This is a genomic window from Sphingobacterium sp. UBA865 (genome assembly GCF_002295765.1).
GTDB classification, from domain to species: domain Bacteria; phylum Bacteroidota; class Bacteroidia; order Sphingobacteriales; family Sphingobacteriaceae; genus Sphingobacterium; species Sphingobacterium multivorum.
This window is the reverse complement of record NZ_DBGB01000031.1, coordinates 217,943-275,613: the sequence shown is the minus strand read 5'-3', so window position 1 is coordinate 275,613 and position 57,671 is coordinate 217,943. Positions and strand designations below refer to the sequence as shown.

General features: G+C 38.2%; 48 protein-coding genes (1 of these 48 cut by a window edge). 30 read left to right on the top strand and 18 right to left on the bottom strand.

Annotated features, from left to right (window positions below; all coding sequences use genetic code 11):
• The 4 genes from B2O97_RS17140 to B2O97_RS17125 all read right to left on the bottom strand — a co-directional run.
• Nucleotides 1-1,762, bottom strand: partial view of a tetratricopeptide repeat protein gene (locus tag B2O97_RS17140; RefSeq protein ID WP_286767748.1) — the 5' portion only. Its footprint begins 971 nt before the window's first position; 1,762 of the gene's 2,733 nt are visible here — the first part of the coding sequence; its start codon is at nt 1,760-1,762; its stop codon lies off the left edge, out of view.
• A 168-nt stretch (nt 1,763-1,930) separates the two neighbouring features.
• A complete protein-coding gene (locus B2O97_RS17135; protein WP_286767747.1) occupies nt 1,931-2,566 on the bottom strand; it encodes a conjugal transfer protein TraD in 636 nt (211 codons plus the stop codon).
• Between the two features lie 11 nt (nt 2,567-2,577).
• Nucleotides 2,578-3,027, bottom strand: coding sequence for a DUF3408 domain-containing protein (locus B2O97_RS17130; RefSeq protein WP_286767746.1), 450 nt, complete (start codon nt 3,025-3,027; stop codon nt 2,578-2,580).
• Between the two features lie 4 nt (nt 3,028-3,031).
• The gene (locus B2O97_RS17125; protein WP_286767745.1) at nt 3,032-3,799 is read right to left on the bottom strand and encodes a ParA family protein; all 768 of its coding nucleotides are present in this window, start codon (nt 3,797-3,799) and stop codon (nt 3,032-3,034) included.
• 758 nt (nt 3,800-4,557) lie between these two features.
• Between B2O97_RS17125 and mobA the strand changes: the two genes are divergently transcribed.
• From mobA to B2O97_RS16985, 28 genes are all read left to right on the top strand, one after another.
• The gene (mobA, locus tag B2O97_RS17120; RefSeq protein ID WP_045752158.1) at nt 4,558-4,995 is read left to right on the top strand and encodes a conjugal transfer protein MobA; all 438 of its coding nucleotides are present in this window, start codon (nt 4,558-4,560) and stop codon (nt 4,993-4,995) included.
• A gap of 2 nt (nt 4,996-4,997) precedes the next feature.
• On the top strand, nt 4,998-6,284 hold the full coding sequence (mobB, locus tag B2O97_RS17115) for a conjugal transfer protein MobB (RefSeq protein ID WP_045752157.1): 1,287 nt from the start codon (nt 4,998-5,000) through the stop codon (nt 6,282-6,284).
• 102 nt (nt 6,285-6,386) lie between these two features.
• Nucleotides 6,387-8,390, top strand: a complete 2,004-nt coding sequence (gene mobC / locus B2O97_RS17110) for a conjugal transfer protein MobC (RefSeq protein WP_286767803.1) — start codon at nt 6,387-6,389, stop codon at nt 8,388-8,390.
• A 132-nt stretch (nt 8,391-8,522) separates the two neighbouring features.
• A complete protein-coding gene (locus B2O97_RS17105; RefSeq protein ID WP_041516034.1) occupies nt 8,523-9,152 on the top strand; it encodes a Crp/Fnr family transcriptional regulator in 630 nt (209 codons plus the stop codon).
• A gap of 60 nt (nt 9,153-9,212) precedes the next feature.
• Nucleotides 9,213-10,010: a sulfite exporter TauE/SafE family protein gene (locus B2O97_RS17100; RefSeq protein WP_045753429.1), complete on the top strand. Its 798-nt coding sequence runs from the start codon at nt 9,213-9,215 to the stop codon at nt 10,008-10,010.
• 12 nt (nt 10,011-10,022) lie between these two features.
• Complete coding sequence (locus B2O97_RS17095; protein ID WP_045753430.1) at nt 10,023-11,297, top strand: NAD(P)/FAD-dependent oxidoreductase; 1,275 nt, start codon at nt 10,023-10,025, stop codon at nt 11,295-11,297.
• A gap of 119 nt (nt 11,298-11,416) precedes the next feature.
• Nucleotides 11,417-12,835 (top strand): MBL fold metallo-hydrolase, encoded by a 1,419-nt coding sequence (locus B2O97_RS17090; RefSeq protein WP_045753431.1) that lies wholly within the window; start codon nt 11,417-11,419, stop codon nt 12,833-12,835.
• 11 nt (nt 12,836-12,846) lie between these two features.
• The gene (locus B2O97_RS17085; RefSeq protein ID WP_052627542.1) at nt 12,847-13,161 is read left to right on the top strand and encodes a rhodanese-like domain-containing protein; all 315 of its coding nucleotides are present in this window, start codon (nt 12,847-12,849) and stop codon (nt 13,159-13,161) included.
• The gene (locus tag B2O97_RS17080) at nt 13,154-13,783 is read left to right on the top strand and encodes a methyltransferase (protein WP_045753433.1); all 630 of its coding nucleotides are present in this window, start codon (nt 13,154-13,156) and stop codon (nt 13,781-13,783) included. Before B2O97_RS17085 ends, B2O97_RS17080 begins: the two co-directional genes overlap by 8 nt.
• A 4-nt stretch (nt 13,784-13,787) precedes the next feature.
• Nucleotides 13,788-13,997, top strand: coding sequence for a YgaP family membrane protein (locus B2O97_RS17075; protein ID WP_045753434.1), 210 nt, complete (start codon nt 13,788-13,790; stop codon nt 13,995-13,997).
• On the top strand, nt 13,994-14,251 hold the full coding sequence (locus tag B2O97_RS17070; RefSeq protein WP_286767744.1) for a heavy-metal-associated domain-containing protein: 258 nt from the start codon (nt 13,994-13,996) through the stop codon (nt 14,249-14,251). Before B2O97_RS17075 ends, B2O97_RS17070 begins: the two co-directional genes overlap by 4 nt.
• 2 nt (nt 14,252-14,253) lie before the next feature.
• The gene (locus B2O97_RS17065; RefSeq protein WP_045753435.1) at nt 14,254-14,487 is read left to right on the top strand and encodes a hypothetical protein; all 234 of its coding nucleotides are present in this window, start codon (nt 14,254-14,256) and stop codon (nt 14,485-14,487) included.
• Nucleotides 14,488-14,628: 141 nt separating this feature from the next.
• On the top strand, nt 14,629-15,192 hold the full coding sequence (locus B2O97_RS17060; protein WP_045753436.1) for a YeeE/YedE family protein: 564 nt from the start codon (nt 14,629-14,631) through the stop codon (nt 15,190-15,192).
• A 12-nt stretch (nt 15,193-15,204) separates the two neighbouring features.
• A complete protein-coding gene (locus B2O97_RS17055) occupies nt 15,205-15,702 on the top strand; it encodes a DUF6691 family protein (protein ID WP_045753437.1) in 498 nt (165 codons plus the stop codon).
• A gap of 9 nt (nt 15,703-15,711) precedes the next feature.
• Nucleotides 15,712-16,401, top strand: coding sequence for a DUF2490 domain-containing protein (locus tag B2O97_RS17050; RefSeq protein WP_286767743.1), 690 nt, complete (start codon nt 15,712-15,714; stop codon nt 16,399-16,401).
• Nucleotides 16,402-16,537: 136 nt separating this feature from the next.
• Entirely contained in the window at nt 16,538-18,013 is a 1,476-nt protein-coding gene (locus B2O97_RS17045; RefSeq protein ID WP_084405407.1) for an MBL fold metallo-hydrolase, read from the top strand.
• Between the two features lie 107 nt (nt 18,014-18,120).
• Nucleotides 18,121-18,540, top strand: a complete 420-nt coding sequence (locus tag B2O97_RS17040) for a hypothetical protein (protein ID WP_286767742.1) — start codon at nt 18,121-18,123, stop codon at nt 18,538-18,540.
• Between the two features lie 112 nt (nt 18,541-18,652).
• Complete coding sequence (locus B2O97_RS17035) at nt 18,653-20,035, top strand: TolC family protein (RefSeq protein WP_286767741.1); 1,383 nt, start codon at nt 18,653-18,655, stop codon at nt 20,033-20,035.
• A gap of 10 nt (nt 20,036-20,045) precedes the next feature.
• Entirely contained in the window at nt 20,046-23,222 is a 3,177-nt protein-coding gene (locus B2O97_RS17030) for an efflux RND transporter permease subunit (RefSeq protein ID WP_045753440.1), read from the top strand.
• Nucleotides 23,223-23,244: 22 nt separating this feature from the next.
• The gene (locus B2O97_RS17025) at nt 23,245-24,354 is read left to right on the top strand and encodes an efflux RND transporter periplasmic adaptor subunit (protein WP_045753441.1); all 1,110 of its coding nucleotides are present in this window, start codon (nt 23,245-23,247) and stop codon (nt 24,352-24,354) included.
• 73 nt (nt 24,355-24,427) lie between these two features.
• Nucleotides 24,428-24,922 carry a TlpA family protein disulfide reductase gene (locus tag B2O97_RS17020; protein ID WP_286767740.1) on the top strand — a complete coding sequence of 165 codons (495 nt, stop codon included), beginning with the start codon at nt 24,428-24,430 and terminating at the stop codon, nt 24,920-24,922.
• 24 nt (nt 24,923-24,946) lie between these two features.
• On the top strand, nt 24,947-25,393 hold the full coding sequence (locus tag B2O97_RS17015) for a protein-disulfide reductase DsbD N-terminal domain-containing protein (protein ID WP_045753443.1): 447 nt from the start codon (nt 24,947-24,949) through the stop codon (nt 25,391-25,393).
• A gap of 3 nt (nt 25,394-25,396) precedes the next feature.
• On the top strand, nt 25,397-27,070 hold the full coding sequence (locus tag B2O97_RS17010) for a protein-disulfide reductase DsbD family protein (RefSeq protein ID WP_045753444.1): 1,674 nt from the start codon (nt 25,397-25,399) through the stop codon (nt 27,068-27,070).
• 24 nt (nt 27,071-27,094) lie between these two features.
• The gene (locus B2O97_RS17005; RefSeq protein ID WP_045753445.1) at nt 27,095-27,667 is read left to right on the top strand and encodes a TlpA family protein disulfide reductase; all 573 of its coding nucleotides are present in this window, start codon (nt 27,095-27,097) and stop codon (nt 27,665-27,667) included.
• An 18-nt stretch (nt 27,668-27,685) separates the two neighbouring features.
• Complete coding sequence (locus tag B2O97_RS17000) at nt 27,686-28,312, top strand: TlpA family protein disulfide reductase (RefSeq protein WP_045753446.1); 627 nt, start codon at nt 27,686-27,688, stop codon at nt 28,310-28,312.
• A gap of 10 nt (nt 28,313-28,322) precedes the next feature.
• Nucleotides 28,323-28,778 carry a DsrE family protein gene (locus B2O97_RS16995; RefSeq protein ID WP_045755384.1) on the top strand — a complete coding sequence of 152 codons (456 nt, stop codon included), beginning with the start codon at nt 28,323-28,325 and terminating at the stop codon, nt 28,776-28,778.
• 33 nt (nt 28,779-28,811) lie between these two features.
• Nucleotides 28,812-30,200 carry a bifunctional metallophosphatase/5'-nucleotidase gene (locus B2O97_RS16990; RefSeq protein WP_112652838.1) on the top strand — a complete coding sequence of 463 codons (1,389 nt, stop codon included), beginning with the start codon at nt 28,812-28,814 and terminating at the stop codon, nt 30,198-30,200.
• 89 nt (nt 30,201-30,289) lie between these two features.
• Entirely contained in the window at nt 30,290-31,126 is an 837-nt protein-coding gene (locus B2O97_RS16985; protein WP_112652837.1) for an RteC domain-containing protein, read from the top strand.
• Here B2O97_RS16985 and B2O97_RS16980 read toward each other — a convergent pair.
• On the bottom strand, nt 31,123-36,537 hold the full coding sequence (locus B2O97_RS16980) for an N-6 DNA methylase (RefSeq protein WP_286767739.1): 5,415 nt from the start codon (nt 36,535-36,537) through the stop codon (nt 31,123-31,125). The genes B2O97_RS16985 and B2O97_RS16980 overlap by 4 nt on opposite strands.
• Nucleotides 36,524-36,961: a DUF1896 domain-containing protein gene (locus tag B2O97_RS16975; protein ID WP_286767738.1), complete on the bottom strand. Its 438-nt coding sequence runs from the start codon at nt 36,959-36,961 to the stop codon at nt 36,524-36,526. The genes B2O97_RS16980 and B2O97_RS16975 overlap by 14 nt, the downstream gene beginning before the upstream one ends.
• Before the next feature lie 336 nt (nt 36,962-37,297).
• Between B2O97_RS16975 and B2O97_RS16970 the strand changes: the two genes are divergently transcribed.
• On the top strand, nt 37,298-38,755 hold the full coding sequence (locus tag B2O97_RS16970; protein WP_286767737.1) for a hypothetical protein: 1,458 nt from the start codon (nt 37,298-37,300) through the stop codon (nt 38,753-38,755).
• A gap of 33 nt (nt 38,756-38,788) precedes the next feature.
• Here the strand turns inward: B2O97_RS16970 and B2O97_RS16965 are convergent, their stop codons facing one another.
• The 7 genes from B2O97_RS16965 to B2O97_RS16935 all read right to left on the bottom strand — a co-directional run bounded on the left by B2O97_RS16965 (nt 38,789) and on the right by B2O97_RS16935 (nt 46,575).
• Nucleotides 38,789-39,670, bottom strand: a complete 882-nt coding sequence (locus tag B2O97_RS16965; protein ID WP_286767736.1) for an ORF6N domain-containing protein — start codon at nt 39,668-39,670, stop codon at nt 38,789-38,791.
• Complete coding sequence (locus B2O97_RS16960; protein ID WP_286767735.1) at nt 39,660-41,753, bottom strand: type IA DNA topoisomerase; 2,094 nt, start codon at nt 41,751-41,753, stop codon at nt 39,660-39,662. The genes B2O97_RS16965 and B2O97_RS16960 overlap by 11 nt, the downstream gene beginning before the upstream one ends.
• 3 nt (nt 41,754-41,756) lie before the next feature.
• Nucleotides 41,757-43,229: a DUF4099 domain-containing protein gene (locus tag B2O97_RS16955; RefSeq protein WP_286767734.1), complete on the bottom strand. Its 1,473-nt coding sequence runs from the start codon at nt 43,227-43,229 to the stop codon at nt 41,757-41,759.
• Nucleotides 43,230-43,326: 97 nt separating this feature from the next.
• Entirely contained in the window at nt 43,327-43,620 is a 294-nt protein-coding gene (locus tag B2O97_RS16950; protein WP_286767733.1) for a helix-turn-helix domain-containing protein, read from the bottom strand.
• A 21-nt stretch (nt 43,621-43,641) separates the two neighbouring features.
• Nucleotides 43,642-43,995, bottom strand: coding sequence for a helix-turn-helix domain-containing protein (locus B2O97_RS16945; RefSeq protein ID WP_286767732.1), 354 nt, complete (start codon nt 43,993-43,995; stop codon nt 43,642-43,644).
• A 251-nt stretch (nt 43,996-44,246) separates the two neighbouring features.
• Nucleotides 44,247-45,092: an RteC domain-containing protein gene (locus tag B2O97_RS16940; protein ID WP_286767731.1), complete on the bottom strand. Its 846-nt coding sequence runs from the start codon at nt 45,090-45,092 to the stop codon at nt 44,247-44,249.
• Nucleotides 45,093-45,483: 391 nt separating this feature from the next.
• A complete protein-coding gene (locus B2O97_RS16935; protein WP_075994296.1) occupies nt 45,484-46,575 on the bottom strand; it encodes a lactonase family protein in 1,092 nt (363 codons plus the stop codon).
• 482 nt (nt 46,576-47,057) lie between these two features.
• Here B2O97_RS16935 and B2O97_RS16930 point away from each other — a divergent pair, with 482 nt between their 5' ends.
• Nucleotides 47,058-48,407, top strand: a complete 1,350-nt coding sequence (locus B2O97_RS16930; protein ID WP_075994297.1) for a peptidylprolyl isomerase — start codon at nt 47,058-47,060, stop codon at nt 48,405-48,407.
• Between the two features lie 77 nt (nt 48,408-48,484).
• On the opposite strand, the gene B2O97_RS16925 is transcribed toward B2O97_RS16930, so the two are convergent.
• The 5 genes from B2O97_RS16925 to B2O97_RS16905 all read right to left on the bottom strand — a co-directional run bounded on the left by B2O97_RS16925 (nt 48,485) and on the right by B2O97_RS16905 (nt 57,307).
• On the bottom strand, nt 48,485-49,369 hold the full coding sequence (locus B2O97_RS16925; protein ID WP_286767730.1) for a DUF4440 domain-containing protein: 885 nt from the start codon (nt 49,367-49,369) through the stop codon (nt 48,485-48,487).
• 120 nt (nt 49,370-49,489) lie between these two features.
• Nucleotides 49,490-50,956 (bottom strand): cysteine--tRNA ligase, encoded by a 1,467-nt coding sequence (cysS, locus tag B2O97_RS16920; RefSeq protein WP_075994298.1) that lies wholly within the window; start codon nt 50,954-50,956, stop codon nt 49,490-49,492.
• A 21-nt stretch (nt 50,957-50,977) separates the two neighbouring features.
• Nucleotides 50,978-52,279, bottom strand: coding sequence for a ribosome biogenesis GTPase Der (gene der / locus B2O97_RS16915; RefSeq protein WP_070569188.1), 1,302 nt, complete (start codon nt 52,277-52,279; stop codon nt 50,978-50,980).
• Between the two features lie 169 nt (nt 52,280-52,448).
• A complete protein-coding gene (locus B2O97_RS16910; RefSeq protein ID WP_115046555.1) occupies nt 52,449-54,194 on the bottom strand; it encodes a RagB/SusD family nutrient uptake outer membrane protein in 1,746 nt (581 codons plus the stop codon).
• A gap of 23 nt (nt 54,195-54,217) precedes the next feature.
• Entirely contained in the window at nt 54,218-57,307 is a 3,090-nt protein-coding gene (locus B2O97_RS16905) for a SusC/RagA family TonB-linked outer membrane protein (RefSeq protein ID WP_286767729.1), read from the bottom strand.
• Between the last annotated feature and the right edge of the window lie 364 nt (nt 57,308-57,671).

The following is a 57,671-nucleotide window of genomic DNA, read 5'->3' as shown; positions in this document are numbered from 1 at the left end:
TCTTTGCAACAGCTTGTTTATGATATTTTATTGCTGAGTCATAAACCTTTTTCTTTTTATAAATACTACCTAACCTATTAGCAGCATAAGGGTGAGGATGCGGCAACGATAGTGACTTCTCATAGAATTCGATAGCTGTATCAGGATCATTTAAGTGCATATCATAAATGATTCCTAAAGAGATAGATGTATATGTGTTTTGATCATCTAAATTCCATGCTGATTTTGCTGCTTCTAAGGCTTTTTCATGGTTTCCTTGCATTAAATAAACAGATGTTGCTAACATAAAATAATCAACATCTTTATTGTCCACATCCTCGAGTCTACCAACAGCTTCATCAAAACGTTCCTCTTTTAATAACTTCTTAATATCATCCAATACGGCAGTTTCAGCAGTTTTAGCTCTTTTCAATATTTTGTCAGGTAAGACCGAATTAGTAGTACTGATCAATTCTTCTTTTAAATTGTCTGGAATGTTTTCGCAAGACAAAAATGTGTTGCCCATATCGATCGCAGCAACAGCATCATATTTACCATCTTTAAGATTGCTAATATGATTTTTAAGTCTCTTGGTTAGCTCACTTTCATCACACCAAGCATCAAAAAATCGAACTAACCATACCACATTTTCCTTATCATGTTTTCTACCAAACCTCATTAAGTACCAAATATTCATAAAGCGTTCCTTTATTCTATACAAATGATTCTTTGTAGAAGTAGGCACTTTCTCAATCAACTGATTTTTCTCTAAATATGATAGTATTGATGATATATTCTTACTTTCCAGTCTAGTGCGCTTTGCGATTTCTTTAACAGAAATTGCATCCCATTTCCTAGCTATAGCATCAATTACTTTCTGTTGTTGAGTTGAAAGTTGATCTAATTCTGATTTGTATAATAATGTTAATGTGTCTATCAAAAGATAAAGATCTTTGATTGCTTTACCATTTTCATTATCCAAAAAAATCTGAAAAAGATAAGAGATTGTTCTTGGTACACCTCCGGTTAATCTTCGCAATGCTTCAACCCTTCCAGGATAGTTCTCTATAATTACCCTAATCTGATCTTCTTCTCCGTACTGCTGACCAATTCTAATCAAAAGCTTTTCACACTCCTCTTGTGTTAAACCATCCAACTGTATAGGATGGAAAAACTTGTAAAATGGATCTCCAAAATCAATTGTTCCATCATTATATGAAGTAGAAGAGCCTATTATCCTAAAATTGGATTTCGATGTTAAAATTGCTTTAAGCTTTTTTTTCTCATCTTCTTGGAGCTTCTTGAGAAAAAAATTCAGATTCTCGATAAAAAGAATCGCTGTTTTGTTTTTTGACTTTAAAAAACTCTGCAAGAACTTAAATGATGCATGTTCATAGTCTTCTTCATTATCAATAATTTTATCAATTGAATCAGATAGTTTTTCTTTATAATAATTATCCTCAATAACAATTGCTACAGCTTCCCAGAGATTTGTTAGATCGGATAAGTTGTATTGTTCCTCTGAGAACATTATAGGTAAATATATTTCTGATAATTGCTTTTCGTCCAGAATAGAGTAATTCAACCTATGCATTAAGGTCGTTTTTCCAGCTCCACGTTGTCCTATAATTATATTATTTAAGGATTTACCATCACTATCTGCTTTCAACAATGCATTTCTTATATGATCAAACTCATTTGTTCGAACTACAAACCCATCAATGATAGCAGACTTTGATTTACTCCCTGTGTTATTTCTTAAATATATATCCTGATCATCCATAGTTAACGATAAAAATTTTGTCAAAGATAAGAACGATTTTTTTATCGTCAAAATTTTTAGCGATTTATTTTTCGTTAAACATATTTTAACACTATTTAATGAAACCAAAAAAAGCAAGAACACCTCAGTATTCTTGCTTGTATTATCTGATTAACATGAATAATGATTTTACACAAACTCCCCAATATCAAAATCACTCAAATCACTTTTCCGCAAGGTGGAAGAACTGTTGTCCGTTTCAGCCGAAAGTGTGCTATCCAAAAGCTCGGCAATTTTTCTGGATGCACCGTCTATGGAATTTTCCAGTAGGCTGAATAATTCAGTTCCTTGTAATCTTTGAACTATGGCTACCGCTGTTTCCTTTTGAGATTGTTCCAAATTTTCTTTTTGGAGCAATGCCCCTACAGAGCTTAGTTCGTCGTAGGTAACCCCTTGGGCAAGACTGTCATCGCCACCGGATATTCCGTACCTGTTCCATTCTTCTTCCTCATCTTCCAAATCAGGCATATTGCTGAAAACTTCGTCCAGTTCTTCCTGCGGAATTTGAATGCCAACGCTTTCATTTTCGTCGTATTCTATGTCTAAATTATCAGGGTTTATCTCCTGTTCAGCTATTTGGCTTTCATTGGCAGTGTTTGGCACTGAAAGGCTTCTTGCTGGCTTCGGCTGACCCATAATATCGGGCAGGTTCGGATTGATTTTCTCCTGCATCGGCTTTTTTTGCGACCTTTTATGAATGACAATCTTATCCTGTAACAGCAGTACAATGACTATCAGCAGACATATCACAATTACTATTTCCATAATCAAATGCTTTAAAAAATGGGTTTAAACTTTTCATTGAAATCATCTGTGATTGCTTTTTCAAACATTTCAAAATGATGTTCCAGTATATTGTCAAGGTAGGCGTAGAGCGGTATCTCGTCCTTGCCAATGACCTGAACAATGCGAGATAACCTTTCGTGGTATTCCTGCCTGATATAGATGCTTTTATCCCCTCGTTTTGTCATTGAATGGTTTCTCAAAAAATGTTCACCGTAACTGCCGTCAAGGTTTTTCTTGGTGCGGTTCCGTTCCCTTTGTACTGGCTTGCTTCGAAGTAATTCTTCCTGTTTTGCTTCTTCTTTTACAGTTTCCTTTTTCGGTTCTTCAGATGGTTCGGGAGGAAGCTGTATGCCGTCTTTTTTAATGCCGTCTACCATCAGGTTCATCATCAACTCTTCGTTGATGTCCGGCGTGGCTTTCCTTTTATTATCTTTTTCCATAAGGCTATAATTGAACGATTTTTAAAAATTCATTGATGAACAAATCCAATTGGCAGGCTTTCATCAAGCGTTCATCGGGAGGCATTACAGTAGAACGGAAAACCGCTTTGCTATCCGCTTCACTTTCTTTTCGAAAACGGGTACTGTTCTTCACTTGGCTTTGCATCAGGCTTAACCCCAGTTGAGCTATAAGCTGGTTGTACACGTCATATAATGGCGTGCTTTCCCTGCCATCCACCTGGTTCCAAAACAGGTTAATGGTCTGTATGGAAGTTTCGCCCTTTTTCATAATCACATCCTGTAAAAGCTGGGTAAAGATGAGCGTACTTTCCATTACCACACGGTCTGCGGTAATAGGCGTAAAAATATGGTGCATTCCTGCGAGTGCTTTCAGAATGCCGGGCGTGTTCACAGTTCCAGGCAGGTCAAAAAACACCACGTCGATCGGAACGGCGGAAGCCGTTACAAATTCGTGTGCAGCATCCAGTACGCTATCTGCTTTATGCTGTGTAATGGGATAGGCTTTCTTGTTGATGGTGGTAAATTGCTTATATGCCAGTTTTTTCAAAGCCTCATTTTCCATTACCATTGCCAAATCACGGGTTTTCATTTTCATCAGGCTATGTTGTGGAAAATCCGCATCAAATACGGCTACGTTGTAGCCCAACCGATAGTGCATCGTACTTGCCACAAGCGTGGTAAATGTGCTTTTTCCAACACCGCCTTTTTGTGAAGAAAAAGCGATAAACAGAGGTTTCTTTTTTGTGTCCATATTTTTAAAATTTAAAGTTTTCAAATTCCTGTTTTCAGGCTTGCAGGCGTTCCGGCAAGCCGTTCTGATTTCCTGCGTTCTTTCAGGATAGCTATCAGGGTTGCCTGCGTTCTTACCTGATTGCCTGCTTCCTTGCAGTACAGCAGTCTTGCAATCATTCCGGTAGCTTATCAGGCAGGCTTGCCGTCATTCTTTCATTCCGTCAATCAACCAATCATTCAGGCGAGCCGGATAGTTGGATAGCAAGCGTTCACGCTTTCCGTCAGTCGTGCAATCTTGCTTTCTTGCATTCCTGCAATCAGGCAGGCAGGATTGCCTGCGTTCCTGAATGTGTGCCGTCTGCTCTTCCTGAAGCACGGGCTGCCTGTCTTCCTGCCATCATTCAAAGGCAAAGAACCAATCAATTTCATTCGATTGTATGCCTGTGGCATTGTTTAGCGGTCAGAGGCACTGTTTGGCACTGTGGCACAGTGCAACGCTATCGGGAACAGGGCTTTACTTTGTATTGTGATTTTTATTAACGGATTTATGCAAAAGTCTTTTGACATCTTGCGAGGTAACGGTAACGGCAACAAGCCGTTTTTCCCTGTTACATTCAATCCGTCCCACAGGGCGGATTTTTGTGTTCACCGGAACACGGCAAGTTGTGTTTTGAGGCACTCGAAACCGAGTTAGTGCCTCAAAACAACTTGCCCTGCTGGGAGCTAAAAAACACTCTCCGAAGTCGAGGTTTTGTGTGAATTAAAATTGGATTAGTGATGAACGAGAACAGTAACAAAACACAGAAAAAGGGCGGACGTACACCGAAAACCGACCCAAGCATCCACCGCCACGTTTTCCGTCTTACAGACGAGGAAAACGCCAAACTTTTATCGCTTTTTGAAGCATCGGCAATGCCCAATAAAGCAAAGTTTATCATTTCTCTTCTGTTTAATAAGGAAATGAAATCGGTTAAAATTGATAAAGGAACGGTTGATTTTTATATGCGATTAACCTCGTTTCATAGCCAGTTTCGTTCCGTTGGTGTCAATTATAACCAGATTGTAAAGCAACTCTACAAACATTTTTCCGAGAAAAAAGCGGCTGCATTCCTTTTCAAATTGGAAAAACAGACAGCTGAAATGGCGGTATTGTGTCAAAAAATCATTCAGTTAACCGAAGAATTTGAAGCAAAACATTTGAAAAAACAGCTGTAAAAATGATAGCAAAAATTGGAAGAAGCGGAAATTTATACGGAGCGTTGGCGTACAATCAGCTCAAAGTGGAGAATGAAAATGGGCAAATTTTGTTTGCCAATAGGATGATTGAAACTACTAGTGGGCATTATTCCGTTGCACAATTAGCCCAATCTTTTGCCCCTTACCTGATAGCCAATCGCAATACCGAGAAACATACATTGCATATTTCGCTCAATCCCGACCCGAAAGATAAGGTAAGCGACGATCGGTACAGGGAAATGGCAGAAGAATATATGCGGGAAATGGGTTACGGCGAACAGCCTTTTGTGGTATTTAAACATACCGATATTGACCGCAGTCACATTCATATCGTATCGGTTTGCGTGGACGAAGAGGGCAAAAAGATTTCGGACAAATTCGAAAAAATGCGGTCTATGAATATTTGCCGTGAACTGGAAAGAAAACACGGGTTGATCCCTGCAACGGATAAGGAACATAAACAGAACGATAAGATTTTCTGTCCTGTAAATTACAAAGCTGGAGATGTAAAAAGTCAGATAGCTTCAGTGGTTCGACATCTACCGAATTATTATAAATTTCAGACTTTGGGCGAATACAATGCTTTGCTTTCCCTGTTTAATATTACCACCGAAAAAGTGGAAGGCGAATTGCGGGGACAGGTACGACAGGGTTTATTGTACATCCCGTTAAATGAGAAAGGCGAAAGAGCCGGACATCCATTCAAGGCTTCCTTATTCGGAAAAAACGCAGGGCTTCCAGCTTTGGAATTGCATTTTGCCAAAAGCAAAGAGGTTTTAAAAAACCACCCGACAAAACCAACCATTAAAGCTGCCGTTACCTTTGCCCTGCAATCTACAAATAACGAACAGGCTTTTAAAAATCAGTTGAGCGAACAGGGCATTAACGTTGTGGTTCGTAGAAATGACACAGGTCGAATTTATGGTATAACTTTTATAGACCACAATTCTAAAACGGTTTGGAACGGTTCACGTTTGGGCAAGGAACTTTCTGCCAATACCTTTAATGATTATTCGAATAATAATATCAAATCTGGGATAAAAGAGCCAGTTGAATTACAATCGAAAATATCAAGACCAAATGATGCAGATCTTTTTGCGGAAGAACCTCATCACTTGTTCGACTTCCTAAATACTATTGAAAAACACGAAGACGGTTTGATTGAAGCATTAGGAGGTTTGCTTCACGAAGCACAGGGCGAAGATTATGAGGAACAAGATTTTGCTAATAAAATGAAGAAGAAGCGTAAACGCAAAAGAAGTCAGTAATAAACATGTTAGTCAAATACCGCCAAATACCGCCAATAACTTCCACATTTTAAGAGCCGATAGCAAAAGCCTTTAAATTCACGCCCGAACATTAAAACTTAAATAATGCAGGGAGAAGACGATTTAAGAGGTTTAGCCAAAATAATGGCTTTTATGAGGGCAGTAAGTATTCTTTTGGTACTGATGCACCTTTATTGGTTCTGCTACGGTTTCTTTATGGAACGTGGCTGGACGTTGGAAGTAATCAACAAAATATTAGGCAACTTCGATAAAACAGCAGGTTTGTTTTCACATACCTTATATACTAAAACCTTTGCTTTGGTATTGCTTGCTTTAAGTTGTTTAGGAACGAAAGGCGTAAAGAATGAGAAGATAACCTGGTCTAAAATTTACGTGGCTTTGGGCATTGGCTTTGTGTTGTTCTTTCTGAACTTTCCGTTATTAAAGTTACCTCTAATTACTGCTACATTTCTTTATATTCTTACCACAGGTTTAGGTTATGTTGCTTTAATGGTAGCCGGAGTTTGGATGAGCCGATTGCTTCGCACCAATTTGATGGATGATGTTTTCAATAATGAAAATGAGAGTTTTCAGCAGGAAACCAAGCTGATGGAAAACGAATATTCTGTCAATCTTCCCACAAAGTTTTATTATAAAAACAAGTGGAATGACGGTTGGATTAACATCGTCAATCCTTTCAGAGCAACGATTGTTTTAGGAACGCCAGGTTCTGGTAAATCCTATGCCATCGTCAACAATTACATCAAACAGCAGATTGAGAAAGGCTTTTCAATGTACATCTACGATTTCAAGTTTGACGATCTCTCTACCATTGCCTATAACCATTTGCTGAAGCACAGGGATAAGTACAAGATACAGCCGAAATTTTATGTGATAAATTTCGATGACCCACGCAAAAGCCACCGCTGTAATCCACTCAATCCCGATTTTATGACGGACATTTCAGATGCTTACGAAGCGGCTTATACCATAATGTTGAACCTCAATCGAAGCTGGATACAGAAACAAGGGGATTTTTTCGTAGAAAGTCCAATCATTTTATTGGCTGCCATTATTTGGTATCTGAAAATCTATGAGGACGGTAAGTATTGTACTTTCCCACACGCCATTGAATTGCTTAATAAAAAGTATTCGGACGTATTCACGATTTTAACTTCATATCCTGATTTGGAAAATTACTTATCGCCTTTTATGGATGCGTGGCAAGGCGGAGCACAAGACCAATTACAGGGACAAATCGCATCTGCAAAAATTCCGTTGTCAAGAATGATTAGCCCGCAGTTGTACTGGGTAATGACTGGCGATGATTTTTCTTTAGACATCAACAATCCAAAAGAGCCAAAAATTTTATGTGTTGGTAATAATCCCGACCGTCAAAATATTTATTCAGCAGCGTTGGGATTGTATAATTCAAGAATTGTAAAGCTCATCAACAAAAAAGGACAATTGAAGACTTCTGTTATCATTGATGAGCTACCCACTATTTACTTCAGGGGATTGGATAATTTGATTGCAACGGCGAGAAGTAATAAGGTAGCCGTGTGCTTAGGTTTTCAAGATTTTTCCCAGCTTATCCGTGATTACGGAGATAAAGAAGCTAAGGTTATACAAAATACCGTTGGTAATATTTTCAGTGGACAGGTAGTTGGTGAAACGGCAAAAAGCCTTTCGGAACGTTTCGGGAAGGTTTTACAGAAACGCCAGAGTATGACGATTAACAGGAATGATAAATCTACCTCTATTTCAACACAGTTAGATAGCCTTATTCCGGCTTCCAAAATTTCAACACTTACACAGGGTATGTTTGTGGGTTCCGTTTCGGATAATTTTGATGAGCGTATCGAACAAAAGATTTTCCACGCTGAAATTGTAGTGGATAATGAAAAGGTAGCCACAGAAACTAAAGTCTATCAGAAGATACCAGAAATCCTATCCTTTGTCAATGACCAAGGAGAGGACAAAATGAAACAAGAAATTGAAAGCAATTACCGTCAAATAAAATCAGATATTCTTAGTATTGTTGAAAACGAAATGGAACGAATTAAAAATGATCCCGACTTGCAGCATTTGATACAAAAGGGATGAAACTATTAACTTTGTAACAAAAGTCACAAAGTATTAAAGGAAGATAACGTAAGTTTGTAGGTTACGTTTTTCTATTACAGAATAAATCAACACCGCAACAACAAATATTATTAATTAGTAAGCCTTAAACAAATGCAGACGGAACCATTAGAACAAATAACAGAATTTAAGACCTCTCCTGAATTGATAGGCAAACTTTATGAATATAGCATAAGAAAAGAATATGAAGCAGGAAGTGTTATACTAGATGAAAATGCTTCCATCCGTTCTATTCCAATTGTAACCAAAGGTACGCTGAAAGTAATCCGGACAGAAGAAGATGGTAGAGAAATTTTGCTTTACTATATCAAAGCTGGTGAAAGCTGTATCATGTCTTTCTTAGGCGGTATGCACAATGAAACAAGTAAGGTAAAAGCTGAAGTGGAAGAAGATGCGGAAATACTTTTTTTGCCCATGGATAAAGTATCCTTATTCATCAAGGAATATCCGCAATGGCTAGATTATATTTTTCGTTTATACCATAAACGTTTTGAAGAATTATTGGAAATTGTTAATGCCATCACTTTTAAGAAAATAGATGAACGTTTATTGAATTTGTTGATTAAAAAGCGTGAACTTACTGAAAATAATATTCTGCACATCACCCACGAACAATTAGCTAATGAACTTGGGACTGCCCGTGTAGTGGTGTCAAGGTTACTCAAACAGTTAGAAGAAATAGGTAAGGTTAGGCTAGGTAGAAATAAAATAACCCTTATGTAACAAAAGTAGCTGTGCAGGTTTTTGAATTGATGCAAATTTGTTGTAACAATTTAAAAATCTATGGACATAACAGGGTATATAGCATCAATTTTTATAGGTATCTCTTTAGGGTTAATAGGCGGCGGAGGCAGCATCCTTACTGTTCCAGTTCTTGTTTATCTATTTGGTCTTGATGCATTATTAGCTACAGCTTATTCTCTTTTTATAGTTGGCTCCACAAGCGTCGTCGGCTCTTTTTCTTATTTCAAAAAAGGATTGGTAAACATCAAAACAGCTATTATTTTTGGTATTCCATCAATTGTAGCCGTTTTTCTAACAAGAGCTTATATCGTTCCTGCTATTCCTGAAGAAGTTTTCAGTATTGCAGCTTTTACCGTTACCAAAAACATTCTTTTGATGTTGCTTTTTGCTGTACTGATGATTTTCGCTTCATACAGCATGATAAAAAAATGTAAAGGAGAAGATTGTTTACCTACCGACACGCCCGCCGCAAGTACATTATTAATCGTTATTCAGGGAATATTTGTGGGCTTTGTTACCGGATTAATCGGCGCTGGCGGAGGCTTTTTAATCATTCCTGCCCTAGTCAATTTATTGCGTTTAGAATTTAAAAAAGCAATAGGTACTTCGCTAGTTATCATTGCTCTTAATTCACTTTTTGGCTTTGTCATTTCCGTTACACATTATACAATAGACTGGATATTTCTTTTCAAAATTTTAGCTCTAGCCATTACGGGAGTGCTTATCGGAAGCTATCTCTCTAAAAAAATAGATGGTAAAAAACTAAAGCCTGCTTTCGGCTGGTTTGTGCTACTTATGGGTATTTACATTATCATAAAAGAAACTTTATTACACTAAAATCATAATAATATGGAAAAGCATTATCAAATACTTATCGTTGGCGGTGGAAATGCCGGATTATCTGTTGCATCACAATTACTTCGCAAAAGAAAGGGATTAAATATTGGTATTATCGAACCCTCAGAAAATCATTATTATCAACCTGCATGGACATTAGTTGGTGCAGGAATTTTTGATATTAAAAAGACTATCCGTAATGAAAAGGAGTTTATTCCAAAAAATGCGACATGGATAAAAGAGGCAGTTGCTGAATTTAATCCTACTTCCAACAAAGTAATTTGCAGTTCTGGAAAAGAAATTTTATACGATTATTTAATTGTTTGTCCGGGTATCCAATTAGATTGGAATAAAATAAAAGGATTAAAGGATACTTTAGGTAAAAACAATGTAAGCAGTAATTATAATTTTAGTTCAGCTCCATATACCTGGGAAATGATTAAAAATTTCAAAGGTGGGATAGCCGTTTTTACTAACCCATCCACGCCTATTAAATGTGGTGGTGCCCCACATAAAATCATGTATCTGGCTGTAGACTATTGGCGTAAGAAAGGTATTTTAGATCAATGTGACATACATTATATTTCTGGGGCAACGGTTATATTTGGTGTGCCTGAATATAAAGTAACATTAGAAGAAGTATTAAAGAAAGGTAATATTAAAGTACATTATAGTGCTAATACAATTGGAATTGATGCTAATAGTAAAACGATCGAGTTTGAAACCAAAAGCAGTCCAAGTACAATAAAGCAGTCATTATCAGAAACTACAGCTAGTTGTTATAGTATTAACGAGGCATCACAAGCTGATTTAGCAAATAAAGTTACACTTTCATTTAATTTATGCCATGCAGTACCTCCCCAATCTGCGCCAGATTTTATTAAAAAAAGCCCCTTAGCAGATGCTTCAAATCCTTATGGTTATGTAGAGGTGAATAAGAACACAATGCAGCATTCAAGGTTTCCCAATGTTTTTGCTTTAGGAGACTGTACCAATGCACCCTGCAGTAAAACCGGAGCGGCAATACGCAAACAAGCGCCAGTTGTAGTTACGAACTTATTAGAAGTAATGGATAAACAACCAGTAACCGCTCAATATGATGGCTACAGTGCTTGCCCAATACCTACACAATACGGAAAATTAATGCTGGCAGAGTTTGACTATAACAACAAACCCAAAATGACATTCCCATTTGACCAAGCAAAACCGCGTTGGACAATGTGGTTACTAAAAATAAAGGTATTACCATGGTTGTATTGGAACAAAATTTTAAAAGGCACAGCTTAGCTATTTAGGTTGTATCGCCTGAAATTATTTTTCTTGTGTAACCAAAGTAGCTGTACAGACGGAAAAATTAGTTCAAATTTGCAGTATTAAAAAGAATAATAACTATAAAACTAAAGAATATGTTTTTTCAACACGTTTATGATAAAAGTTTAGCACAAGGCAGTTATGTTATTGGCTGTCAAAAAACTGGAGAAGCCATAGTAATTGACGCGCAACGTGATATTGATATATACATCGACATCGCAAAACAAAATAACCTCCGTATTACACACATAGCTGAAACTCACATTCATGCAGACTTTCTTTGTGGTTCAAGGGAACTTGCAGCAGTAACAAACGCAACAATGTACCTTTCAGACGAAGGAGGCGAAGATTGGCAATACCAGTTTCCGCATAAAGGTCTAAAAGAAGGGGATATTATCAGAGTGGGCAACCTCACATTAGAAGTAATACATACACCAGGCCATACGCCAGAAAGTATCAGCTTTCTCTTGACTGACCATCCGGCGACAGATAAACCGGTTATGGTATTAACAGGCGATTTTGTGTTTGTAGGCGACATAGGCCGTCCTGACTTACTCGAAAAAGCTGCTGGGCTTGCCGGTACAAAAGAAGATGGAGCCAAACAAATGTTCCATTCATTAAAAAAGTTTGCAGCACTTCCAGAATATGTTCAGGTATGGTCAGGGCATGGTGCAGGTTCGGCTTGTGGAAAAGCTTTAGGAGCCGTAGCAAGTTCTACAGTTGGCTACGAGAAAATTAGAAACTGGGCGCTTCAATACAGCGAAAATGAAAAAGGGTTTATCGACTATCTTTTAGCCGACCAGCCAGAACCACCGAAATACTTTGCTATGATGAAGCACTTAAACAAAGTTGATCGTCCGTTGCTTATAGATGTTCCGAAACATCCAAAGCTAACCAAAGAGCAGTTTATTTCTGCCTATGAAAAAGGCATAAAGGTAATAGATACCCGCAATAAAGTGGAATTTGCAAAAGGTTTTATTCCTAATACGCTAAACATTCAGGGTAATAACTCTTTCGCTACTTGGTGCGGTTGGTTATTGAATTATCAAGAGCAGTTTATTTTGGTAGCCGAAGACAGTCAGATGGAAGATTTGACCCGTAAATTGATGCGTATCGGCTTGGACAACATTTTGGGCTATATTTCAGATGTAAATGTGACAGGACTTGAACTTCAAACTTCAGATGTAATTTCTTTGGAAGAATTTAAAACCTACATAGGAGAAGACAATGTGCAGATAGTAGATGTTCGTGGTGCATCAGAGTATGAAGCAGGACACGTAGAGGGTGCAGAAAACGTTTTTGTTGGAACATTGCCCGACAACTTAGATAAGATTAGCAAAGACAAACAGGTGGTTATACATTGTCAGGCAGGCGATAGATCAGCCATTGCCTATTCAATCCTTGTCAAAAACGGCTTTAAAAACGTAAAAAACTTTTCCGGAGGAATGAAAGAGTGGTTAGTAGAAAATGGTAAAACAGTTGGATGTAATGAGGCATCTTGTACAAAAGCTTAAAAATTAAAACTATGGGATTATTTTCAGCAATATTTGGCAAAACAGATAACAGCCAATTATCAGAAGCTATAAAAAACGGTGCGTTTTTAGTAGACGTCCGCACACCTGCAGAGTTTTCAGCAGGCAGTGTAAAAGGAGCGATAAATATTCCATTGGATAAAGTACCAATGGAATTAACGAAATTCAAAGGCAAGGAAAATATCGTTGTTTTTTGCAGAAGTGGAAATAGAAGCGGACAAGCAAAAAATATTTTGGAGCAGAGCGGTTTTCAGAATGTTATAAATGGTGGCACTTGGGAAAATGTAAATCAGTTGGCAAATGGGTAAAGGAGAAAATGATATAGCCTGTTGTGTAACGCAATGCGAAAACCCACTTGATCAAAACTATTGGAACGAGAGATGGGAAAAAAATGAAACAGGCTGGGATATGGGACACGCTTCACCTGCCATTACAGAGTATATGACGCAATACCAGAATAAAAATGCAGCTATTCTTATTCCGGGTTGTGGAAATGCCTATGAAGCAGAATTTTTGATAGCTAATGGGTTTACAAATATTACCCTAATAGATATTGCACCAAAACCAGTTGAAGCGTTAAAAGAAAAGTTTGCTGACAAACCACAGATAAATGTTTTGTGCGAAGACTTTTTCAATCATCAGGGCAGTTACGATTTGATCATTGAGCAAACATTTTTTTGTGCCATTCCACCTGCTAGTAGAAATGAATATTCAAAAAAAGCAGCTTCATTACTCAACGAAAATGGTAGAATAATAGGTGTGCTATTCGATAAACAGTTTAACCAGCTTTTTCCACCTTTTGGAGGCTGTCCTTGCGAATACAAACCTATTTTTGAACCGCATTATTTCATCAAAACAATGGAAGAATGCTACAATAGCATTCCTTCAAGAACCAACTCGGAAGTGTTTATTAACCTCATAAAAAAATAGAGAAATGAAAAAGAACATGGGAACAGTCGATAAAGTTATCAGAATACTGGTTGCGGTGGTTATAGGTATTTTGTATTTCACAAATGTTATATCTGGAACATTGGCCATCATACTAGGTGCATTAGCAGCAGTATTCGTACTAACATCATTCATTAGTTTTTGCCCCTTGTACTTGCCTTTTGGCATTAGCACTTTTAGAAAGAAGATAAAATGAGACACAATATAACAGTAGAAAACATTAAATGTGGTGGCTGTATGAACAGCATAAAAACCGCTTTAATGAAAATAAATGGTGTTGAAAATGTAAGCATTGACAAAGATACCGAAACCGTAACTATTGATGCTACAGTTGAAAAGATAATTCTTATAAATGCACTTTCAAAAATGGGTTATCCCGAAAAAGGGAATAATGATCTATTAAAAAAAGCAAAATCGTATGTGAGCTGTGCTATTGGAAAAATAAATTGATTATGAAAAACTATCTAAGAACTTGGAATTTTATGCGTGTATTGCGATTGGCATTAGGCATTTTCGTGATAGCACAGGGTATTCAGACAAAAGAATGGTGGCTTGTAGCAATGGGTGGATTATTTTCTTTAATGCCTTTACTTAACATAGGATGTTGCGGTGTTTCGGGTTGCAATACTTCTATATCAAAAAGCAAAAAGAGAATTGAAGGTATAACCTATGAGGAGATAAAATAAAAAAAATATGTTGAGAGGTTTCTCATTTTTATTGACAGCAATGGTTCTTTTGTCTTTTAACAACAAGCAGAAAACTCTATCCGAAAAAGAGTAGCCATAAACCAATTAGCAAGATTAATTAACGAAAATATATAAAAATAAATGTTAGAATTTTTGAAACAACCGTGGCCTTGGTACATAGCTGGCCCATTAGTTGGGCTTACAGTACCAGCATTACTAATTTTAGGAAATAAAAATTTTGGCATTAGTGCCAATTTACGTCATGCTTGTGCAGCTTGTTTACCAGCTAATATTTCTTTTTTTAAATATGATTGGAAAAAAGAAATTTGGAATATATTTTTTGTAGTTGGAATACTAATTGGAGGTGTAATCGCTTTTAGTTTTTTAGCCAATCCAAACCCTATAATCATTAATGAGAATTTGAGAACTGAACTGGCAAGCTATGGTATAACAAACATCAATGGAATGTTGCCACAAGAAATTTTTTCTTGGGAAAATCTCTTTACAATTAAAGGATTTTTAATGATGGTTGTCGGTGGTTTTATGATAGGTTTTGGTTCTCGTTATGCAGGTGGCTGCACAAGTGGACATGCAATTTCTGGATTATCAAATCTGCAATTACCATCGCTAATTGCTACTTGCTGCTTTTTTATTGGCGGATTAATTATGGCAAACATTATACTTCCTATAATTCTCTCTCTTTAAATTATAATACAAATGAAAAATATAGATAAAAACAAAGATTTAGAAAGCCGCTCATTAGACACAGTATGCATAAATGAAAGCCATTTAGAACATAAATGGTACCACAATATCAAATACTTAATAGTAGGTTTATTATTCGGAATAGTATTTATAAAAGCCGAAATAATCAGTTGGTATCGCATACAAGAAATGTTTCGTTTTCAATCTTTTCATATGTACGGTGTTATCGGTAGTGCTGTTATAGTTGGTGCAATTTCGGTTTTTATGATTAAAAAACTTAATATAAAAACCATTTATGGCGAAAAAATAGAATTTCACGATAAGAAGTTTAATAAGGGTCAGATCATTGGTGGGCTGATTTTTGGATTAGGCTGGGCTATTACAGGTGCATGTCCTGGACCGATATTCGCACAAATTGGAACTGGAGTAACTGTCATGATTGTAACTTTATTCTTTGCGATTGTTGGTACATGGGTGTACGGTTATTTTAGAGATAAACTACCTCATTAATTAACGTTTATGTATTGGTTTAAAAGATTGCTGGTAACAGCGATATGGATATCTATTGCCCAAACTTTACAGGCACAAGATCATTACAACGCTTGGTTTCGAGGTACCTTAAGTATTCCAGTGGGCGAAAAATTCAAAATAGATAATGAGCTTCAGCACAGGAGACAAAACGGTTTTGAAAACGAGAATATGTTTGATAAAAACTTAATGTTTGCTTACAGGAATTGGGTACATTATCAACATAGTGAAGATGTAAAATTTTCTCTATCTCCCTTTGCCTATTTTAAGAACTACAAGATTATCCAACAATATTCGGATGAAACAGCTGTACCCAACAGTGAAATCCGTTTTTCGGCGGCTGTTGAATTACAGCACGAAATCCTTAAAAAATTTTATATAGTAGATAGGTCAGCCGTCGAATATCGAATATTTGACAATAATCAAGCAGACATCACACGGCTTCGAAACCGTTTTGGCATTCGCCACGACTTTACTAGAAAATTAAAGGTGGGCATTTATAATGAATTGCTTTTTAATCTTTCTGGTACAAAATACCATCATTTCTTTGATCACGATCGTTTAGGATTGAATATTGAATACAAACTTGTGTCAAATGTAAAATTTGACATTGTTATATGCACATTACCAGATTACCTTTGTCTAGTACAACAAAACTTCATGAAAACAATCTCTATCTAAACTTTACCTATCAACTCAAAAAAACTAAAAAAGAAGAGTAACCGAAAATCAATTCAACGAATGTAACAAAAGTTACAGTATAAAGAAAACCGATAGTCTAACTTTGTGAGTTAAGAATTTCTAAATAATGTTGATTATGATAATCAAAGCAAAGTTTACGACTATTATGGTTGTATTTACAATCTTGTTCTTTCAAGTAAATAAATTACAAGCCCAAAGCTATTTTTTTGAGCGGGTATATGATGAGACACTTGCACAGGCAAGTTTTATCATCGGTAATCTGAATACCAAAGAAGCTATTGTTATTGACCCCAAACGCGATATAGATACCTATTTGGAAATTGCCAAAACCAACAACCTCAAAATAACCAAAGTAACCGAAACTCACATCCACGCAGATTTTTTAAGCGGTTCCCGTGAATTAGCTGCTGTCACAGGTGCAGAACTGTTGCTATCTGACGAGGGAGGAACAGATTGGCAATATCAGTTTCCACATGCTGGATTAAAAGACGGAAGTTTAATCTCCATTGGACAGGTAGAAATGAGTGTAATGCACACACCTGGACATACACCTGAAAGCATCACCTTTTTGGTAAGAGATACTAAAGTTTCTGTAACACCACAAAGAGCCATTACAGGAGATTTTATTTTCGTGGGCGATGTTGGTCGTCCCGACCTACTGGAAAAAGCAGCTGGACAAGTAGGTTCACAGGAACTTGGCGCAAAACAGCTTTATGCTTCCATAAAGAAGTTTTCAAAATTACCTGATGATTTGGAGATATGGGCTGGACACGGGGCTGGGTCATTCTGCGGTAAGAGCCTAAGCACCATTCCTCATTCTACACTAAAGGAAGAAAAACAGAATAGCAAAGCATTCCAATTTAAAAATGATGAAAAGGGATTTGTACAATACATCTTGGATGGACAACCAACCCCGCCCAAATATTTTGCCGTGATGAAGCACTTGAATAAAGTGGAACGCCCGCTGCTAATACAGCTTCCTATTCATCCAATACTTAGCCCGATCTCTCTTCAAAAAGCAATAGATAACAAATTACTGGTTATTGATACCCGCAACAAAAACGAGGTTGCCAAAGCTCACATTCCCGGCAGCCTGCATATCGAAAACGGAAAATCATTTTCCACTTGGGTAGGTTCTTTGATAGATTATCAACATCAAATTGTATTGATAACTGATGAAAACCACATGGAGGATCTGACACGTAAGATGATGCGTATCGGGATGGACAACATCTATGGGTTCGTAATCAGCTTAAATAAGATGAATGTGGCACTGGAAAAATCCGATCTCGTTAACATTGGGGAACTGAAAAAGTACTTGAACAAGAAAGATGTTCAAATCATAGATGTTCGAACCGAAAGCGAATACGACAACGGACACATTAAAGGTGTGGAAAATATTGTTCTCACTACATTAGAAAAAAATATTCAAAAAATCAGCAAAGATAAACCTGTTATTGTTCACTGCCAAAGTGGAGTACGAGCTGCAATGGCATATTCTATATTGAAAAGAAACGGAATTAAAAACCTAAGTCTTTACTTAGGAGGTATTAACGAGTGGACAGAACAAAACAATGAATTAACGAGATAATCTAAACTATTTGACTCTGCAAATAGTTTAGTACTTGTTGTTAAAAAATATTAAAACACGAGGTTCTGTTTGGATTGTTAGCCAAATTAAAGTATTTTAGCGAACTGATGAATAATACAATGTCACATACTCTAAAAAGTTTTCAGCGATACCTATTTGTATTCGCTGCATTTCTTGTGATGTTTCTCTCATCTTGCTCAGTTAAGGCCAGTATTAAAACACTTGCAGGTTTTCCTCCAAAAACAGAACAAGGTTTACCTAAAGGCAATCATAATTCATCCCTATCTACATTTGAAAAATGTTCGCAGATTGATGTTGTCGATAATCAAATTGATTATAAGTCATCGTATAGTCCTCACGATTTATTACCAGTAATTCTTCTTGCAGTTACTACTATTTTCTTTTTTGGTATCCGCCAAGAAAGAAAAGAAACTAAACACCCACTTTATGGTGGTAGTGGAAAAATTCGTAATTCTATCTCTATCTTTTTAGAATATCGAAAACTTCTCATTCATTTCTCCCTTTAGTTTCTTTTCCTAATTTGAACACAATGTCTCATTTAGGATGTATTTCTATTTTTTCCCTTTTTAAAAAATAAACTGAAGTCGTCATGACGGCTTTTAAAAATCGTACATCAATATGATCAAACATATTATGGCGGCCACTTTGTTGTGGCTAGCCGTTGTTGCTGCTTTTCCGCTATATGCACAGCAACAAAAAGAACAAACTTTAGGCAGTTTATGGCCTAAAGTAGAAGAAAATTATCCGGGTATTAGTGCTAAAAAATCGGACATTGATGCCGCAAAGTTCAACCAACGGGCAGTAAAAGGCAATATGCTACCGCAGATAAACGCACAGGCACAAAATACTTATGGAACTTATGAAGGTAGTGCAGGTGGTTTCTTTCCGCAGCCTGGCTTTTTTAACGTAAATGGCCCAGTACCGTTAGATGGTAGCTCTACCGCAGCCAATACCTTTGGCTCCGCTATTGTGAATTGGGAAATGTTCTCTTTCGGAAAGCTCCGTAAGCAGAACGAGGCTGCGGGTGCTTTATATAACAAATCGGTCAGCGATAAAGATGCTTACCTGCTCAACCTGAAAAAGACATTATCGGAAAGGTACATCATTCTTCTTTATAACAATGCTAAGTTGCAATGGACCCAAAAGAATGCCGAACGTCTTGACGACATCCGCAAAATAACTTCGGGTTTGTCAGCATCAGGCCTAAGACCTGCGGCAGACAGCTTGCTCGCCTCGTCATCCTATGTACAAGCAATGGGTGAGCATGATAAATGGTATGGCTTTAAAAATGCTTCTTATATTAAATTATTGGAGTTGTATGGCAATGATACCATAGATTTCACAGCATCTATCAACCGTTTCGGTAATCCCATAGAAAGTGGTTTAAATAAGTTAAATACCATCAATCCTTCCCACCCCATATTAGATGCGCTAGACAAGCAATCGGAGTATTATACTTTAAGTGGCGAGGCACAAAAAAGAGCTTCTCTTCCTTCTATCAACCTGTTAGGTGGTTATGCTTATCGGGGAACGGGTATCAGCCCTAACGGAAATGTATCAAGAGCATGGAATGATGGGTTCAGCAATACCACAAATAATTTTTTGGCAGGTATTGGAATTACATGGAATTTGACTAGCCTGCATACTAACCGAATGAAAAGCGAACAACTGTTCAAAGAAGCCGAAAGTACGAAGCTACTTCAATCACAGTACCAGCAGGCAATGCAAGCAGATTTATCAGCTTCGCAGGCAAAAGTTGTTCAGCAATACCAACAGCTTCAGAAAACGAAGCTGGCCGTAAAGCAGTCGCAAGATGCGTACAATATGTACCTCGCAAGGTACAAAAGCGGTTTAATTACGCTAAGCGAACTTTTACAAATACGCATTTTGCTGGAACAGGCAGAGAATGCACATATCGAGGCTTCCCGTGAATATTGGAGATTGCTAGCTTATGAAGCGGAGCTAACTGCAGATTTCGACTTTTTATTCAACAACCTTTAAATAATCGTATATGAACATTATAAGATTTGCGTTAAGAAAACCAATTGCGATTATGGTTGTCGTACTAGCAATTGCTTTCTTTTCCTATAATACCGTAAAAAAAATAAACGTAGATATATTTCCCGAAGTGGAATTGCCTGCGATGTATGTTGCTATGCCTTATGGTGGACTGTCCCCCGCTTATATGGACGGGTTTATGGCTAATGAGTTCCAAAAGGTACTTCTTTTTGTGAGTGGAGTAAAAAACATTGATTTTAAAAGCGTACAGGGGCTAACCCTGATGAAGCTGACCTTTTATCCCGGAACAGATATGGCACAAGCTGCTGGAGAGGTATCAACATCGGTCTCAAGGGCAATGGGTTTCCTACCGCCCGGAGCAGTTCCACCTATGGTAGTAAGATTTGACGGTAGTTCGCTTCCAGTAGGTAACCTTGTTTTTGAAAGCGACCAGCGTTCCGTAAATGAAATACAGACATTGGCATTGACCAAAATCAGACCAATGTTCGTACAAATCCCAGGCATTACTTCTCCCGCTCCTTTTGGCGGAAATGTACGCTCCATCGTGATCAATATCGATCCTGACGCAATGCAAGCCAATGGATTAAGCCCCGAAGATATTACCGTTGCCATCACTAAAAATAGTCTTCCATCTCCTGCTGGAAATATTCGCATAGGAGATGAAAACTTGATGGCTCCTATAAACTCTATCGCTAAAGGACCTGCAGAACTATTGAAGACCCCTGTAAAAACAAGCGACAACCGTACTATATATGTTGGCGATGTAGCCCGTGTGGAGGACGGAGCAGATCAAACAGTAGGGTACGCTTTGATAAACGGAAAACGTTCTGTTTACCTGCCTATTATCAAAAAAGCAGATGCCTCCACATTGGATGCCGTGGAGAACCTAAAAGCTGCCATTCCGATGCTGAAAGACCAATTACCTGAAGATGTAAAGGTCAGTTATGAATTTGACCAATCAAATTATATCGAACGTTCCCTTTCCAACCTTATACACGAAGGTATTTTAGGAGCTGTTTTCACGGGATTGGTCATACTATTGTTCTTGGGAGACACACGTGGAGCTATCATTGTGGTATTGACCATCCCCATTGCCATTCTTACAGCAGTTACTGTTTTATATCTCTTAGGGCAAACCATCAATATCATGACATTGAGTGGTCTTGCTCTTTCCATCGGTATTCTCGTTGATGAAGCCACAGTAACCATAGAGAATATCCACCAACATATGGAAATGGGTAAACCCAAGCAACGGGCAATTATAGATGCTTTGATCGAAATTTCTATACCGAAATTATTGATCTTACTATGTATTCTTGCTGTATTGACTCCTGCTTTAATTATGACAGGCATTCCTAGAGATATGTTTATGCCTCTATCGATGGCTGTTGCCTTTGCAATGATTGCTTCTTTTTTGGCTTCACAGACCTTTGTACCGATACTGGCCAACTGGATGATGAAGAACAAGCACAATACAGAAGCCAATACTCCGAGAAAGCGAGCTTTTTTTGAAAAATTCCGAGTAAACTATTCTTACAGGATGCGTAAATGGTCAACCAAAGCTATCCCACTTTTTGTTGTTTATGTGCTGGTAGCGAGTGCAGTTGCTGGGGTTTTATTAACAGTTGTTGGTACGGACGTAATGCCAGTTTCCAATAATGGAGATTTTCAGATACGCATACAGGCTCCACAGGGAAGCAGAATAGAAAAAACAGAACAGATTGTTAAGGATATTACAGGAGATATCAAATCAGAACTGCCTGACAACGGTTTAAATATTACCTCTGCATTTGTAGGTATGCACCCCGCAGGATCTCCAATAAATCCGATATTCCTTTTCAGTAATTCTTCTCACGAAGCTATACTGCAAATATCTGTCAATAAGGAAGTGTATGATGGATCAATGGAAGATTTCAAAGAGAAAGTCCGTAATAAGATTATCAAGAACCACCCCGAAGTCTCTTTCAATTTTGAACCGATGGAACTGACAGAAAAGATTATGGGGCAAGGAGCGATGACGCCCATTGAAGTTAAAGTTGGAGCCAATCAGATAAAAGGCGCTTTTGCCCATGCATCAAAAATTGAAGCCAATTTAAAAAAAGTTCCATATCTGCGTGATGTGCGTATTGCCGAACCTATTGCCTATCCAACAATGGAAATTGACGTAAACCGTGACCTTGCCGGGCAGTTCGGACTTACGATGCAGGATATTACACGTAGTCTCGTTACAGCTACTTCATCAACCCGCTTTACGGATAAGAACCTATGGATTGATCCCAAGTCAGGATTGGTTTTTCAAACACAGGTACAAATCCCCGAGGGTATTATGTCGGAAGAAAGACTTCGATCACTTCCATTAAAAGCTGGAAGTCTTCGCCCGGTACTTGAAGATGTAGCAACCATACGAAGGGTCACTTCTCCAGCACAAGTAAACAGAAAGGGACCTAACCGTTACGTTACCATTGTGGCTAACCTTTACGGAAAAGATTTAGGTACAGCTTCACGAGCAGTTAAACAAGCTATCAAAAATGCTGGAGAGCCACCTCGTGGAACTATTGTTTGGACAGAAGGTACACTACAGCTTTTAGATGATACTTTGGGTAGTCTTTTGGCAGGTTTAGCTGTAGCAATTATAGCTATATTCCTAATGTTATCGGCTTTTTATCAATCGTTTAAAGTACCGCTTATTATTCTATCGGTATTACCTGCTGTGATTGCCGGTAGTCTTATCATTCTATTCCTCACAGGTAGTACGCTTAACCTGCAATCCTATATGGGTATTATTATGTCGCTTGGTGTATCGGTTTCTAATGCAGTATTATTGGTTAATCAAGCCGAACATTATCGAAAAAAACTGGCACTTAAGCCTGCTAATGCAGCAAGGCTCGCTGCTTCGTCGAGGTTAAGACCAGTGTTGATGACAGCAGCGGCGATGCTTGCCGGAATGTTACCAATGGCAATGGGCTTAGGCGACGGAGCCGAACAAGTGGCACCCTTGGGAAGAGCTGTTATAGGAGGGCTGATTGCTTCCACTGTAACCATCTTGTTATTAGTTCCGCATTTCTTTTCTTCCCTAATGTCGAGAACTTCAATAATCAGTCCATCGTTAGACCCTGATGATGCAGACAGTAGGTATTATGCAGAACAGTCCGATAAACAAACGATATAATAAACTTTAAAAACAAAAAACAATGTATCACAGCATTTCAATAAATAAAAAATCAACAACCATACTGGCACTTACTACATCAATGGTATTCTTGCTTTCCGCTTGCTCACAAAAAGAGCAGAAAAAAGAACAAACGCAAAAGGATCAGGCAAAATCTGTAAACTATAAAACGGCTCCTATACAGGTAATCAATCCCGAGTACGAAATATCCGTTCCGGCAGAACTCAAACCCTTCGAACAGGTAGCGGTGTATGCAAAAGTTACCGGGTTTGTAAAAAAAATGTATGTTGACCGAGGCGACCGGGTTCGCAAAGGTCAGCTTTTAGCAGTACTCGAAGCTCCTGAAATGCAACAACAGTACCTCTCCGACAAATCGACAGAGCAAAAGGTTTACAGTGATTATCTGTATGCAAAACAGGCTTACGATAGATTGGTAACTGCTGCTAAAACTACGGGAGCAGTTGCGGATATTGAACTAGACAGAGCTAAAAGTGCAATGGAAAGTGCCAAGTCTGCTTTTGATGCTTCTAAAGCGGGTACGGCACATTCTTCACAGTTACAAAAGTACCTTCGCCTTACAGCACCGTTTGATGGCATAATAACCCAAAGGAATGTTTCTGTTGGAGCATTGGCCGGAACAGGAGGTAATACACCTTTGTTTATGATGGCACAGAGTAATAAACTCCGCCTTACCTTATCTCTGCCAGAAAAACACGCATCATCTGTTTATGACGGTATGTCTGCTTCATTTACCGTAAGCTCGCAGCCAGGTAAGACGTTTGATGCCAAACTTTCTCGAACATCTGGATTGCTCGACCAGCATGATCGTTCGCTAACATTGGAGTTTGACGTAAGCAATACATCCAGTGAATTGCAGGGAGGCGATTATGCACAGGTCAAGCTGAAATTAAAGCGTAAAAACTCGTCTAACTGGGTACAAAGCAAGAGTGTACTAAACACCCAATCTGGAACGTATGTACTAACATTGAATAACAACGAAGTAAAACGAATTGCTGTAAAGGAAGGTATCCGTTTAGATACACTTACAGAAATTTTCGGTAATCTTTCTCCAGAAGACAATATCATTTTAAAACCATCTGAAGAAATCAAAGAAGGTAAAATAAATAAATAGTAATATGAAAATAGATATCAAAAAAATAATCATAATTCCACTATTAGTCATTACGGGATTAACATACGCATCAATGAAAAATAATGTTGATGAGAATATGATCGCAGACAAAAGCATTAACGGTGAAAAACCGTTAATGTCTAATGTTCAGCAAACACCAGATTTAAAATTTAAGGATGAAAACGGCAAAACTGTAACGTTAAGTTCACTAAAAGGAAAGGTAGTATTTATCAATCTTTGGGCAATCTGGTGTCCACCCTGTATTCAAGAAATGCCATCCATCAATAAATTGCGAAAGACTTTTAAGGATAACGATAATTTGGTATTCCTTATGGTCGATGTGGACGGTAATATCGAAAAGTCAAACAAATGGATGAAAAGCAAAAAATTCGATTTACCTGTATACATTCCTGATGGCGAAATTCCCCGTGAGCTGTTCAAAGGCTCTATTCCAACTACCATTATAGTAGATAAGCAAAATAATATCGTAGCCAAACATGTCGGTGGTGCAGATTATTCGTCACAGGAAGTCATTGACATGATGACAAAACTACTTAATGAAAAATAATTAGTAACAAGCAAATTTAATACAATGAAAAGGATAATATTATTCGTAGCATTCTCACTCATAAGTGCTGCATCATTCGGACAAATGCTAAAGCCAGTAAAATGGTCTTATGCATCAAAACGTATCAGCGATAAAGAAGCTGTTTTATTTATAAAAGCTAAAATAGATGACGGTTGGCACATCTATTCGCAGACCGTTCCCGAAAATGGACCTCAGCCAACGATATTTTCGTTCACTACATCGAAGTCATATCAATTGAACGGAAAGGTACTGGCAGCAAAACCTGTTGTCAAACACGATGAAACCTTTAATATGGACGTTGGATACTATAAAAACTCAGTGGTATTTCAACAAAAGATAAAATTAGCGGAAAATGCACCTACTGTAAAAGGAACACTTACCTATATGGTGTGTAATGATCTGCAATGTTTGCCACCAGAAGAAGTATATTTTAATATTCCAGTTAAATAAAATATGAAATTAATAGTTAGATTATTCACAATACTACTCATCAGCGGATTGATGGCTGTTACTGTAAATGCACAGACCGACAGTCTCCTATCGTTTGATGACGTAGAATTTACCGAAATAACAGAAGAACAACCCATTGAGAAGAAAGATAATAGTATTAAATCCTCCGACAAAGAAACATCGGAAGTTGCCAATTCGATACTAACCGATGAAAACGAAACGGATAAAAGTTCGTTATGGACAATTTTTATAGCAGGCTTTATTGGTGGATTTGCCGCTTTGATTATGCCCTGTATTTTTCCGATGCTGCCTTTGACAGTCAGTTTCTTTACCAAAAGCGGATATTCTAAACGTAAAGCCACAACCCAGGCAATACTTTATGGTTTGTCTATCATAGTGATATATGTGTTGTTAGGTATTTTGATTACGGTTATTTTCGGTGCGGATGCACTCAATAGCCTTTCTACCAACGGAATATTCAATTTTGCATTTTTCGTCCTTTTAGTGGTATTTTCGTTCTCCTTTTTTGGGGCGTTTGAATTGACTTTACCTGCCTCGCTTGCCAATAAGTTAGACCGTAAGGCTGACCGCGGAGGATTGCTGGGGCTTTTCTTTATGGCAGCAACATTGGCAGTGGTGTCGTTTTCTTGTACCGGCCCCATTATTGGAACATTGTTGGTACAGGCTGCCACAATGGGAGAACTATTAGGTCCAACCATTGGAATGTTAGGTTTTGCATTGGCATTGGCAATACCATTTACGCTTTTTGCCATGTTCCCCAGTCTTTTGAAAAGCCTTCCATCTTCGGGAGGTTGGCTGAATAGCGTAAAAATCACACTCGGATTTTTAGAATTAGCTCTTGCTTTGAAGTTTTTGAGCAATGTGGATCTGGCATATCATTGGAATTGGTTCGATAGAGAAGTCTTTTTAGCACTCTGGATTATAATCTTCGGATATTTAGGTTTCTATTTATTAGGAAAAATTCGGTTTCCGAATGATAGTCCAATGGATAAATTGAGCCTGCCGAGAATGGTACTGTCAATACTTGTACTATCGTTTACCCTGTATATGGTTCCTGGATTGTGGGGAGCACCTTTAAAATCCATTTCGGCATTTTTACCACCACAGACAACACAAGATTTTGACCTGTATACTTCTTCTTTTGGTAGGACAGAGACAAATAATGCCGTCGATGGCAAAGCCCGCAAATATTCGGATATATTCCACGCACCCTTAAACCTTAATGTCTTTTTTGACTACGAGGAGGGAATAGAATATGGAAAGAAAGTGGGCAAACCTGTCATGCTCGATTTCACAGGGCATGCCTGTGTTAATTGCCGTAAGATGGAAGCATCCGTCTGGTCTGATAAAGACGTACACAAGCTATTGAACGAAGAACTTATCATCATCCAACTTTATGTGGACGATAAAACAGAATTACCACAGGCAGAACAATTTGTATCATCCTTTAGCGGCAAAAATATACGTACCATAGGTAATAAATGGAGCGATTTTCAGGCGAGTAAGTTTAACTCCAATTCGCAACCTCACTATGTACTTTTAGACCCATCTAACGAGGAAATACTGATCAAACCTACTGGAGCAGATTACAATCCGAAAAGCTATTACGGTTTTATTCAATCTGCAATAAACAAATACAAGAGTACAAATTTATAGGATAATTAATTAAAATCATTTAGTATGAAAATGCAATTTAAAAATTTGGCAGTTCGTTCTGGTCTTTTCATAATCACAGCCGTCTCGCTGGCAGCTTGCGGAAATACAGACAAGAACAAAGAGAATAAAATAAATAACGAAAAAATCACAACAGAAGAAGTTATAGAGGTGGAAGCTCCAGCAACTTCAGCTATTTCCTTTAAAAACAAAAGTGGAGAAACTGTATCGTTAAGTTCATTAAAAGGTAAAGTCGTATTCATTAATTTCTGGGCTACATGGTGTCCGCCCTGCATTCAGGAAATGCCTACCATTAACGAACTAAAAGCAAAGTACAAAGGCAATGACGACATCGTATTCCTGATGGTAGATGTAGACAACAAGATGGAAAAATCCACTGCATTTATGGAGAAGAATAAGTATGATTTGCCTGTATATGTTCCAGCCAGCAATATACCTTCTGAATATTTAGGCAGTTCAATTCCAACTACGGTCATACTAGACAAAAGCGGAGATATGATTGCCCGTATCGAAGGTGGTAGGGATTATACAAGTCCCGAGATCATCAAAGTTGTGAATGAACTTGTAGATAGTAACTAATTGATAAAAGAATGAATTATGACTAACAATAAAGAAGTTTTTAATAAGAAACCACCACAGAAAAAGCTACAGTACATTAAGAAAAATGCCTTTACTATATTTATGGTAATTGCCGTCGTGATATTACTTGTAAGCCCCGATGCAAAATCATTTGTGCTACGACAGTTAATGGCGACAGGAATTTTTAATGCGAGTATAGATAAAAAGGATGCGGATACAGTAAGCCTTACAAATACTGATTTTACTTTTACCGACGGAAAAGGGAGCATACAAAATACCTCATCATTAAGAGGAAAAGTAGTGTTTATCAATTTTTGGGCATCTTGGTGTCCACCCTGTCGGGCTGAATTTCCATCTATTGAAACTCTGTATACCCAATTTAAGGATAACCCTGATATTTTCTTTCTAACCCTCAACGAGGACGATGACCCAGCTGTAGGAATGGCATATCTGGAAAAAGAAAATTTTTCAGTTCCAATGTATCAGTCCAGCGGTAATGTCCCAACAGAAGTGTTTTCCGGTTCATTACCAACAACCGTTGTACTGGATAAGAATGGAAAAGTCAGGCTTCATCATACCGGATTTGCCAATTACGCATCTGAAAAATTTGTAAAGGAAATAGAAGAATTAATAAATGAACAATAAAAACAATAAAATGAAAAAACTACAAGCTTTGCTAATAGCCGTACTATGTTTTATGTCTATTAGCATTTTTGCGCAACAAAAACCAGATACCACTTTTGAGCCCGCGAAAGCATACAAAAAACATTACAATGCCCTTTATATCTTGAACGAAGCAGAGGATAAAAAAATAAAGGGCATCCTTCGCAACATCAATAATGTACTAAGTGACCCACGGTTGAAAGGTAAATTAAAGATAGAAGTCCTTGCGTTTTCTGACGGTGTGGAAATGTATAAAAAAGCTAACAGCTACCAAAAATTATTGGTTGCACTCAAAGATAAGGGCGTTGTATTTGTCCAGTGTTCTAAAACAATGGAAGAACGAAAAATTGACAAGAACGAATTGTTTGATTTTGTGAACTATGTTCCGACCGGTAACGGAGAAATTATATTAAGGCAATACGAAGGCTGGGCAATTGTCCATCCCTAATCAAAAACGTTTTAAAACTTTAAATTATATATTATGGAATTATCAATAGGATTTATAAATGATGTACACGGTTATCTTGAACCACACCCAGAATTATTTTATGGTAAGGACGGGGAATTTATTAAAACAGCAGGAGGCTATGCAAAAATCGCCTCTGTTTTCGAGAAGATAAGAAAAGAGAATGAACACACCTTGTTTTTTGACGGAGGCGATACCTTTCACGGAACCTTACCTGTAGTGGCTTCCAGAGGCGAAGTACTAATTCCAATTTTAAACAAACTTAGTTTTAGTGCAATGGTGGGACATTGGGATTTTGCCTATAGGCCGGAACATCTTTTAGCATTAGATAAACTACTTAATTATCCTATATTGGGTGTTAACGTTTATAAGGATGATGGTACTCTACTACTGAAACCGTATTCATTTATTGAGGTAGGTAATCAAAAAATTGCTGTAATCGGTATCTGCGCCAATATCATCGATAAGACGATGCCCGCTGCATTCAAACAAGGAATTTATGTGACCGACGGAATTGATGAAATAAACGGCTATGTAAAAGAAGTAAAGGGATTGGGAGCAAATTTAGTCATATTACTTTCACACAATGGCTACCCGCAGGATATTGAATTACTTAAAAACACAACAGGAATTGATATATGTTTAAGTGCGCACACCCACAACAGAATATATGAACCAGTAAAAGTAAAAGATACCATAATAATACAGTGTGGTTGCCACGGCTCTTTTGTGGGACATCTCAAACTTTCAATCGTAGATAATAAAATTACAAATTATCAATACAAGCTTATAGAAGTGAACGAAGATGTTGCGAGCCATAAACCAATAGAAAATATTGTAAATGGTATTATGGCTTCATACAGAAACTTGCAAGAAGATGTTGTTGGCAGAACGGATACTATACTACATCGATATGATGCTTTCTCATCATCAATGGATAATCTGTTATTGAAAGCAATTAGCAAGGCAGCAGGTGTAAACATAGCATTTTCTAACGGATGGCGTTACGGTGCGCCTATTGATAAAGGAAATATTACGATGTGGGATTTGTATAATATGGTTCCTATGAACCCGGTTATTTCCACTGTGGATATGACAGGACAGGAGATCATTGATATGTTGGAAGAAAACTTTGAACGTACTTTTTCAGCTAATCCGATGAAACAAATGGGCGGTTACTCTAAACGCTATGTGGGATTACAGATCAAATCCCACATTGAAAATCCGTATGGCTATCGCATAGAGGAGATTTACTACGAGAATGATCACTTAATAAAAGAAAAAACATATAAGGTTGCCTATATCACCGAACAAGGTGTGTCAGACAAATACGGAACCAACAGGGCACATTTAAAAATAACTGCGATACAAGCTCTTGTTGATTATTTAAAAACAAGCTCCTAAAACCATAAACCTTTTTGCAATGAAAACCACATAGCACAAATTATATCGGGTTTTTACCCCATGACGATTTTAACCTTAAACTAAAATCTATGGAAAAATACTATAACGAATGCGTACAGAAACTGGAAGAAAAAATCAAAGAACTTACATTGGAAGTAGATGACCCAATCTTATTGCCACAAGAAGTTATTGGTCTTATAATAGATTGTTTATCAAAGTTAAAAGAGTTTGTTTTAAAACAAGGTTTCAAAGATAAAAAAGAAGAAATTTACTTCTTCAAAAAGTTAAAACCTGTTATTCTTTCCAAATTAATTTATTACAATGCTATTTATAAGATAGAAACCAAGAAGCCTTATGGAAAAGGGAAAACAATAAAGAAGTATATTGACAATGAATTAGCAAAACTGAAAAGATTTTTTGATAACAATCTCGAATTTTATAAGTACTATAGAACCAATAGTACCTATCTCGATGAGAGGTATTTTGTAAGAGGTGGTTATGATGTAAGGTTAAGTTTAGACACCTATTATTTTGAAACCGACCATAATTTTACAACTTCACACGATTATAAAGTAGCTAAAATCATTGCTAATGATTTGATACAAGTATATCTCGAAGACCAACTGAATAATAAAAATCAGAAAAAAGTATTTGATTATTCTTCGTTAAATTGGACAGGAAGTAAAACTGCTTTAATCGAATTGGTTTACGCTCTATATTCACAAGGAGTATTTGATAATGGCAATGCTGATATAAAATTGATTGCTAAAACGTTAGAAGTTACATTTAATGTTGATTTGGGCGATTTTTATCATACATTTATGGAACTTAAAGCCCGAAAAATAAACCGAACCAAGTTCCTTGACAGCTTGCGTGATGCCTTGATCAATAAAATGGATGAAGAGGATGAAGTAAATACTCATTAAATTCCCCTTGATAGATGAATAGCTTTTGTTTGTTCATTCTCTTCTGAAATTTTTATAGTTTGCTTCTGCTTTTCGGTTTGTTCCGAAGGTTCTTCTTTAGGCTCAGGCGTGATGGATAACTGTATTTTTCGCTCCACAGAAGCCAACTCCGTTTTGAGTTCGCCCAACCGGATCTCCTTACTCCAATTACCGTTTACCACTTCATGAAGAACTGGCAAGTCTTTTTGTATTTCTACAATTTTCTTTTGCTCCTGCTCGATGTAGCTAGGCAATTTTTCCAGAGCATTAAGGAAATTCATAGCAGCCAATTTTTCGTCTTTAGCGATTAGGCCATTGTTGTATGTGTATTTTATGTTTCCTTCCCCCTGAACCAAGAAACGGTTTATACGAATATCCACGCCGTCTTTTTGCGACATTTCCGTTTTTACCAAAAGTTGGAACCCGTAAAGGCTTCCGATTTCTTCATAATCCCCACCTGTACGAGATTTGTCGGCAAGCTGGTTGAGCTTTGCACCGATTTGTTTGATGTCCGCATTTGGCGGTAAGCCATCCAATTGCAGAGGATTTGCGATTGTGCCGTCCGAACGTTTTTGGATACGCCCTTGTAAATTATTCCAATCAAGGTTCATACGGTCAAAGCGGGATTGGGCTTTATCCAATTCTGCCGTATAGTCTTCCAATTTGTATTTTGCACTATACTTTGAACGGTTAAACGCTTGTTTTTCGCTTTCCAATCCGGCAATCTGTTTTTCCAGTTTGGCTTTATCCAGTAGATCTGTATTTCCTGACAGGATAGCCACATATTCCGAAAAGTTCATTCCTGATTTTTCGTCCATACTGCCTTCGTCAATCGTTCGTTTGCCGAGATTGTTATTTTTTAACTGGTCTATGAATAGTTGTTTGTTGTATAGCAGGTTAAACTTATAGCTGTCCAGTGATTTTTCTACGGCATAGATAATGACATCTACTTTATTACCTGCGAAAAACTTGGCAATTTCATTGCCTTTACGAACAGCCCTGCCGTCCCTTTGGGCAAGATCGCTTGGTCGCCACGGCGTATCCAGATGATGAACGGCAACGGCTCTCTTCTGTGCATTGACACCTGTACCCAGCATACTTGTAGAACCGAACAGCACACGGATTTTCCCTTCGTTCATTCCTTTGATAAGTTCCTTGCGTTGCTTGTCATTTTTGGCTTCCTGTATAAAACGGACTTCGTATGCAGGTAAACCGTGGTCTTCCACAAGTTTGCGTCTGATTTCTGAATAAACATTCCATTCGTTTGGTTTGTAGGTTCCCAAATCGGAAAAAACGAATTGCGTTCCTTTCTGTGCATTATATTGATTATAATACTTAGCAATTTTCGCCGCACAATGTGAAGCCTTATTGTCGGGATGGTCTTCGTAGCTACCGCTTACCATACGCATATCCAAAGACATCTTACGGGCATAGTCTGTAGCGATAAGCATCTTAGCTTTTTCTTCACTTTGTGATAAAGGTGTTCTTCCTAATAAGGTAGCATTGCCCGTTTTTGCAAACTCCATTAGCTTTTTAATAAATTCTTCCTGTTCTGGAGTGGGCGGTATATTATACAATACCTCATTCTTATTGGGGCGATCGATACCTATATCTTTTGCCGTCCGGTAATCCGTGATTTCAGAGTAGAATTGGGCAAGCTCCGGCACTTTGATAAAATAGCGGAAACGTTCTTTAGCTACAATATTGTTCGCTACCGAAAATTCATAATCGGTCGTTTTCCTTGCGTAAATAGCAGCCCAGGCATCAAAGGAATGAATGCCCTGTTTTTCCATTGCTCTTGGTCGCAGGTATTTGAATAATAAGTACAGTTCGGTTAACGAATTACTGATGGTAGTTCCCGAAAGAAAAGTTGCCCCCATATCTGCATTGGTGCGTTCCTGAACGGTACGAATGGCAAATAGCAGGTTGATGGCCTTTTGACTGCCGTCAACATTACCTAATCCTGCAACTCTGGAATGCCTTGTATTGAACATCAGGTTTTTGAATTGATGGCTTTCATCCACAAACAGATGGTCTATACCCAACATCTTAAAATCTACCACATCATCTTTACGATTTTCAATATCGTGTTGCAGGGTTTTGAGTTTGACTTCGAGATTTTCTTTTCGCTTGATTACACCGGCAAGCATTCCTCTGGTCACTTCCTTGCCTTGCGATTGCAGGGCATCAAGGTTACGCTCCACGCTGTCCAACTCAATTTCTAAGATTTCCTTCTGAATTTCGGGAGATTTTGGGATCATTCCAAATTGATCATGTGTGAGAATAACACAATCCCAATCATTGTTTTTAATATCGCCAAAAATGCGTTGGCGTTTTTGAGGTGTAAAATCTTCTTTACCCGGAAACAATATTTTAGCGTGTGGATAAGCGGTGCGGTAAGCTTCGGCAATTTCGTGAACGTTGCTTTTTAGCCCTATCATCATAGGCTTATTGGCTAACCCCAAACGTTTCATTTCCTGTGCAGCCGTACACATTACCAAGGTTTTTCCTGCGCCTACTTCATGGTCGCATATAGCACCGTTGTTAAGCTTTATCATCCACACGGTATCCTTTTGGCTCGAATACAAATCTTCGATACCCAATGCTTTGCGGTCCAGCCCTGGAAAATCCTGATGGCTTCCGTCATAGTTTGGTCGGACGAAACAGTTAAAAGTGTCGTTATATTGGCCCGTCAGCCTGTTTTTAAACTCATCATTCTGGGCGTGCAGCCAGTCGGTAAAAGCGGTACGGATTTCATCTATCTTGGTGTTAGCCATTTGTATGGCTTCCATATCCCGAACCTTGAGCTCCTGGTCGCCAACCACTATTTTTTTGGTAATATCAGGTGTGGTATTGACAAGGGCGTGTTTGAGAAGGGCAATCCCATCAAATGTCCGGCTTTCAGCTTTGACAGCGTATTTTTCCCAGATATGCAAATTCTTACGGTCGCACTTTACTGAAAAGTCATCAGAGCTCTCAGAGTAATGAACGAGTACGTCCGTATCAAAAAGATGTGAAGCAAATCGGGCATAAATACCTGTAGGTATCCAGCGTTCGCCCAAATTGAAATCAAGTTCCTCAAATTCGATACGCCTTGGTCGGGCTTCTTCTATGACTGTAAGGCTTGCTTTGGCTTCGGCATCATCGGGATTGCGTTCGAGATACGCTTTGACCTCTTGGGCTTTCTCTACTACGTTCCCTGCAATCCAGCGTTCGGATATTTCATATTCCTTTTGCAGAGGATTGTAGTAAATACGACCGTGCAATGCTTCTTTTAAAGCATCGTCCGTCATACCGCTGATTTCGGACATATATTCCAAATCCACGCTTCCGTATTTGTTCAGCGAAGCCGCTAACGCTTCTTCGGGATTGTCAGTTGCTATTGTTAAGGTGGAGAAACTTACCGGACGGCTAAATATATCCGATTTATGAACTACACCACCTACGACACGCTCCAAATAAGGGATTTCCTTACTGGAGCTATCCGTTTTGATGAGCTTGATATTATCGGCACTGTTGAGGTTTCCGTATCTTTTGACAAAGACATCGTAAAGGCGGTTAAGGTTTTCCCTTTCTTCTTTGTGTTCGGTCTGAAGCTCTGCTTCGTTAGTGTAAAGCTGTTGGTAAATATCACGCACCTCGATATACGCTTCGGCTCTTGTTTTCTGTAAGGTCGGTAAAGCTAAAGGGTGGAAAACTGCCGTACCGTTTGATGTATCTACATCTTGCAGATGACCTACCCAGCCATTATCCACTACAAGGCAATCGTTACGATGGAACGGATGTAATTTGCCACCATAAGGAGCAGGTTCGGGAATGGTATCGGTAAAGGTTGGCTTATCAGCTTGGCCATTCCCGTTGATACCCGAAAACAGGTCGCCGATGGTTTCCTGTTTTTTGCCATTGGTAGATGGGCTTCCGTTGGCAGTTCTATTGGTAATCGGAGGTGTATAAGGTTGCTGTATCGCACTACTGAAAAGGTCAGGTTGGCGACCCATTGCACCTCTTCTTTTATTGGTGCTTTGCCTTTTAACTTGTGTCGTTCTTTTGGGTGAAGCAACAACCATTACAGGTTCGTCCGCATTTTCAAACATGTCGAAAATGCTTAATTGTTTTAATTCCTGCGGGCTTTCCCGATTGATTGATAAAGGTTGTATTTCCGCCTGAATGGTTACAGGGTCGACAATTGGAGGTGTTACCTTAGGAGTAGCAGGAATTTGTATTATAAGTTCATCGTCCAGTTCGCCTTTGTACAAACCTAAATTCAGGTGCTTTCCAAAATCTTCGGAAAGCATTTGTTTGAGGTCTTTGGCAATTCCGGCAACGCCGTCTTTGTGCGTATAAATTAATGCCGGTTTCCCATAAGGGTCGGTATCTAATTTGCGGTCGGTATGTACAATTCTTGTGCTGTCCTGAAAAAGAGCATTGCCAGGCGTATTGTATTCTGTTTGCTTGCTCTGGCAAAAGAGTTCTTCTCCTTCTGTCAAATTTTGCTTTGCCGTATTTTTTTGAAGGATAATCAAATCACTGCCAACTTCCGTTCCTGCATATTCAGTAAACAAATTGTTGGGCAATCTGACCACCGAAACCAAATTATTATCCTGCATTAACGCCCTGCGTATTGGTTCGTTCTTTGGACTGTTTAAAATTCCTTGTGAAGTAATGTAAACTAACAAACCACCCTCACGGAGCATATCAGCACCTTTCAGAAAAAAGTAATTGTGGATGCTTCTAGCAGCCTTTACTTTGGCTGTGTCTGTGCTTCTGGAATAGGAAAGATCAAACACCGATGTGTCGCCGAACGGAATGTTACTCGCAACAACATCATAGCTTTTTTTTTCCTTTTCGGGGATTTCCTCAAAGCCGTTCACGAGGATGTTACTTTCGGGATAAAGCTGTTTTAAAATTTTACCGGTGAGTAGGTCCTTTTCATAAGCGGTAACATTTGCCGATTGATTTTCCGAAAAGGACTGTATGAATGAGCCAATCCCTGCTGATGGTTCAAGGAATTTATCAATGTTCAGACCGCTTTCACGCAAGCTTACGCAAATCGTGTCAATGACCTGTGGCGGTGTATAAAAAGCCGTAAGCACAGAACTTTTAAAACTATCTACATATCTGCGGTATTGTTTATCGTCTTCTGAATTTTCTTTGAGTAGCTGGTGCAGTTCCTGCGTAATTGGGAAAAGGTCGTGTTCCGTTTTTCTCCAATGATTGATGTCTATATCATTTGCAATGGGGTTCAATACGAATTTAAGACCGCCAAATCCGCTGTATTGCATCATTAGTAGTCTTTCGCCTACGGTGGCTTGCTGTTTCTCCTTTTCCAGTTTAAAAGCAATTCGCAGGGCATCAATGTTCTGTTGGAGATGTTGCTTTTTACTGAAGCCCATTTTCCTGTATCCATATTGCGATGGTTCCGGTTATCTCGGTATAGAGTAAATCAAACTCATAACCGTATGCAAAATCATCGGTTAGTTCATAGCCGGAGAAAACAGGCTCACAAACAGGGGACATTTTTAGGGCAAATGGTCGCAGTTCCTCGTCTGCCATTATGGTATCAAACTCATTGCATACCACCTGAAAAACGGTGTCGAACCTGGAGAAGTGTAAGTCCTCAAAAAGAATGTAATTGGCTATTTCATCACATTGTTCAATAGGATTTCCTGAACTAAAAGCACCCTCGTAAGCATTAGCCGCCCACGAAGAACGTTGCTCAATAAATTTTTGGTCGTTCGCCTTTTCGGGAAAGCTGGTGTTTAATAATTCTTGCAGTCGTAACCTGAAATACGATAGGCCTTTTTGTTGTGTGTCCATACTATAATTTTGTTTAGAATTTTATTTGAAGCCTAAAATTATAGCAGTAGATAAGCCACTTTGCAGAAGTGGCAGGGTTTGGCTTTAAGAGGTTGGATTTGTCGTAAACATAATCGGCTAAGCAACGGAATACAGATTGGTTTTGATTAAATTTGACGATTAAACTATGTGAGGAAGAATATGGCTAACAAGGATTTTGACAATAAGAAACCAAATAACATTGCAGAGTATGTAAACCTTGCAAATGATATATCAGACTACCGGAATAGGTAGAAAGCAATAGACTTCCTTTCAAAGTATAAATGCTTTGAAAGCAAAAGGGAATTGTATCGTTTGATGAAAACGGATAGAATATTTGAAGTTAAGGAGCAAGCCTTTAGAGCCTTGCAAAATTTTGGCGAAGATGTTAGATTGACCAAAAAAAAGAAAGGCAAGTCCGTTAAAACTATAAATGATAAACTTTTGATTTTGCACAATTCATTTAATGGAGACCCTTATACATTAACAGATTTCAAGATAAAGTTTAAGGATTTATATCCCGACGTTTATGATATTTATAATTATGAAAAGAAATCAAGGTTTGACAGTTTTATAACAAGCTCCATTAAGACATTCGCAAAAAATAAAATAAAGCACAATTATTCCATAAATATAAGTTTTGATGCTCCTGACATTTCAATTTCTCGGGAAGTATTTGAAATGGAGTATAAGGGAAGTTCAGATACAAATGACGAGTTAGTGATTGAGAATGATACACTAACAATAAAGTGCAATAGAACTGCAAAAATCAATCTTATAAATATTGTTTTTTCAGAAAGCAATTCTATTCATAATCAGATTATAAAATCTCTGATTTACTATTATATCCGAGTAAACCATTTCGTTCCTATACAGCATATCTCTATTAACCGAATAAAGCAAACAGGAGAAGAAACAATGCTTTCTCTACCAACTTCAAAAATTGGTATTGAACAAATATTGAACGATAAATTTAAAGGGACTGATATTTCAACTTTAGATATTACCGATATTTTTAAAATTGACGATAAATCCAAAGCAATCCAATATGCTTTAACCTACCTTTTGAAATCTAAAATTACCGATGAAGAAAGTGAACGGTTTGAAAAGTTATGGAAATCTTTTAATTCAATCTATTATTATTTTGGAAATGGTGTAAACGAAAATGAATGCCACCGATTAATGCGAAATTTCATAATTACTAACCCAACATTGTTTCCAAAATCACTGCATAGAGCAAGAAATATTACAGCTAAAGAACTTCGAGAAAAAGTTCGTTTCAATGAGCTACTAAGTAATGATTATGATACTAAAGAAAAGATAGTTTCCTTTATTGCATTTATCTTCAGGTATCAAAATAAGATTATTTGTAAAAACTTGCTTGATAATATCAGTTATTTTGAAACTGATTTAAAAAATATTTTCAGTGTGGATAAGGTTGAAAATAAGTTTAATAAGTTCGACTATATCAAAGACCTTTATCACAATAATAAGTCCTCAACTGACAGCGAAATAATCTTTAAAAGGATTACTGGATATTTAGAGGACAAGGTTAAAAATCCTGTAATAAATACCGAATTAGAAATTACTGTCTTCATCTGTATTAAATACTGTTACTATTTACGGAATAAGATATTCCACGCAGAAAAGCAAGATTTAACTTTTAGGTTCGCTAAGAACAATTTGATTTTTGAATTAGAATGGGTAAACGAAATACTGGAAACCCTAATAGTTGAATTAATATCTGCTAATTTAAGTTGGACAAGAAGAAATTAGAATTTTAAATCCCTGTCAAAAACAGGGATTTAATTAAACTCTATTCAGTAATTGGAGCATTCTGCCCACCTCAATATCCATTCTCGAAAAGGCAAACCATTTTTTGCCCAGGTCTTTTAGTGATGCTCCGATATGGTAAAGTTCCACATCGTCAATAATCAAAAAGCGGTCGTGAGCATCGGAAAAAATCTTAATTTCAATCCGAGGATATTGGCTGTTGTATCGTTGTACATCCAGCCGTAGCTGATTACTGATGTTTTTGGTATAGATAGTGGCAGTTGCATTATTATTCCGTTTACCCAATAAAGTCAATACCGTATCATCTACATAATTATCCAACAGGATAATGGAGGTTTTTGCATTTCGGATAATATCCGATACAAAGGCGTAGGCATCAAAAATCTGTCCGTTGTAAAAGATACCTTTTTCGCTGTGGAGCTTGTCGCTTTCCAGTGCCTTAAAAATCTCTTCAAATCTTTGGTCGGCTTCTAATTGTTTCAATTCAATCTTATCCAAACGATGAAAAAGAGAGGCATTGCTGGCAAGCATTCTCCGCATTTCTACAAAGGCTTCCATAATTTCAACACTGACTTTAACCGCTATATCCGAGCGAAGTATAGCAGAAGCCATTGCGACCCCTTGTTCAGTAAAAACATAGGGCAGATAACGTCTTCCGCCGTAGCTCAAACTTGAGGTTCCAATTTGGAACCTCAAGTTTTCAACTTCCTCTTCGGTAAGTTGAAAGCAAAAAGAAGCAGGAAATCTTTCAATATTTCTTTTTACGGCTTTGTTGAGGTTCTTGGTTTCCACCTGATATAAGGAAGCGAGGTCGCTATCCAGCATCACTTGCTTTCCACGTATGGAATAAATCAGATTTCTGATTTCCATTGTGCTAATGGTAGGCTTATTTTCCATTACTTTTGTAGCTTTTATTTTTAGCAAATTCAAAAGAGGTTTTGCAATCCTCATTCAACACGATATAAGCATCGAATTTATTTCCAGCTTTGCTTTTCATTCCTTTGATAAGTGAAGTTTTCTTTTTATTGACAAGGTTTTCAATATCGGCTAAGCTGATTTGTATGCCACACACATTGCGGAACTGTACCCAACTACAAACTTCATCCGGACACTTCACTATTTTATCACGGATAATGAGTTGATGGCCTTTGCATTTCGGGCAAACCAATTTAGGCAAGTTGTTTTGCGCAATGGAAGTTTGTAACAATTCATTGGTAATAGATGAGGCGTAAGTTTCCATTTCTTTTTGAAATGCCTCTGCATCTGCTTCGTTATTTTCGATTTTTTGCAAAGCCAATTCCCATTCGGCGGTCATTGCCACATCCGCAATTTTACGGTCTTTGACCAATTCGTACACCTGCAATCCTTTTTCGGTAGGGATTAAGGATTTCTTTTCCCGTTGGATATAATTGCGGGTAAACAAGGTTTCAATTATTGCGGCTCTTGTAGCCGGAGTGCCAATACCGATATTTTGCAGGGCTTTCCGTTCGTCTTCATTTTCGATTTCCTTTCCTGCACTTTCCATAGCCGACAAAAGCCCTGCTTCGGTATACAATACAGGCGGTTTGGTTTTTTTTTCCAAAACGGAGACTTCTTTTATTTTAAGTTCATCGCCTTTCTTCAGTTCGGGCAAATCCTGTACAGGCTCGGTATCATCATCGGAGAAACTGCCTTTGATGGAACGCCAGCCCGCTTCTATAACCTTACAACCCTTTGCCGTAAAATCATAATGCAATACCTGTAAACCTACATCGGTTATCTCCTTGATACAGGCTTGTGAAAGGGCTTCGAGCAGTCGAAAGGCAATCATATCATAAACGGAGTTTTCCTTTGCGTTCAGTGCTGACGGGATTTTATCTGTAATCAACAAACCGTGGTGGTCGGTAACACGCAAATCGTTCACAATACGTTTATTGAAGCGACCCCATCTCATTTTTGTAATCGCCTGTTTGCAGCTTTCTCTGTCCTGTAAAGCCCTTACAAGATTGGGTATTTCTGCCCACATATCTTCGGGAATATATTTGCTTCCGGTTCGAGGATAAGTGATAAACTTCTTTTCATAGAGACTTTGAGCAATATTGAGCGTTTCATCAGCAGAAAGGTTCAGTTTTTTATTGGCTTCTTTCTGCAATCCGGTAAGATCGAATAGCAAAGGCGGTTGTTCCGTAACGCTTTTGGTTTCTACTGATGTAACTGTTGCCGTTTCGTTTCGTTGAATGGCTTTCAGCGTATCAACGGCAAGTTTTTGGTCTTCCCATTTTGTTTTGGAAATACTTTTAAAATCTATCAACTCTTTATTATGCGATAGCTGTATCTGCCAATAATTCTTAACCTTGAAATTCTTGCTTTCCAAATAACGTTTGCATATCAAAGCCAAGGTAGGTGTTTGAACTCTTCCGAGGGAATAGATACCATTTCCTGCGGCAATGCTCAATGCTTGTGTAGCATTGATGCCTACCAACCAATCAGCACGGCTTCTACCTTGTGCTGCTTGGTATAATCCGTCAAATTCTTTTCCTGGTTTTAGTTTTTCAAATCCTTGTTTGATGGCTTTTTCGGTCAACGAACTTATCCAAAGGCGTTCAAAGGGTTTGTTGCATTTCAGGTATTCGTAGATGTAACGAAATATCAATTCGCCTTCACGTCCTGCATCGGTAGCCACAATAATGCTCTCGCTTTTATTGAAAAGCTGTTCAATAATTTTTAGTTGCTTTAACACTCCTGTATCGGCTGTATAGCCTTTATCTTTTTTTACTTTCCGAACAGTTAATAAAAAAGGATTGGGCAAAATCGGTAACGCTGTTTTATCAAATCCCGAAATTCCATAATCTTCGGGCATTCCCTGTCCTATTAAATGTCCGAATGCCCAGGTAACAAAATAGCCGTTACCTGTCAGGTAGCCGTCCTTTTTATCGGATGCTCCCAAAAGTCCGGCTATTTCCCTTGCTACGCTTGGTTTTTCTGCAATGATTGTTTTCATACTTTAAGATATTTTTTTGCCTCTTGTTTTCTCTGGAGCTTTGGGCTTTTCCTGTTGCTCCTGCTGTTGTTTGTTTTTCGGTGTTTGTTGACCAGACTTCAAAGGCTCTTTAATGTTCTTGGTGGCCTCATGGGTTTTGCCTTCAGAATTGACCGCAGTTTGCGTTTTATGAGCTTCGGTCGGTTTTATCCTTTCCTTATATTGATTTGGAAATTCAAAATTGGTTTTTCCATTTTCTTTATTGAAAGTGATATAACCTTGATATGGTTGCCCTTTTTTATCTTTCAATCCATCAATGTAAATGGTTTGACCAGCCTTGAAATCTTTTTGTTGCTCGTCAGTCAGTTCTTTTCCTCGGAAAGTTTTTGGAATTTCCTGTGTTTGGTTTTGTTGCTTGCTTTGCTCATTATTCTGTCCGTTGCTTTGCGTTTGCCTGTTAGAATTATTGCGGTCGAACAAAAATTCCACATATCGCTTATCTGCATTGAACTGAACCGTTGCCGAAAATTCAGTTCCTTTCGTAGAAACCATACTTTCTAAATAAAGTGGTTTGCCTTCCAATAGAGTTTGCTTTTGCTCATCATTCAGTTTTACACCTTTAATTTCATCGGGAATTTTTATAAATTCCGTCCGCAGAGCAATTACATCATTGGTTAACCTGTCTATACTAATAATAGACGGCATCAGTTCGCCAGTTTTGGAATTTTTCAAATCTACTACACGCCCCATATTACCAGTTTCGAGCAGGTTCTTTTTGTCTTCATCCGTAAACTTGTGTCCGAAAAACTCAAAATGCAAATTGGGTTCTTTTTTGATGCCGTGTATTCCTACCACAACTTTTCCGTCTTCGGCTTGCTGTAAAGACAAGCGGGCATCTGTACGAAGAATTGTACCGCCGAGGTTAACACCAATCGGTAGTAGTTCGTTTGTTTTATAACCTTTCAATAAAGGTTCAAGTAGGTTTCTCTTTTCAAGGTATTCCTTGCTTAATCCGAGATTGGTCATTGTATCCCAATCAATCTGCTCCGGTTTGTAGCGGTATTCGCTTGCTTCCGGTGTTGTTTGTGTTGTTGCCATATTATTTTGATTTACTTGTTTTTTATCCGATTGCGGTTCTGTTTTTACTTCGTGTTCTTTCATTACTTTTTCGCCTTCAGCAGTGGGTTTATCAACCTGCTTTTGCATTTTCTGTGCTTTTTCAACAGCGATAGGTGCAGGCACTTTAAAGAATGAAAAATTGGTAGGGTTCTTTAATTGGCTGAAAAAATTGGAAAAGAAGTTCGAAAAGAAATCACCGCTTTTATCCACACGCATAAATTGGTTTTGGTTTTTCTTGGTGGGGTCAACGGTTTCCATTTTTCCATTCTCGTCTATACTCTTTACAGCTTGGATTTTCATTTTTTCCTTATCCAGAACTAACAAAATGTCAGATAACTGTTCGGGCATTTCCTGTTTATTTATGGTTTCTTCACTCATATTCTCAAAAGTTTAAAATTTACTATCGAATGTAAAGCAAGCTTTCACTGAATTGCACTATATGGCACTCAGAGGTAGTGTTTGTCTTTCATTGGCTTTATTTGGTTGAAGGTGGGTTAAAGCTATCTCTGATGAATTGATGTACATCAGACAATTTGTAATAAAGCTTTCCACTAATAGTGTAATAGGGCAGTTTGCCGATGGAGCGATACCGTTGCAGAGAACGGTTGCTTATTTTCAGCATTTGAAGTAAATCCTGATTGTCCAGTAATTCCTCTCCATCTATGCTGTTGCGTTTCTTTTGTAACTCGTTTATATTATCACCCAGCATATCTAAGCGACCCATTAAGCGTTCCATCCACGCCAAAAATTCCATTCTGTCAATATTCATAGGGATATACTTTTAAGGGTCCTATTTTTTATTTACACTTAGCTTTCTGCCTTTTTCGATATAGCTTTTACCTTTTACCATAAGCTCTTGTATAAATTCATCACTGCTTTGTATGGCGTTGGCATTAAGCATATCTTTTATGGATCCAAGGGTGTAGAAATACTGACCGTAGATTTTTGAGTAAGTGATCTCTCCTTTGGTTCGCATACGCCATAAGGTTTTTTCGCTGATGTGCAGGTATTGGCATACCTCGTGGTTATTTAGCCACAGGTCATCATAGCTTTTATCTTCCTGCCTTTTCAGGTAATCGGCAATGGCATTGATACGGCTGTTTAGCTGTTGCCAGGCTTCCTCTTCAATTGTTATTATTTTCATCGCACAGCTTTTTAACGTTCACTATGCAAAATTGAGAAAGCTGGCAGTGTTTGTCTGCCAAGCTCTGCCAATTGGTTTGGCGGTTTTTTGAAAATTTTTACCATTCGGTAAAACCCTTGTTTAATAAGTGTTTTAGGGATTTAAGTGAGTTTAATTATGAGGTTGTATTAACATTTGCCAATTGGCAGATATAGGCAAAGAAAAAAGCAGTACGTTTTGGGTACTGCTTTCAAATCTTTATTTTGATATAGCTAAAGGTCTTTATCCATATATTCTTCGAGGGATATTTTAAGCTGGTCTAAAAATGCAGTTCTTGAACCTGCTCTTGTTTTCATTCGGTGGAAAGAATGATGAATATCGTTTAACGGAGTTCTAAACAGCACTTGAAAAATCAAAGCCAATTTTCTTATCCCTATTTTTCCGTATGCAATGGAATTTGAAGCATAGAGAGCGTATATGAGCTCAATAAGTGCATTTTGAGAATTTGTCCATGAAATATCCTTTTTTGTATCTAAATTCTGTAAAATCGTGTCTGGGTTTTCTTCGGGATTGATTTTGCTGAGCATGTAAGTATAAAGTAATTCATTAGCAATAATATGTGCAATCTTATTATCATAATACGTTGAGAAGCTGAGGTCAATTTCAAATACGCCACTTTTCAAACCATCGTGATAATTGATCTTTCCAAGTTTGAAATAAGTATGGTCACGATCTGTTCTACCAGCACGGTAATATCTATAAAAATCTTCGTTACAAATATTTTCCTTATATTCTGATTTCAGATTTTTTAATAGGTTTTCGTAGTAGCTATGATGTATTTTGCCGTTATTGACAGGACAGGTTGTTTCTATGCGGAATACTTTATTATAGTAAATTAGTTTTCCTAATATTTGCGGTTTGATATTCCTGAAAAATTCAATCTCCTGTTGTTCATCTTTAAATCCGGCTTGTAAGACTTTGGTTTTTATGGCACAGAGCAGTTCTTTTAAGAACAACGTCATTTGATAAGCCTCATCCGCTGTTGGCATCATTTGAGAAGATAGTTTGTCTTCTTGATAATGAATTTGCGATAATATTTTATTCAACACGATTTCCATAGCATAGTCGTTTAGAGGTTCTCACAATTTGTTTCGGAGTTGCATCTATTGTTGATATGTCAAAATTTGGGAATAATATTGAAACTATTATCACAGTTTCTCCCCAGTGGGGAGATTTTATTTGTTATTAAGTAGAAGGAAAGGGCAAAAATAAAGGATAAAGAACCAATACTCTTTACCCTTTATTTTTTATATTTGCAATATTGATTTACAAGGTAATCAGATAAAAACAAGTGCAGTAAGCACCATTACTAAATCGTTACCGATAGAGTTTTTCTCTCTTGTAAACTACTCTTTATTAGCCACTTTTGGTTATATTAATCTTTTTAGTAAAAAACGCATACGGTTTTTCCTAAAAATCTTCTTTTCTTATTCGAACTTCTTTTCTGGATTAGAAGATAATGCAAACTGGTGCTGGTACAGCAATTTCTTTTCCAGTATCTGTCAACAAACCCGTTTTAGCATCCCGACTAAACAAAACAATGTTGTTGGTATATTGATTGGCGACCAAAAGATATTTCCCATCCGGAGAAAGGTTGAAATTACGCGGACCTTTACCTTTTACTGAAAGATTCGCTATTTTCTTCAATTCTCCATCCTTTTCTACCGAAAAAGTAGCTATCGTATTGGCATCGCCACGGTTGGTCGCATACAGGAATTTTCCATCAGCAGAGATCTTCATGTCAGCACCGCCGTTACTTCCTTTAAAACCTTCGGGGTTAATATCAAAAGTACTTTGATACATCCATGCATCGCCATCTTTCTTATACGATGCAATTTGACCGGTCATTTCCAATACGACATACAGGAATTTCTCTTTCTTATCAAATACAATATGTCTAGGACCGCCACCAGCAGGCGTAAAGATATCTTCTGATTCATCAGCAAGACTATAGGCATTTCCAGTTTTATTCACCGGATAAATAGAAATCTCATCCAAACCAAGATCTTGGACGTACAACTTATCCCCTTTATTGGAGAAAAAAGTAGAATGTACGTGTGGCTTTTCTTGGCGAACGGGGTCCACTCCCTTACCCTCGTGTTGTATTAATCGTGCTCTTTTGCTCAAAACACCATTACTTTCTAAATCAAACAGCGCTGCAGAGCCGCCTGTATAATTTGCTACAGCGAGCAAGCTACCCTTAGGATGTACTTCAACAAAACAAGGCGACTCCCCTCCGGAAGGAAGTGAGTTTAGAAAAGTTAAATGACCGTCCTTAAAAGAATAGGCAGAAACAGTCCCCTCTTGATTTGGAACCTCATTAACGGCATAAATAAAGTTATTATTTCGCGCTAAAAAGGATGGATCTTTACTTTCTTGCGTGCTCGACAAGGTTGTTTCACCAGTTTTAACATCAAAATTATAAATATAGATGCCCTTGCTCGCGGTTTTGCTCGTATATGTGCCCACAAACATGGGAATCTGTTGCGCAAAACTAGCAAGAGGTAAAATTGTCATCAAATAAATAAATGCTTTTTTCATTGAAATTATTTTATAAATGTAGCTACTCATTTGTTGAATGAGACCGTTACATCAAGTTTGTTTCTAAATTATACGGGCCCCTACTTAAATTCACCCATTCATCCTCCGTGTGAGGATCTAAAAACCCCGCTATTTTATAGGCGTAAATATCGTCAATAGACTTGTTAAATTTGGTTAAAACCGTCCTTTCTAATAGGCAAATGCGTATTTTAGCACATCAATTTTAACAATTCTAAAATCGCCCATTTAAAATATTGGGAATACAAAAATATTGTTAAATAAAAGTACGAATAATTCATATAATCTGATAATTTTGTGCTGTTGTTCAAAAAAGTATATATTGAACACAATTACTACGTATACCGCCGAAGGCAGCGTGAATGCTTGTGACAAAAAAATAAATGATGAACAAATAACCGAGTGAAACGAATTCATTTATACAAATGAAGATCACTCATAAATATCATAAATAATTTATACGGATGAAAAAAAACATTTATATATTGTTTTTATTGCTGTTTGCATCAATTCAGGCCAGTCTTGCGCAACGTCAAGTTATTGATCGCGTTGTAGCAACGGTTGGATCGGGCATTATCTTACAGTCCGACGTGGATATGCAATATTCTCAATGGTTAGCGCAAGGGAATAAACCTAATGAAAATTTTAAATGCGGCGTCCTTGAGCAGTTAATCATTCAGAAGCTGCTTTCCCAACAGGCAGTAATTGACTCTATAGATGTAACGGAAACCGAAGTTGACGATAACCTTAACTCCCGCCTACGTCATATGTCACAACAGGCAGGAGGGCAAGAACGTCTTGAAAAATTCCTCAACCGCTCTTTATTGCAATACAAAGAAGAAATGCGTTCAAGTGTTTTTGAGCAATTGAAAGCTAACAAAATGCAGCAAAACATTGTTCAAAAAGTAGACGTAACACCATTGGAAGTAAAGCGTTATTTTGAAGGCTTGAATAAAGACAGTCTGCCTTACTTCAATACCGAGGTAGAAATCGGTGAGATTGTGATGATGCCCAAATTGACAGATGCAGAAAAAAAAGAGCAGCGAGATAAGATTGAAGGTATCCGCAAGCAGATTGTAGATGGCTCAGACTTTGGTACAATGGCTCGTATATACTCGCAAGATCCCGGATCTGCCCCTTATGGTGGTGATTTAGGTTTCGGCACACGTGACAACTACGTAAAGGAATTCTCCGCGATGGCTTTTAAATTAAAACCGGGAGAAATTTCTCCAATTGTAGAATCCAAATTTGGCTTTCATATTATTCAGGTACTCGAACGACGGGGCGAAGAGGTGCATACACGCCATATCCTGATGAAGATCAATCCTGGTACTGCTGCGTTGGAAAGAACGAAAAATAAATTGGACAGTATCTATAAACTGGTTGTTGACAAAAAAATGGATTTCTATCACGCTGCTACAAATTATTCGGATGCAGAAGAAAGCAAATTCAATGGGGGTATGATCCTAAATCAAGAAGGCTCAAGCCGCACAACCGTAATTCCTATGGATGGCTTGGAAAAATCAGTATTTACAGCAATCGATCCCCTAAAACCAGGAGAATACTCCAAACCAGAGCAATTTACAGACAAAATGGGCGATGTTGGCTACCGTTTCAATTACTTGAAAACACGTATTCCGCCGCACAAAGCAAATTTGGACGAGGATTTCACCAAAATCAAAGAGGCTGCCAGACAAGATAAAATCAATCGCAATCTAAGTAAATGGTTCGATGATAAATCGAAAACAACATTTATCAATATCAGTGACGAGTTTGGTTCATGCGATGAATTGAAAAAATGGAAAAAACAATAAGTGTACAACACTTATCCTATAAAAAAGGGCTTGAATAGTATATATTCAAGCCCTTTTTTTATTTGGCAATCGTCATGCTATTTCTCAAACATCATCTCGATCAGAATATTCCAGTTCGCTTTCTTCACATCATCCTTCGCCAATTCGCTCAGTTGCCAGATACGAATATAATTATACTTCACCACCTTATCCTTTTGTCGTACCGTTGCAGTTCCTTTTGTATAGGCAAAATCGCCACTATACGAACGTTTTACTTCTTCCGGGACTGTTTCTATCGTCATCCGCTGTTTTTTGAGATAATCCATCATTGTGGCCTTTCCTTCCATCGGACTGGTCCAAGGGAACAAAAAGCGGACATCCTCGCTTAAAAACTCCTTATATGCGGTTGGGTTGTCGGCCTTCAGAACTGTTGACATCAATTTGTCTGTTTCCAGGACAATATCTTCACGCTGATTCAATCGCACTTTAGAGCGATGCTTCAGATACCACGAATCGGTAGGTTCGATATATTCAAGATCAAATTCCCCATCCTTTCCGTTGTTTTCAACTTCGGCCCGAATATCGACCAGCCACTTACCCTTTTTGTTGCGTTTCCAGACAGTCAAGTATTCTCCATGACGCAATCTTGCACCTACTTTCTGAAAGTCCATAGACCCCGAAGTCACACCAAATTCCTGACTTTTAGCAATCAACGCAAACGTAGGTTGCCAATTTAAAACATCGGGAATATTTGGTCTATTATTAAGATAGTTATAAGCATTTACTGCCGATGGGACATAAAACGTAGATTCCTTATCAATGATCGAAAGAAACGCTTGATGCGGTGTAGAGGCTTTAGCCAGTGCAGCAGCATCCTTATCGGCCTGCAATAGGCTTCCAACTTTCTCAGGTATCTGCGCATAAAGTGTTGTACCAGCAACACTCATGAATGCGACGACGGATAGCCTATTCCAAAAATTCATATGCAAATTGATCTTTCTTTTAAAGGTTACATGGAATATCCATTGGTTTCCACGATAATGTGTTTTCCCAATAGGAATATTCCATTTTATTCCTCTTTTATAAATTCGATTTCTTATCTATCAAATCTTATTCCAAAGTGTTCCTTCTTTGCTATCTTTCAATTGAATTCCAATAGAATTAAGCTCATCACGAATACGGTCAGAGGTGACGAAGTCTTTATTTGCTTTGGCTTCATTACGTAGTTTAATGACCAGATTCATGACGTCATCGATATCATCGGATGCTGAAGTCTGATCGTTTCTAAGCCCTAGGATATCCTCAACAAATTCTTTCATGAATACTTGAAGACCTTCCAATCCCTCAGCTGTTACTTTCGCTTTACCATCATAAATCGAGTTGATGATACGTACTATTTCAAACAATTCGGCAATGAGTACAGGACTATTAAAATCGTCATCCATAGCTGCGTAACACTTGCGGCGGATTTCAGCTAAATTGAATGAATCAGCACCTTTCGACACCTTCAATTTGTCTAAAAGACTGATCGCAGTCATGAGTCTTTTATACCCTTTGTCGGCCGCATCCAAAGCCTCATTGGAGAAATCCAGCGTACTTCTATAATGTGCCTGCAACATAAAGAATCGTACGGCCATCGGCGAATAACCTCTATTCAATAAGGGATGATTTCCAGTAAATAGTTCGCCCGGTAAAAATCCATTTCCGGCAGATTTGGACATACGCGCACCATTTACAGTCAACATATTCGTGTGCATCCAATATTTGGCAGGGCTCGTATGGTTACATGCTTCTGATTGTGCAATTTCATTGGTATGATGTGTAGCTGCCAAATCCATTCCACCGCCATGAATATCAAACTGATCACCTAAGTACTTTCTGCTCATGGCCGAACATTCAATATGCCAACCTGGGAAGCCAACACTCCAAGGTGCAGGCCAACGCATAATCGTTTCAGGTTTTGCTTTGATCCATAAGGCAAAATCCAAACGTCCCTTTTTCTCATCCTGACCGCTCAATTCACGGGTATTATTGAGCATATCCTCCAATTTACGATTGGTCAATATCGTATAATCGTATGTTTCAACGTATTTTTCAACATCAAAATAGACTGTACCGTTGCGCTCATAGGCATAGCCATTCTCCATAATCTGTTCGATCATTTCAATCTGCTCGGAAATATGTCCTGTCGCAGTAGGCTCAATACTGGGCGGCAACGTATTGAAAAGACGCAATACGTCATGAAAACCTATCGTATACTTTTGAACAATTTCCATCGGTTCCAATTGTTCCAATTTTGCTTTTTTTGCAAATTTATCATCCCCTTCATCACGATCGCCTTCCAAGTGCCCCGCATCGGTAATATTGCGTACATAACGCACTTTATAACCAAGGTGACGCAAGTATCTAAAAATCAAATCAAAAGACACAAACGTCCGACAGTTCCCCAAATGCACATCACTGTACACTGTGGGCCCACATACATACATACCAACAAGATTGGGATGAATAGGTTCGAATTTTTCTTTTGTTCGCGAAAGCGTATTGTATAAATAGAGATTATGGTCCATGTTTAATCGCTGCTTGGAAATCTATTTTTGTCTGAAATATATTTGAATTGGCACACCTGTAAAGTCAAAGTTCTCACGCAATTTGTTTTCAATAAAACGTTTGTACGGATCTTTGATGTATTGTGGCAGATTACAGAAGAATGCAAACATCGGTGTCCGTCCTGGCAACTGTGTTGCATATTTAATTTTGATATATTTACCCTTTAAGGATGGCGGTGGATAATTCTCGATAATATCCAACATCACTTCATTCAATTTGGAAGTAGGGATCTTTTTGGTTTTGTTGGCATATACCTTGTCGGCAACTTCCAACACCTTAAGGACACGTTGTTTTTCGGTTACGGAAGTAAAGATAATAGGCACATCTGTAAATGGTGCTATTTTCTCTTTGATGCGATCTTCAAAAGCCTTCATTGTTTTGTTGTCCTTTTCGATCAAATCCCACTTATTGACAACAATTACGATACCTTTACGGTTCTTCTCTGCCAAGTTGAAAATATTAACGTCCTGCGCTTCTAATCCATCCTGTGCGTCAAGCATTAAAATTGTCACATCAGAATCTTCCAAAGCTTTGATGGTACGCATCACTGAATAAAACTCAATATCTTCATTTACCTTGGACTTACGACGAAGACCTGCTGTATCGATCAATAAAAAGTTATGTCCATATTGATTGTAATGTATACGGATTGAATCACGTGTTGTCCCGGCCATTGGCGTTACAATATTGCGATCTTTGCCGATCAAGGCATTTGTCAAGGAGGATTTACCCACATTCGGGCGCCCCACGATGGTATATTTCGGTAAAGATTCTTCTTCTTCCTCTTCCACTTCAAAATGAGAAACAACAGCATCCAACAATTCACCTGTACCGGATCCTGTAGCCGACGAGATATTAAAAACCTCACCTAAACCAAAAGCATAAAACTCTGCCGATTCATGGTGCAATTTAGCGTGATCGACTTTATTAGCCACGACATACACGGGCTTAGAACTTCTTCTCAGAATATCAGCGATCTCATCATCCAAGTCGGTAATGCCAGTGGTGACATCCACCATGAATATAACGACCGAAGCTTCTTCAATAGCGATATAGACCTGATCACGAATAGCCTCTTCAAAGACATCATCCGAACCATGTACAAAACCACCTGTATCAATTACTGTAAATTTCTTTCCGATCCACTCGGCTGTTTCATAATGACGGTCGCGCGTCACCCCGCTAAAGTCATCAACAATCGCTTTTCTACTTTCTGTAAGACGATTGAATAAGGTAGATTTACCAACATTTGGACGACCAACAATTGCAACAATATTTGCCATATTTATTTTATTTGATCCATCCACTATCACAGCAGATGGCACTTTTATGCTAAAAATATACTTAAGGGAACAAAGATACGGATTCGAAAGGGATTATCGCGACACAAAAACAAAAATGGCTTTACGGTGAAGTAAAGCCATTTATAGGGTTTAAATTATCAATATTCGCCTAATTAGATGTTGGATTCTGAGTCAATTTGCCCGGATATGAATTGATCGCATCCTGTGGAATAAAATAAGTCACTCTAAAATCTGTCGGTACAATATCCTCAAATTGTTTTTGTGGCCCAGGATAAGTTCTATTTAACGGCAAGCCATTACGAAACACATCATAACTGCGTTCAGCCTGGTAAGCCAATTCCAACTGACGCTCTTTGTCGATCAGTTTACTTGCATTGGTAGCATCAATTGAAGTATATCCCCCATTGACAATAGAACGATTTCTGATGGTATTTAAATCATTTAGCGCAGCACCATAATTACCTAATTTTGCATTAGCCTCTGCGCGATTTAAATAAATTTCACCCAAGCGGCTGATTACAGGTGAGTGCAATTGCGACTCCTCGCCTTCACGTGAGCATTTCACAATATAGAATTGTGGATAAGCACGGTTTAAGGAAATATAGTAATCGATCATACCGGAGTAGGTATTGCCATCTTCATAAGTAATTGAATAGGTCTGTTGATTAGCATTAATTGCCGTCAATGTATATTCTTTAACAACCTCATTATCACCTATCTTTTTGACTTCTCGTGCAACAACAGTATTTCCGTTAATTACAACTGGAATTTGCAGATAGCTCATTGTTTTAGGATCACCGGCTTTCGCAGGTATATCTTGTTTGATAAATCGAAACACAGTTGAGTATTTGCCGGCCTTATCTTTGGAATAAGTAGGTTCAATAAAGGCCGCACGTGCATCGACAATCGTATAATGATCAGGTCTCCAGTCATTGCGACCTGTTTCATTTAATAAATCTATGTACTTGGCACTGGAATACATCTCGCCCCAGCCCATACCACCGATATTGGAGTACATACCACCAATACCATAATAGTGATCATCACCTGAAAATTCAGAAGCGACACGTTTCACCGCAAAGATCGTCTCTTTGTTATCTTCTGGTCTAAAGGTATTGTATTTCATGAATTGCTCACGAGCCAATAGGACATATTTACCTGAATTAATCACCTTGTCTGCGTATTCTACAGAAAGACGTGCATATTCTGCATTTGGATTTTTATACGTGCCGCTCATATACAGGTATATACGGGAAAGCATTGCTTGTGCCGCCCCCTTTGAAGCATACACTGCCCCCTTATCGATCTTCAATAAAGCTTCTGCTTTTTTCAGATCACTGATCGCTTGCGCATAAGTATCTTTTACAGACGCACGGTCTGGCAAGTTCAAATCATTGAATACATCTTCAGGTGTACCGTTGACAATTGGAACACCCAAGTTTGTCTCGGGACTTTGGTAATAAGGCTTCCCGAACGCACGGCAAAGGTAAAAATACATCATTCCACGGATGTAATAACATTCACCCAACTTATTATCCATCTCTTCACTTTGACCTTCAGCAAACATCTTAATGACGTTCGAAGATTGCGCGATAGCTTTATAACCGCTATCCCAGAAGTTCTGCAAACGGTAATTATTAGGTGTTCTCGCATAGGAGATAAATTCGTAAAACGCGTCTGTCGATGACCCGCGGATCATCATATTATCACCAGCGTATTCACCAAGACGGTGCATTGGGTCGGACCAAGCTTTTAACTGCGCATAAGTACCTGTTACCATGGCATCAGGATTACTCACAATATTCTCTTCGTCCATCGAAGTATAAGGAAGACGATCGATATCGCAGGAGGATACTGCCGATGCGATCAAAAGTCCGATTAATATCTTTTTCATTATTGATTTTCTAAACGTTAAAATTAAAATGTCACACTTGCGCCGAACATGTATTTACGAACCATAGGATAGACAGAAACGCCTGTAGATCTGATCATTTGACCACCCCCGCCTTTACCATCTGGTTCAGTCAATGGAAGCTCCGGATCAACACCCGAGTAGTTTGTGATCGTAAACAAATTCTCTCCAGCTAAGAATACACGTAAATTTTTGATGTTATACTTTTTCAAATCGAAGTTGTAACCCAAAGTCAAGGATCTCATTTTTAAGAAATTGTTACTTTCCAAGAAGCGTGTTGACGGTGAATTACCTTTATCTTGGTTATCGTATCTTGCTATCGGATGAGTAGCAACATCACCGGGTTTTTCCCAGCGGCTCCAACCATCCTGTAACTTCATCTGATTACGATCGGTATAAGTTCCATCCGAGTCAAATTCTTGGCGCGAATAATTATACAACTTACCGCCCAAAGAGAACCCGAACACGGCATTTAGATCAAACTGCTTATAACTTAAGGCTGTACTGAAACCGCCAAAGAGATCTGCATTTCCTTTTCCTGCATTACGGAAAGTTGCATTGGAATAGTTCGACGTTGTAGTCCTCGTTTCATTGCCATTGGCATCTGTCTCGTATCTGTACCACATCGGCAAACCATTATCAACATTGACACCAGCCCATTCTTTTAGATAATAGGTATCTACCGGATAACCAGGTTGAAGCAAACGTTGCGCCGATCCAGCTATCCCTGATCCGTCCCCTGCGATAATTGGTTTCGAAACAAGATTACCATTGGCATCTTTTGTCTCAAATAGCTCCGTCAATTTATTCACATTGTGACTTAAATTAACATCCAAACTCCAATGTACATTATCGTTGCGAACTATATCGCCACCGATGGTCAATTCAATCCCCCGGTTTTGCATCTTACCAATATTTTTCCAGATAGAAGTGACACCTGTCAGACCACTGATCGGCACTTGATAAAGCACATTATCAGTCTTCTTATCGTAATAATCAACATTAAGTCTTAGCCTATTCTTAAATAAGGCAGCATCCACCCCAAAACCTGTTGTGTATGTTTTTTCCCAAGTCAGATCTTTATTACCAATTTGGCTAATTAATGCCCCTGGTATTCCATTATAGCTTGATGATGCTGATACCGAATAAAGGCTATATTGTGGATATAATGAGCTCGGTCTATTACCTACCGATCCATAAGCCGCCCGCAGTTTTAAGTTATCTACCCAATCAGCCTTGAACCACTCTTCTTTATTGATATTCCAACCACCGCTGACTGAAAAGAAATTTCCGTATTTCGCATTGGTACCAAAATTGGATGCCCCATCACGACGGAAAGATACCTGTGCCAGATATTTATTATCGTATGCATAGTTTGCATTCGACAAGAATGACTGTACTGCCCATTCGGAAATTCCGCCTTTCGTACGTTCTGGTTTTGCAACAACATCCAATACCTCGAAACCATTTACAATACCCGTTCCGTAAGCATCTAAAGTTTTTGTCCAGTAGTCGTTAAATTCGTATGCAGCCAATCCATTCAGGCTATGTTTATCCCAGGTCTTGTTGAAACGCAAGATTTGGTTGGTATAACGACGCGCAAACTCCATGCGGTAATCCGTCACACGCCCAATTACACTTTCACCACTGTTTGATCGCGGATCTTGATAACCACTGACAGAATACGTATTGTAGCGATAATTGTTGACAGAAGAGAAGGTCAACCAATCCGTTAATTTGACATCGAAATCTAAGTTACCCATAAATTCATAATTGGTATTGGCACTATGATTCCATTGCAAGTCATACAAGTAATTCGTGCTTGCATTATTGACCCAGCCACTATAACGGTGTGGCACTAAATTTCCATTTGCATCGTATGGACTATCCCAAGGTAGGTTTCCATACATGGCATTGACATCATATTGACGATCATCTACCGCACGTCTCGAACCGGCAATAGATGGCTTGATGGTCAACCAGTCAAAAGGCTTATAGTTGGTACGTAATCTAAAGTTATAACGATCGTAATCATACCCTTTTACAGCACCGGCTTCGTTGTAGTACCCTAAAGACAAATAAGACTGTAATTTATCATCTCCTCCCTGAATGGATAAATTGTGGTTTTGGACAAATCCGGTCTTCGTTGCCAGCTTCCACCAATCAAAATTGCTATTGCGCAAGTCCGAATTCCAACGTGGGAATTTGATATCAGCGGGATTCGAAAATGAAGCAAAGTAGTCATAAAGTTCAGCCCCGTCCATCATTTCCATGTGTCCATTGGAAAGTTGGTTGATACCCATTTTTGTAGAAAAGCTAATGCTTGTTTTGGAAGCCGAAGGATTTTTTGTTGTAACGACAACAACACCATTTGCACCCTGAGAACCATAAATAGATGTTGAGGCAGCATCTTTTAGGATAGTCAATGATTCAATGTCATCTGGATTGATATCACCTGGGCTTGAGCCGACGATAACACCATCAATAACCCACAACGGACTCGTCGTACCGCTTAGGGTTGCCTGACCACGAATCACAACACCACCATTTGACCCCGGTTTACCAGCCCCTGGTGCAACATATACACCGGCAGCCTTACCATTCAGCATATTCTCAACCGATGGCGTAGTGACATCACGTAATTTGTTTCCCTTAACAGCCTGAAGGGCACCAGTTAAACTTTCTTTTTTCTGTTGTGTTCCATACCCAACGACAACAACTTCCTGAAGTGCTTCACTATTGGACTCCAGATTGATGTTAACAACCGGTCCTGTCACCGTCACTTCCTGTGTTTTATAACCAACACTTGTGACGACTAGTACATCTCCATTTTTAGCATCTATGGTAAACCGTCCATCTACTCCTGCCGATGTCGATTTAGCGCTCCCCTTAACACTAATGGTTGCACCAGCCAATGGGCCGTCTGTAGACTGCACTTTTCCATTCACTTTTTGTTGATAAACCGCGTCATTCAACAAAATATTGTTGTTTGGAAACGTAAGACCATTAGCATTAGCCGAGTTGTGTGTACTTGTAATGAGTAAAGCTAATGATAACAGACTCAACTTGTGATTGTCGAGAATCTTTGAAATCATAATATTTAATAGTTAGTTTAAAAATTGATTAGCGTGCTAATCAAAATTTAGGTACATGAATGCTAAAACTAAAAGATGATGACAGTATATCAAAATTTAGCAGCAACGAAATCGATTGCGCCAATTAAACAAACGATTGCATAAACACACATTTTACAGAACAATCCACTATCAAAAAAATTAGAGCGATTAACTAACAGCAAAAGACAGTTTTTTAACAACCTCAGGACAGTCGACAATGAGAAATTTAGACGAGCAGGAAAAAGATAATCCTGAAAGACAGGTGGTATTATAGCGTGATTTAGGATACAAAAAAAAGCCAAGATATTCACCTCGGCTTTTTTTCTTTTAGTAGCGGGGACCA

What these genes read in the sequence shown, in the direction of transcription:
- B2O97_RS16955 (WP_286767734.1), bottom strand. Translation starts at nt 43,229, where the DNA reads ATGAGTGAAGAAACCATAAATAAACAGGAAATGCCCGAACAGTTATCT.
- B2O97_RS16950 (WP_286767733.1), bottom strand. Translation starts at nt 43,620, where the DNA reads ATGAATATTGACAGAATGGAATTTTTGGCGTGGATGGAACGCTTAATG.
- B2O97_RS17130 (WP_286767746.1), bottom strand. Translation starts at nt 3,027, where the DNA reads ATGGAAAAAGATAATAAAAGGAAAGCCACGCCGGACATCAACGAAGAG.
- B2O97_RS16940 (WP_286767731.1), bottom strand. Translation starts at nt 45,092, where the DNA reads ATGGAAATCGTGTTGAATAAAATATTATCGCAAATTCATTATCAAGAA.
- B2O97_RS17075 (WP_045753434.1), top strand. Translation starts at nt 13,788, where the DNA reads ATGAAAAAGAACATGGGAACAGTCGATAAAGTTATCAGAATACTGGTT.
- B2O97_RS17005 (WP_045753445.1), top strand. Translation starts at nt 27,095, where the DNA reads ATGAAAATGCAATTTAAAAATTTGGCAGTTCGTTCTGGTCTTTTCATA.
- B2O97_RS17015 (WP_045753443.1), top strand. Translation starts at nt 24,947, where the DNA reads ATGAAAAGGATAATATTATTCGTAGCATTCTCACTCATAAGTGCTGCA.
- B2O97_RS17050 (WP_286767743.1), top strand. Translation starts at nt 15,712, where the DNA reads ATGTATTGGTTTAAAAGATTGCTGGTAACAGCGATATGGATATCTATT.
- B2O97_RS17035 (WP_286767741.1), top strand. Translation starts at nt 18,653, where the DNA reads ATGATCAAACATATTATGGCGGCCACTTTGTTGTGGCTAGCCGTTGTT.
- B2O97_RS17100 (WP_045753429.1), top strand. Translation starts at nt 9,213, where the DNA reads ATGGACATAACAGGGTATATAGCATCAATTTTTATAGGTATCTCTTTA.
- B2O97_RS16910 (WP_115046555.1), bottom strand. Translation starts at nt 54,194, where the DNA reads ATGAAAAAGATATTAATCGGACTTTTGATCGCATCGGCAGTATCCTCC.
- B2O97_RS17060 (WP_045753436.1), top strand. Translation starts at nt 14,629, where the DNA reads ATGTTAGAATTTTTGAAACAACCGTGGCCTTGGTACATAGCTGGCCCA.
- B2O97_RS17095 (WP_045753430.1), top strand. Translation starts at nt 10,023, where the DNA reads ATGGAAAAGCATTATCAAATACTTATCGTTGGCGGTGGAAATGCCGGA.
- B2O97_RS16975 (WP_286767738.1), bottom strand. Translation starts at nt 36,961, where the DNA reads ATGGACACACAACAAAAAGGCCTATCGTATTTCAGGTTACGACTGCAA.
- B2O97_RS17065 (WP_045753435.1), top strand. Translation starts at nt 14,254, where the DNA reads ATGAAAAACTATCTAAGAACTTGGAATTTTATGCGTGTATTGCGATTG.
- B2O97_RS17080 (WP_045753433.1), top strand. Translation starts at nt 13,154, where the DNA reads ATGGGTAAAGGAGAAAATGATATAGCCTGTTGTGTAACGCAATGCGAA.
- B2O97_RS17020 (WP_286767740.1), top strand. Translation starts at nt 24,428, where the DNA reads ATGAAAAATAATGTTGATGAGAATATGATCGCAGACAAAAGCATTAAC.
- B2O97_RS17045 (WP_084405407.1), top strand. Translation starts at nt 16,538, where the DNA reads ATGATAATCAAAGCAAAGTTTACGACTATTATGGTTGTATTTACAATC.
- mobB (WP_045752157.1), top strand. Translation starts at nt 4,998, where the DNA reads ATGATAGCAAAAATTGGAAGAAGCGGAAATTTATACGGAGCGTTGGCG.
- B2O97_RS17090 (WP_045753431.1), top strand. Translation starts at nt 11,417, where the DNA reads ATGTTTTTTCAACACGTTTATGATAAAAGTTTAGCACAAGGCAGTTAT.
- B2O97_RS17025 (WP_045753441.1), top strand. Translation starts at nt 23,245, where the DNA reads ATGTATCACAGCATTTCAATAAATAAAAAATCAACAACCATACTGGCA.
- B2O97_RS16980 (WP_286767739.1), bottom strand. Translation starts at nt 36,537, where the DNA reads ATGGGCTTCAGTAAAAAGCAACATCTCCAACAGAACATTGATGCCCTG.
- B2O97_RS17070 (WP_286767744.1), top strand. Translation starts at nt 13,994, where the DNA reads ATGAGACACAATATAACAGTAGAAAACATTAAATGTGGTGGCTGTATG.
- B2O97_RS17105 (WP_041516034.1), top strand. Translation starts at nt 8,523, where the DNA reads ATGCAGACGGAACCATTAGAACAAATAACAGAATTTAAGACCTCTCCT.
- B2O97_RS16960 (WP_286767735.1), bottom strand. Translation starts at nt 41,753, where the DNA reads ATGAAAACAATCATTGCAGAAAAACCAAGCGTAGCAAGGGAAATAGCC.
- B2O97_RS16905 (WP_286767729.1), bottom strand. Translation starts at nt 57,307, where the DNA reads ATGATTTCAAAGATTCTCGACAATCACAAGTTGAGTCTGTTATCATTA.
- B2O97_RS17055 (WP_045753437.1), top strand. Translation starts at nt 15,205, where the DNA reads ATGAAAAATATAGATAAAAACAAAGATTTAGAAAGCCGCTCATTAGAC.
- B2O97_RS17010 (WP_045753444.1), top strand. Translation starts at nt 25,397, where the DNA reads ATGAAATTAATAGTTAGATTATTCACAATACTACTCATCAGCGGATTG.
- B2O97_RS17125 (WP_286767745.1), bottom strand. Translation starts at nt 3,799, where the DNA reads ATGGACACAAAAAAGAAACCTCTGTTTATCGCTTTTTCTTCACAAAAA.
- B2O97_RS16925 (WP_286767730.1), bottom strand. Translation starts at nt 49,369, where the DNA reads ATGAATTTTTGGAATAGGCTATCCGTCGTCGCATTCATGAGTGTTGCT.
- B2O97_RS17000 (WP_045753446.1), top strand. Translation starts at nt 27,686, where the DNA reads ATGACTAACAATAAAGAAGTTTTTAATAAGAAACCACCACAGAAAAAG.
- B2O97_RS17135 (WP_286767747.1), bottom strand. Translation starts at nt 2,566, where the DNA reads ATGGAAATAGTAATTGTGATATGTCTGCTGATAGTCATTGTACTGCTG.
- B2O97_RS16985 (WP_112652837.1), top strand. Translation starts at nt 30,290, where the DNA reads ATGGAAAAATACTATAACGAATGCGTACAGAAACTGGAAGAAAAAATC.
- cysS (WP_075994298.1), bottom strand. Translation starts at nt 50,956, where the DNA reads ATGGACCATAATCTCTATTTATACAATACGCTTTCGCGAACAAAAGAA.
- B2O97_RS17085 (WP_052627542.1), top strand. Translation starts at nt 12,847, where the DNA reads ATGGGATTATTTTCAGCAATATTTGGCAAAACAGATAACAGCCAATTA.
- B2O97_RS16990 (WP_112652838.1), top strand. Translation starts at nt 28,812, where the DNA reads ATGGAATTATCAATAGGATTTATAAATGATGTACACGGTTATCTTGAA.
- B2O97_RS16930 (WP_075994297.1), top strand. Translation starts at nt 47,058, where the DNA reads ATGAAAAAAAACATTTATATATTGTTTTTATTGCTGTTTGCATCAATT.
- B2O97_RS16970 (WP_286767737.1), top strand. Translation starts at nt 37,298, where the DNA reads ATGAAAACGGATAGAATATTTGAAGTTAAGGAGCAAGCCTTTAGAGCC.
- der (WP_070569188.1), bottom strand. Translation starts at nt 52,279, where the DNA reads ATGGCAAATATTGTTGCAATTGTTGGTCGTCCAAATGTTGGTAAATCT.
- B2O97_RS16995 (WP_045755384.1), top strand. Translation starts at nt 28,323, where the DNA reads ATGAAAAAACTACAAGCTTTGCTAATAGCCGTACTATGTTTTATGTCT.
- B2O97_RS16965 (WP_286767736.1), bottom strand. Translation starts at nt 39,670, where the DNA reads ATGGAAAATAAGCCTACCATTAGCACAATGGAAATCAGAAATCTGATT.
- B2O97_RS17040 (WP_286767742.1), top strand. Translation starts at nt 18,121, where the DNA reads ATGAATAATACAATGTCACATACTCTAAAAAGTTTTCAGCGATACCTA.
- B2O97_RS16935 (WP_075994296.1), bottom strand. Translation starts at nt 46,575, where the DNA reads ATGAAAAAAGCATTTATTTATTTGATGACAATTTTACCTCTTGCTAGT.
- mobA (WP_045752158.1), top strand. Translation starts at nt 4,558, where the DNA reads ATGAACGAGAACAGTAACAAAACACAGAAAAAGGGCGGACGTACACCG.
- B2O97_RS17030 (WP_045753440.1), top strand. Translation starts at nt 20,046, where the DNA reads ATGAACATTATAAGATTTGCGTTAAGAAAACCAATTGCGATTATGGTT.
- B2O97_RS16945 (WP_286767732.1), bottom strand. Translation starts at nt 43,995, where the DNA reads ATGAAAATAATAACAATTGAAGAGGAAGCCTGGCAACAGCTAAACAGC.